This window comes from Streptomyces sp. NPDC031479, from assembly GCF_055581065.1.
The window spans coordinates 447,862-502,490 of sequence record NZ_JBVIKC010000002.1 but is presented as its reverse complement, the minus strand read 5'-3'; the positions used below and the strand labels follow the sequence as shown (position 1 = coordinate 502,490).

Below are 54,629 nucleotides of genomic sequence, written 5' to 3'. Positions count from 1 at the left end.
GCGGGTCGTTCGCGGAGCTCGGGCTGACGGCGGTGACCGCCGTCGCGGCGGGGTTCCTGCACGGGCTGCTGTTCGTCAAACCCCTTGCGGTGCTGGGCCGTTGGACGGCCCGGCTGAGCGCGTGGCCGGAGCCGGTCGCGGTCGCGGTCCTGGTGGCCGCGCTGTCGGTGCCGCCCGCCCTGCTCGTCCACCGGTGGCTCGGGACCCGGCCGGAGGCCCTGCCGGGCTTCGGGCACGTCTGGGCCTGGACGGCGCTGAGCGCGGTGCTCCCGCTGCTGGCGGGGGCGTACCTGCGCGCGCGGCCCGTTCCGGCGCGGGCGCTGTGGGCGCGGGGTGCGGTCGTCGCCTGCACGGTGGTGGGCGTGGTGACGCTGGCGTCACTGGTGATGGACCTGCCCGTGTAGGACCCCTGCGCGCCGGCCGCGCGGCGGGTGGATGCGGTGGCCGGCCGGACGCGACGCGGCCTAGGTGTATTGACCCGCGAACCAGGCGGCCGCCGCCCGGGTGTGGAGCGGGAAGGCCAGTTCGGCCGGTGCGCGCAGGACGTGCCAGCCCGTCGTCTCGTCGGTGGCGGCCGAGGGCGGCAGGGCGGACGTCGGGCGGGGCGGCAGGAGGCCGAAGACGAGCAGGTGGCCGGCCGGGGAGCTGAGGACGTCGGCCAGGGCGACCTCGCCGGCCGGGGCCTCGATGCCGGTCTCCTCGCGGAGTTCGCGGACGACCGCCTCCCGCCAGTCCTCGCCGAAGTCCACGAACCCGCCGGGCAGGGCGACGCCGCCGAGGGCGGGTTCGATGGTGCGGGTGATGACCACCAGGCCGGTGCCGGAGGCGTCCTCGACGGGGAGCAGGGCGATCGCGACCGGGAGCGGGTTGCGGTAGGTGACGGCGCCGCAGGCGGCGCACGTCCGGGGCCAGGACGCGGTGTCGAACAGGGCTCCGCAGGTGGAGCAGTGCGAGTCCTTCAGCTGTGCCGGCATGCGGCGATGGTATTCCAATGGGCATGAGGATGCTGGTGGTCGCCGCGGTGCTGGCCGGGCTGGCGGTGCCCGCGGGCGCGGAGGGCCGGCTCGCGGGGTTCGTGGCGTTGCGGGACGTGGATCCGGGCATCGGCGAGGACATGCGGTACGCGGGCCCGCGGAACTTCACGGGTGCGGTCGTGGACGGTTACGCGGAGCCGGTGTGCCTGCTGGCCCGGCCGGCCGCCGAGGCCCTGCGCCGGGCGCAGCGGGAACTGCTGCGCGGCGGGTACGCGTTGAAGGTGTACGACTGCTACCGGCCGCAGCGGGCGGTGGACCGGTTCGTGCGCTGGGCCGGGGAGCCGGACGACCCGACGGCGAAGGCGGAGTACTACCCGGAGGTGGACAAGGGCCGGCTGATCCCGGAGGGGTACATCGCGGCGAAGTCGGCGCACAGCCGCGGGAGTACGGTCGACGTGACGCTGGTCGCGCTGCCCGCCCGCCGGGAGGTGGACATGGGGACGTCCTTCGACTTCTTCGGTCCGGCCTCGCACACGGACTCCCCGGAGGTCACGGCGGCGGCGCGGGCGAACCGGCGGCTGCTGGAGCGGGTGCTGGGGGCACAGGGGTTCGTGAACCTGCCCGAGGAGTGGTGGCACTTCACGCTGCGGCCCGAGGTCTTCCCGGACACGGCATTCGACGTTCCGGTGTCTGTCGCCGCCGGGCGGCCCTGAGTAGCGTGCCCGTATGACCTTCGGATCGTACGAGGAATTCTGGCCGTACTACGTCGCCATGCACTCCCGGGCCGCCACGCGGTGGGTACACCTCTGCGGGACGCTGTCCGGGCTGGCGCTGACCGTGTACGGGGTGGCGCGCGGGCGCCGGCGGTACCTGGCCGCACTGCCCGTGATCGGGTACGGGGCCGCGTGGCCCGCGCACTTCCTGATCGAGGGGAACAACCCGGCCACCTTCGGGCATCCGGCCTGGTCACTGCGGGGGGACGCGCAGATGATCCGGATGATGCTGGCCGGGCGGGACGCGGAGCTGGACATGATCGCGCGGAAGTGGCTCGCCGAGAACCGGTGACCCCCGGCGCCCGCCGTGGCAGACTTCTGACGCTTCGTCAGATGACGCTGTCCGGGAGGGGTCTTGGAACGCACACGCACACCCGTCGTGCAGGGGTGGTTCACGGAGGCGGACGCGGAGGGCGGCTTCCGCCTGCTCGGCACCCGGTGCTCCGCCTGCACCGCGGTGTTCTTCCCGCGCGAGGACGCCCACTGCCGCAATCCGCACTGTCCCGGCGGGGGCGAGCTCGCCGAGGTCCCGCTGTCCCCGCGCGGCCGGGTCTGGTCCTACACCGACGGCCGCTACCGGCCGCCCGCACCGTACGTGTCCGATCCGGCCGTGCCCTGGGAGCCGTACACCCTCGTCGCGGTGGAGCTGGAGGCCGAGGGGATGGTCGTGCTCGGACAAGGAGCCCCCGGGGTGACGGTGGCGGACCTGGAGGTCGGCATGGAGGTCGAGGTGGTGGGCGGCGTCCTGCACGAGGACTCCGCGACCACCTGGCTGACCTGGCAGTTCAAGCCGGTGGGAGGGGCCTCGTGAGCGGGGACCGGGCGGGCGCGGACGGGCCGGGCGGGGCTCCGGTGCGGGGCGAGGTGGCCGTCCTGGGGGCCGGCATGCACCCCTGGGGCAAGTGGGGGCGCGGCTTCGTGGAGTACGGACGGGCCGCCGCCCGTACCGCGCTCGCCGACGCCGGGCTGGAGTGGACCGACGTCGATTCCGTCGTCGGGGCCGACACCGTGCGCTCCGGTTACCCGGGCTACGTCGCCGGGGCCACCTTCGCGCGGGCCCTCGGCTGGCAGGGCGCCCGGGTGACCAGCGTGTACGCGGCCTGCGCCTCGGGGGCCCAGGCCATCGGGGCGGCACGGGCGCAGATCCTGGCGGGGCTGGCGGACGTGGTGCTGGTGGTGGGCGCCGACGCGGCCCCGAAGGGCTTCTTCGCCCCGGCCGGCGGCGAGCGGCCCGACGACCCGGACTGGCTGCGGTTCCGGGTCCTGGGGGCCGTGAACCCGGCGTACTTCGCGCTCTACGCCCGCCGCCGCATGGCCCTGTACGGGGACACCGGTGAGGACTTCGCGCAGGTCAAGGTGAAGAACGCGGCCGCGGGGGCGCTCAACCCCAACGCCCGCTACCGCAAGGCGGTGACCGCCGAGGAGGTGGCGGCCTCGGCGGTGGTGGCCGATCCGCTGCGGCTGCTGGACATCTGCGCCACCTCGGACGGGGGCGCCGCCCTGGTGCTGAGCAGCATGGAGTTCGCGCGGGCGCGGGGGGCGGCGGACCCGGTGCGGATCCGGGCGGTGTCCACGGTGACGCCCACGTATCCGCGTACCGTGCTGGACCTGCCGGACATCGCGACCGACTCGGCGGTGGCGGTGGCGCCCGCCGCCGGCTCCTTCCGGTCGTCGATCGCGCGCGCCGCCTACGAGGAGGCGGGGCTGGGGCCGGGCGACCTGTCGCTGGCCGAGGTGTACGACCTGTCGACCGCGCTCGAACTGGACTGGTACGAGGACATCGGCCTGTGCGGCGAGGGCGAAGCGGTCAAGCTCCTGCGGGAGGGGGCGACCGCGCTCGGCGGGCGGGTGCCGGTCAACCCGAGCGGCGGGCTGTCCTCCTTCGGGGAGGCGGTGCCGGCGCAGGCCATCGCCCAGGTGTGCGAGCTCACGTGGCAGCTGCGGGGTACGGCCGGGGCGCGGCAGGTGCCGGGAGCGCGGGCCGGGATCACCGCGAACCAGGGGCTGTTCGGCCACGGCTCGGCCGTCGTGGCGGTGCGCTGAGGGGGCGGCGGGGGCCGTGAACTGGGTGTGTTGTCGGGGTGCTTGACGGCCCCCGGCGGCGGGTTCACACTCTGTCCACGGTCCCGCGCCGCGAGCGGGATCCCCGGATCCCCCCATGAGAGCTGCGGCCCGTACCCCAGTCGGCGGGGGTACGGGCCGCCTCCATGACGCGCGGACGCGTCCGGAGGGAGCTCGGGCCCCGAGCCCGAGCCGGGACGCTCAGGCCCAGGACCCTCAGGCCCCGGCGCTCAGGCTCCTGCGGCGGGACCGGGCCAGGGACATGGCGTGTTCGACGACGCCCACGAGGACGTCCTTGACCGATTCCCGGTCCCTGGCGTCGCAGAGCAGGACCGGCACCTCCGGATCGAGGTCGAGCGCCTCGCGGACGGTCACGACGGGATGGCGCTCGGCGCCGTCGAAGCAGTTGACCGCGACGACGAAGGGGATCCCGCGCCGCTCGAAGTAGTCGATGGCGGCGAAGCAGTCGGCGAGGCGGCGGGTGTCCGCCAGCACCACCGAGCCGAGGGAGCCCTGCGCCAGCTCGTCCCACAGGAACCAGAAGCGGTCCTGGCCCGGCGTGCCGAAGAGGTAGAGCACCAGGTCCTCGCGCAGGGTGATGCGGCCGAAGTCCATGGCCACCGTGGTGGTGCTCTTCCCCTCCACCCCGTCGATGTCGTCGACGGCGGCGCCCGGTTCGGACAGGCGTTCCTCCGTCCGCAGCGGACGGATCTCGCTCACAGCACTGACCAGGGTGGTCTTGCCCACCCCGAAACCGCCCGCGACCAGGATCTTCAGGGTCAGCGGCTCGACCGGCGACACGGCATGCATCGCGCCGGTGCGGCTAGAGCGCCCGAAGGCCATCGATCACCTCACGCAGAATGGATTCATCAGGCAGTTCGGCCGGGGGCACCGGCCTGGTCACGTGGACCAGTTCGTCGTGGACGAGGTCGCCGATCAGGACCCGCACCACGCCGATGGCGAGGTCCAGGTCCGCGGCGAGTTCCGCCACCGACTGGGGGCGTTCCCGGCACAGCCCGAGGATGTGGGCGTGCTCCGGGGACAGGGTCAGGTCCCAGACCGGATCGTCGGCCGCCGCTTCCGCGACGACGAGGGCGATCAGGTCCAGGCGGTGCTGCCCGGCGTGGCTGGTCCGGCCACGCGTCATGGCGTAGGGGCGTACGACGGGACCCGCGTCGTCGTCGAACCAGTGCGGGTGGCCGGTGTCGGGCTGGGTCCCCCGGGGATCGCCGGGTCGGTCCTGGCCTGGGTCGCTCATTCCGTCCGACTCACCCTCCGGCTGGCAGCCCGGTGCGCGGGGCGGTCGCCAGGTGGTCGCCGACGCGCTTGACCATCAGCGTCATCTCGTACGCGACCTGGCCGACGTCGGAGTCGGCGTCGGACAGGACGGCCAGGCAGCTGCCGTCGCCCGCCGCCATGACGAAGAGGAAGGCCTCGTCCAGCTCCACCACGGTCTGGCGGACCCGGCCGGACTCGAAGTGCCGGCCGACGCCCTTGGCCAGGCTGTGGAAGCCGGAGGCCACGGCGGCCAGGTGTTCGCTGTCCTCGCGGGTGATGTCCTTGGAGCTCCCGGTGGGCAGGCCGTCGCCGGAGAGGACGACCGCCTTGCGGATGCTGCCGACCTTGTCGACGAGTTCGTCGAGGAGCCAGTTGAGCGGGCCGGAGCCGCGGCCCCGGGTGTCGTTTCCGGTCTGCGGTGCGGTCATCGACCGTCCCCTTCGTTCTCGTGCGCGGGACCGCTGGCGGCGGGGGTGCCGGCCTCGGTCTCGGACTGCTGCTGTGCGTACTGTTCGCGGCCCGCCGTCCAGCCGCGCTGGAGGGCGGACATGCGCCGGCGCACGGCCTCCGCGTCGCGGTCGGTCACCGGGTCGGCGTCGGTCCCGGCCTCGGCGGGGGCCGGGCCGTTCTTGAGCTGGGGTGCGAGGTTCGCCTGGCGCACCCGGCGGGGCAGCCCGCCGGGGCCGGACGCGGGCGCCGACGGGGACGTACGCGGCTGCGCGCCCTCGTCGGCACCGGACGGCGGGCCGGCCGTGGCCGGGGGCCGGGAACCGGCGGTCGCCGGGCGGGGCTCGACGCGGCGGCCGTGCTCCGCGACCAGGGTCGGGGTGGGGTGCCGCCGGGGCAGCGGGACCGCCGCGCCCGTACGGGGGCCGTCCGGACGCACCGGTTCCTGGTGGGGGCGCTCCAGGCGGACCGGGCCCGTGGGGGGCAGCGGCTCCCGTTCGCGTCCGGTGGCACGGGTGCGGGTGCGGCCGGACTCCGCCTCGGTGTCCCGGCTCCGGTCCCGGTGGCGGTCCGCGCCGCGGTCGCCGATCCGGTCGCCCTTCCAGGCGCCGCGTTCGGGGTGCCGGTCGCTGTGGGGGCGGTCCGCGGCGCGCAGCCCCAGCAGGGCGGTGCGCGAGATGCCGCCGGGCGGGGTCTCGTCGTCGAGGGAGGCCATGGGCGGGCGCCCGCCGACACCGGTGAGGCCCGGGATGCCGGGGGTGAGCTCGTCGAGGCCGTCCGGCCCGTCGAGGCCGAGCGCCCCGAGCGGCGCCTCCAGTTCGACCGGTCCGTTGAGCACGCCGGCGGGCAGCGGGCGGGCCGGCGCGGACGCGCGCTCGACGGCGGCGTGCACCGGCCGGTCGGACGGCTTGGGGGCGGGGGCGGCCTTGACTCCCTTGGCGCCCTGGCCGCTCAGGAGGCCCGGGGCGGCCTTGGCGCCCTTGACGCCGTCGAGGCGGATGCCGGTGCCGTTGGTGTCCGGGGCCTCGGTGAGGAGCTCGGCGGGCAGGAAGACCACCGCGGTGGTGCCTCCGTAGGGGCTGGTCTGGAGGACGACCTTGACGGCGTGGCGGCGGGCGAGGCGGCTGACGACGAAGAGGCCGAGGCGGTCGGTGTCGGACAGCTCGAACTCGGGGGTCTCCGCGAGCCGGAGGTTCGCGTCCAGGAGCGCCTCGGGGTTCATGCCGAGGCCGCGGTCGTGGATCTCCAGGGTGAAGCCGTTCGCGACCCGCTCGCCGTGGACCTGGACCGCCGTGTGCGGGGGCGAGAACACCGTGGCGTTCTCCAGGAGTTCGGCGATCAGGTGGGTGACGTCCGCGACGGCGGGGCCCTCGATGCCCAGGCGCGGCAGTCGGCGGACCTCGATGCGTTCGTAGTCCTCCACCTCGGCGACGGCGGCCCGTACGACGTCCATCAGCTGGACGGGCTTGCGCCACTGGCGGGAGGGGGCGGCGCCGGAGAGGATCACCAGGCCTTCGGCGTGGCGTCGCATGCGGGTGGTCATGTGGTCGAGGCGGAAGAGGTCGGCGAGTTCCTCGGTGTCCTCGGTGCGCCGTTCCATGGTGTCGAGGAGGGTCAGCTGGCGGTGCAGGAGCACCTGGTTGCGGCGGGCGAGGTTCACGAACACCTCGGAAACGCCGCGGCGCAGCTCGGCCTGCTTGACGGCTGCCTCGACGGCGGCGCGCTGGAGGCTGTTGAGGGCCAGGCCGACCTGGCCGACCTCGTCCTTCTCGAATTCGAGGCGGGGCGCCTCGGTTTCCACGTCGACGGTCTCGCCGGCGGCGAGGCGGCGCATCACGCTGGGAAGCCGGACGCCGGAGGCCTCGTGGGCGTCCTTGCGCAGCTGCGAGAGGTCGCGGATGAGGTCGCGGCCGATGCGGACGGACAGGACGACGGAGACGGCGAGGGCGATGAAGCCGAGGACGCCCGCGACGGCGGCCTGGACGAGGACTTCGATCGCGACCGGCTTGACGCGCTTCTGGTAGCGGTCGCCCGCGGCGGTGCCCATGGTGGCGAGGTCGTCGAGGACCTTGCCCGCGGCCTCGTCCCACTGGGCGGCGGTGACGGCGCGGGGGTTCTTGCCGGCGCCGGTGGCGATGAACCGTTCCTCCGCGTCGCGCAGGGCCTTGGTCTCCGGGCCCTTCCAGTACCGCTCGAAGAGCACGCGGTCCTCGGCCGGGAGGATCGCGAGGTTGAACTCGTAGAGCAGGCCGCGGTTGGCGGCGAGGTCGGAGACGTGCCGGACGTCGGTTGCGCTGACGTTGCGGGCGGCGAGGGACGCGGCGATGACCGCGTCCTCGCGCGCGAGGGTCTCGCGGGCGCGCGTGATGCCGACGAGGGCGCGGCCCTGCTTGTCCATCTCGACGTTCTCCAGGGCGTGGAGGTTCATCAGGAACTCGTAGCAGGGGTCGACCAGCCGGCTGTAGAGCTCCAGGGCCTGGCCGGGGGCGAGGGAGCTGCGGTCGACGGAGCTGCGCAGCGCGGCGATGCCGTGGAAGGCGTCGAGGATGGAGCGCAGCCGGGCGCGGGCCTGCGGGGTGAGCTCGTCGGCGACCTTGGGGTCGCGGGCGCTCGCGGTGATCTCGCGGACCATGGCGTCGGTGGCGGCGCGGCTCTTGGTGAGTTCGGCGGTCGCGGCGGCGGCGGTGGGGTCGCCGATCACGACCAGGGTCTGGCGGCGTTCCTTCTGGATGACGCGGACGACGTCCTCGATCGGGTAGCCGACCTTGTCGATGACGTACGCGACGTCGAGGAGCTGGATCGCCTCCCGGCCGGTGATGACCGTGGAGAAGCCCCACAGGGCGGTCAGGGAGACGAGCGGCACCAAGAGCAACGCCACGATCTTCCGGCGGATGGACTTCCCGCGAAAGCGCATGGCCTCCCCAGCCTCCCCCAGCTCAACCCCCTTGCCGGAGGTCGGTGTTCCGTCATTTAAACGGCGTGAGCCTACTACTGCCGGGGCGCGCCTTCGAAGGCGTGTCCGGACGTTTTCGGTCTGACCCCTGGACGATGATCACGAGTTGTCCGATACTTCCGGTCAAGTCCGGCCCGATATGTGGCAGATGACACTCGCTGGGGCCTCGGTTCCCGCAATCGGATGGATGGCTGGAATTCTTCCTTCCGCGATCATTGTGGAGAGTGCGGACGTCCGGGTTCCGGGAATCTCCGGGCGGTCCCGCACGTCTGACAGGACGAGGGCGCGGACGGGCACGGCGGGCACGGCGGGCATGGGCGGCCGCGGGGCGGGAAGTGAGCGGACCATGAGGATGTACGAAGAGGACGGCGCGGCGGCGCGGATGCCGGGGCGGGGGCTGTGGGTGGAGGAGCCGGCCCGCCGGCGCCGCATGCCGGACCCGGTACGGGCGTCCGCGGTACGGGCGCTGCTGATCGTGGCGGTGACCCTGACCGAGGCCACGATCACCTTCTTCCTCGCGGTGACGGGCTCCTGGCTGGCCTTCCCGATGGTGATCTGCGGGATAGCCGGGACGGTCGTGGCCACCTGGGCGGTGCTGGACGTGTGGATCACCCGGCAGATGTGGAACCAGCGCGGCGGCGTGGTGTCCGAGCCGAGCAGCGCGGCCCGGGAGCGGACGCGGGCACCGGGACTCCCCGGCCGGGGCGTGGGCGACCCGCGCGGGGCGGCCCCCAGGCCCCGGTAGCCACGGCGGGCGCGCCCACCGGCCCGCCGCCGGGGGACGGGCCGGGCGGGGCCGGGCCGACCGTCCGGCGGCCGCGCGGAAAGCAGCGGCCTCTCGGAAAGCCGCGGCCTCTCAGGAACCGGCGGTCGAGCGGCGGAACATGCGGGTCGCGGTGATCTCGCCGTGGATGGTCTCGCCGTCCGGGGACCGCTGCGGCAGGCCGGGCCGCAGGTGCTCCTCGACGCTGATGTACTTCAGGCCCGCCCGCAGGTCGGCGTCGTTGCGCAGCCGGATGACCAGCGGGAACTCGGCGAGGGCCGTGGTGTCGAAGAGGCCCGTCGTGTAGAGCAGCTGGACGCCGAGCGCGTCGGAGACGGCCCGCTGGAGTTCCAGGAGGTAGGTCGCGTTCGCGCGCCCGATCGGGTTGTCCAGGAACAGCGTGCCCGCGTGGCGGTGCTTGTCGCGGCCGCGGTCGTTGCTGCGCAGCGCCGCCATGGTGCAGTACAGCGCGATGGCGGCGGTCAGCAGCTGGCCGCCGGAGAAGACGTCGCCCATCTGGCCGACCGGGACCCGCTCGGCGCGCAGCACCGCGTCCGGCTTGAGGATCTCCACGGCGATGCCCTTGGGTTCGAGGGCCGCCTGGACGCCGCGCAGCAGCAGGGACATGCCGTCGCGGCGGCCGCCCTCGCCGAAGGAGGCGGTGCTGTTCTTCTTGACGGCGGCGCGGGTGGCCTCGTCGATGACCTCGCCCAGCCGCTCGGTGAGCGTGGCCTGGTCGGGCTCCTCGAAGCGGATCCGCAGGAACTCCTGGCCCGACCACTCCCCCAGGCCCTCCGGCAGCTGGGAGAGGCGCTGCGCGGACCGCAGGGTGGCCAGGGCCGATTCGACGAGGCCGCGGAGCCGGTCGACGATGCTGTCGCGGTTGCGCTCCAGCTGGGCGAGCTCGTCGGTCAGGACGCGCAGCCGGGGCGCGAAGGCCGCGGCCCAGGCGGCGGCGTGCTCGGGCAGGGCGGAGGCGGGCAGTTCGCGGATCTGCTGGCGGGCCGGGGTGCGCACCTGCTCGTAGCGGGTGGCGTTGGCGTGCCGGACCAGCACGTCGCTCGCCTCGCGCACCGCGGACTCGGCGGCCGAGAGGTCGGCCGCGCAGCCGCGCAGGGAGCGGCGGGCCTCGGCGGCGGACTGCCGGGCCTCCTCCAGGCTGCCCGGGTGCGGCACCGGCTCCTGCTCGTCCTCCGGGTGGCTGTGGTCGCGCAGCAGGTCCCGCAGGAGGGCCGCGGTCTCGTCGAAGCCCCCGGCGCCGTCCTCGGCCGCGCGGTGGGCGCGCAGCAGGTCGGCGTGGGCGGCGCGGGCGCTCTCCACGGCGGCGGAGTGCGCGGCGAGCTGGGCGGTGGCGGTGCGCAGCAGGCCCTGGGCCTGTTCCACGTCGGCCGGGACCAGCTCCTCGGGGAGTTCGGTGTGGGCCCCGCCGTCGGCCGGGGCGTGCCGTTCGGCCTCGCCGCGCAGCCGGCCGAGCTGCTCGCTCGCGGTGGACGCCCGGGATTCCAGCATCTGTACGAGGGATTCGGCGCGGGCCGCCGCGGCCTGCCGGGAGGGGCCGTCGGCGCCGTCGGTGCCTTCGAGGAGCTGGGCGGCGCGGGTGCGGACCTTGTTGGTGAGGCGGTCGAGTTCGGCGAGGGCGGCGCTCTCGTCGCTCTCGGCGCGGGCCTGTTCGGCGCGCAGGTCGGCGCCGACGCCGACCTTCTCGTAGAGCCGGGAGGCGGCCCGGTAGGCCTCGCGCAGGTCGGGGAGCGGGGCGCGCGGGGCGTCCTCGGCGGGCAGCTGGTCGGGGGCCCCGGCGATCTCGGCGCGTTCGGCGCGCAGGGCGCGGGCGGTGCGGCGGGCGTCGTCGGCGGCGCGCTGGGCGGCCCGGCGGTCCTCGTCCGCGGCGCGGGCCCGGTCCAGGCAGGCCTCGGCGCGGGCCTCCGACTCGGCGGCCTCCTCGGCGAGTTCGCGGGCCTTCGTCTGCCAGCCGGAGCGCTCGCGCAGTCGGTGGGCCAGGCCGGAGAGGGCGTCGGCGGCACGTCGGGCGCGCTGGGCGGTGTCCTGGCGCTCGTCGCGGACCCGGGCCGCGTCGGCGGCGGCCTCGTCGGCCTCGGCGCGTACCGTACGGGCCTCCGCGAGCTCGGCGTCGGCCTCCTCGGCGAAGGTCCGGGCGGCGGCGGCGTGTTCGGCGAGCCGGTCCAGGCGGCCGGGCGGGCAGCCGGTGCGCCAGGAGGCGAGCCGGGCGGCGAGCTCGCGGTCGCCGGAGAGGCGGGCGGCGAGGTCCCGGATCTCGGTGTCGCGGGCCGTGGCGCGGGCGCGGAGCGCCTGGCGCTCCTCGTCGGCGGCGTGCTCGTCGTGCATGGCCGGGTTCGGCGGGACGAGGAACACCCCCGAGTCGGCGCCGGGGTCCCCGGCCGGCGGCACGGGGGCCAGCAGCGCGGCGGCGGTGCCGACGGCGACGGTGGAGCGGGGCAGCAGCGCGGCGGCGGAGAGGACCTCGCGGGCACGGCTGTGGGTGTCGGGGTCGGTGATCACGACGCCGTCGACGAGTTCGGGGCGGGCGGCGAGGACGGCGGCGTGGTCGGCCGGGTCCACGGACTGGGCGAGGTAGCGCCAGCCGGGCAGGGCCGGGATGCCGTGTTCGCCGAGGTACTCGACGGTGGCGAGGACGTCGGGGCCGGGCGGCAGCAGGCCGCCGTCGCCGAGGGCGCCGAGGATGCGGGCGTCGTCGGCGGCGGCGGTGCGCAGCTCGAACAGCTGGCGTTCGGCGGAGCCGACGGTGTCGGCGAGCAGCCGGACCAGCTCGTCGGAGCCCCGGTCGAGGTCGGCGACGGTGAGGCCTGCTGCGGCGGTGGAGGATCCGGAGGCGGAGGCGGGGCCCGACCGGTCCGTGACCACCACGGTGCCCGGGCTCGCGGCGTCCGCGCCGGCGGTCTGGCCGGCGCCGGCCGCGGTGGCCGCCCCGGCCGGTGCGCCGGGGCCCGCGGAGCCGGGCTGCGCGCCCCCGCGCGGGCGCGGGAGGAAGGTGTCGGGGGCCGACGGGAGGCCCAGCAGCTCCGCCAGGCGGGGCGCGGCGGCCAGCGAGGCGGCCGCGCGTTCCTCGGCCGCGTGGGCGGCTTCGGCGGCCTCCGCGGCGTCGGCGGCGCGGGCTGCGGTGAGCTCGGCGCGGGATTCGGCGGCGGTGGCCTCGCGGGCGGCGTCGCTGGCGGCACGGGCGGCGTCGCGGGACTCCTCCCAGGCGGCGACGGCGGCCTTCTCGGCGTCGCTGGCGGCGAGCGCGGCGCGGGCCGGGTCGGCGTCGGGCGCGGTGTCGTCGAGCCAGCCGGCCTTCACGGCCTCGGCGGTCTCCTGCGCGACCTCGGCGAGGCGGGTGCGCAGGTGTTCGGCCTCGCTGCGGGCGCGCTGGGCGGCGGTGGCGGCGGAGGTGGCGTCGCGGTGGGCGGTCTCGCCGATGTCCTGGAGCCCGGCGGAGCGCTCCTCCTCCTCGTTCGCGGCCCGCTCGCCCTGCTCGGCGGCGGTGTGCAGGGCCCGTACCAGCTCGGCGGCGGCCGTGGCGCGCGCGGCCAGGGCCGGGGCGGCGTCCCGCTCGGCCTCCAGGATCGCGGCGGCGACCCGGGCGGAGCGGTCGGCGGCGGCGCGGTGGCGCAGCACGGTCTCGGCGGCCTGCCAGGCGGAGTGCAGGGTGCGGGCTTCGAGGAGCTCGCGGCGCTGGGCGGCGGCGGCCTTGTCGGCCACGGTCAGGGCCAGCGAGGCGTGGCGGTAGGCGAGTTCGGCGGAGACCGCGGCGCTGCGGGTGCGCTGCGCCTCCGCGGCGGTGACCTCGTGGGCGGCGCCGGTGACCCGCTGGGCGAGGTCGGCCGCGCGGCCGCGTTCCGCGCCGGCGCGGGCGGACAGCCGCCGGGCGAGGGTGCGCGTACGGCGTTCGGCGCCGGCGTGGACGTCGCGCAGCCGGGAGCGGGTCTCGGCGGCCTCGACGATGCGGGTGAGGAGGTCCACCGAGCCCGCGGTGAAGTCGCGTTCGGCCATCAGCTCGGCGCGGCGGCCCAGCTTGTTGCCGAAGCCGTGGACCAGGTCGGCGAGGCCGTCGGTGTCGCGGGTGTCGGTGACGGCGCGCAGCAGCAGGTCGGTGAAGTCGGAGTCCTTCTTGACCGCGAACAGGCCCGCGGCCTCGCCCTCGTCGGCGTTCATCTCGCGCTGGTAGCGGAAGAGTTCGGGGTCGAGGCCGAGTTCGGTGAGGTGCTCGTTCCAGCGGTCGTGGATCTCCTCGAAGTACACCTCCAGGTGCGGGTACGCCTTCCCGGCCTCGGTGAGGGCGTCGCGGAAGCCCTTCATCGTGCGGCGCCGGCCCTGGGCGCCGGAGGCTCCCTCGACGGGCGGGCGTACTGCGGTGGCCTCGGCGACGGGGAGGTTGTCCAGGCTCAGACCCGGACCGGGGCGGAAGGAGTACCAGGCCTCGGCGAACTTGCGGGGGTCGTTGGAGACCTGCCGGCCGCGCCATTCGCTGACCTTGCCGACGACCACGCACTCGCCGGTCTGGGTGTGCTGCCACTCCAGGGCCACGTGTCCGCAGTCGTCGGCGAGCAGGAACTTGCGCAGCACGCCGGAGCTGGCGCCGCCGAGGGTGTTGCGGTGGCCGGGGAGCATCACCGAGAAGATCAGCTTGAGCAGGACGGACTTGCCGCCGCCGTTCTCCAGGAAGAGCACGCCGGCGGGCGCGGGGCGGCGCGGCGGCCCGGTGGGCTCCTCCTCGAAGAACTCCGCCTGGGCGGGCGCCGGGTGGGGCACCGGCTCACCGACTCCCCGCAGGTCGAGCACGGTGTCGGCGTAGCGTGCGCCGGCGGGCCCGATGGAGTAGAGGCGGATCCGGGACAGCTCGTACATGGCGGCGGACTCTCGTGCTCTGTCGTGGGTCGTGTGCGTGGGGGGGCGTACGGGATCGGGTGCGGGCTCAGGCGTGGAAGGGCAGGCCCGCGTCGGCGGCCAGCTCCAGGTCGTCGCCCTCGGGCGGCGGCAGGAGGGTGGCGGAGCCGTCGCTGACGGGGACCACGCCGAGTTCCAGGAGTTCGGCCATGGCCGCGCTGCCCGCCATGTCGCGGACCTGGAGCTGGTAGCGGGGGGTGGTGCGGTAGGTGCCGCCTGCCTCGTCGCCGGTGCGCTGGAGGAACCCGGACTCGGTGAGGAAGGCTGCGGCCTTGCCGACGATGCCGGTGGTGGAGCCGGCCAGGCGGCGGGCGTCCTTGGTGGCTCCGGTGGCGCTGCGGCGGGCGTAGACCCGCCAGGCGGCCTCCAGGCCGGGGGCGTCGGAGGCCGGGTCGGTGTTCTCGCCGAGCTCCTCTGCGCGCTCCTCCAGGCGGCGGCAGGTCTGGCGGACGAAGGCGTCGACGCCGTTGACGGTGATGCGGCCGATGTAGCCGTTGTCGGCGAGGTCCTCGGGACGGGGGAAGGCGAGGGCGGCGACGGCGAGGTGGGCGAGGCCGTGCAGGAAGCGGTCGCCGCCGTCCGCGGCGGTGCGGCGGGCGTAGTCGCCCATGCGGACGGCGAAGACGGAGTCCTCGGCGGCCGCGACGGCCATCCCGGCCCGGGGCGACACCTCCAGGACGACGAGGCCGAGGCCGGTGGCGACGGCGTCGGCGAGCCGCCCGAAGGCGGGCTCCTCGCGGTAGCGGCGCAGCAGCTCGGCGTACTCCGCGTCGCGGGCGGGCAGCAGCCGGGGCTGGAGTCCGAAGGCGACGAGGCGGGCGGCGTCGGCGGCGTCGGCCGGCGTGACGGACCCTCCGGGGGCGGGCGCGACCGAAGCCGACGAGGCCTCGGGCTCGCTCCATGCGGTCTGCGGCTCGCTCCACGCGGGGCGCTCGGCGTGGTGGTCGCTCACGGGTGGGTCTCCTCGGCGGTGCGGTGTACGGGTTCTGCGGTGGTGCGGTGTACGGGTTCTGCGGTGGTGCGGTGTACGGGTTCTGCGGTGGTGCGGTGTACGGGTTCTGCGGTGGTGCGGTGACGGGCGGTGTGGGCGGCGGAGGCCTGCGGGCGCGGCCCGCTCCCGCGGTGGGCGCGGGCCGTAGGCCTCGCCCGGTCGGCCGGCGTCCGCCCCCGGGCCGGACCGACGCCGACGCCGACGACACGTCCGCCCGCCGCCGGGCGCCCGCCGGGCGCGTCGGCCTGGAACCGGCCCCGATCCGGGACCTCGGCCGGAGGCGGCGGTGTCATGACGCCTCCGCGCGGTCGGCCGCCATGCCGGCGGCGTCCAGGAGGGCCGTGCCGACGATGAGGTCCGCACCGCCGAACTCCGGGTCGTCGAGCTCGGTGCCGTCGTCCACCGCGAACAGCATCCGCTCCTCGCCCTGGCGGTACGCCGTGCCCACCGCCGGGCTCGCGGCGTGGACGGCCAGCAGCGCCACCAGGTAGGGCAGGTCCGGGTCGTCGCGCCGGGCCTCGGCGAGCAGTCCGGACAGCCGGCGCGGGGCGTCGTGCGGGAGGTCCAGGAGCCGGGTCGCGCGCGCGAGCTGCTCCTCGCTGAAGCGGCTGTCGTCGGGGGTGGCGATCAGGTCGGGCTCCGGCATCTCCACGCCGAGGTGCTCCCGCTCCACGGGCGGGGTCAGCAGGATCTCCACCAGGTCGGCGACCCGGACCGAGACGGGGGTGCGCAGCCCGGTGCCCGCGGCGAAGAAGGCGTCGGTGACCCGGGTGGCCCGCTCCAGCGGCAGCGGCAGCAGGGGGGCCACGAGCTGGCCGTAGAGGTCGATGCCGGAGCGCGGGGCGGGCGCGGCGAAGGCCTGGCGGTCCTGTTCGGCGCGGAAGAGCGGGCCCGCGTCGAGCAGCCGGGACTGGAGCTGGGTGTGCCGGCGGATGCAGTCCTTGACGATGTCGACGAGCTCGGCCGCGCGCCGCTTGTTGTCGGGGTCCTCCGCCTCGTCGCGCGCCTTGCGGATGTTGGTGAGGATCGCGTTCTCGTGCCGGTAGCGGTCGGCGACGTGGTCGAGGGCCTCGGCGATCATGTCCGGGACGGCCTGGAGCCAGTCCACGGCGCGGACGTTGCGCCGCGTCGCGTCGAGGGTGCGGCGCAGCGTCTCGGCGTACTGGACGGTGCGGTAGCGGGCCTGCTCGGCGGCGAGCTGCGCGTCCGCGAGCCGGCCGCGGCTGATCAGCACCTCCAGTTTGACCTCGGCGGCGATCTGCGCGCTGGTGACGTCCGTGTCGAGCGCACCGACGAGGACGTTGACCGCCTCGTCGGTGGTGCGCAGGTACACCGCGCCCCCGTAGCCCGGGACCTCCTCGATCAGCTTGAAGTCGTAGTCGCGCCGGACGTACACGCCGTCCGGGCCGAAGGTGCCGTAGATCGCGCGGAAGCCGCGGTCCACGCTGCCCACGTTGATCAGGTTCTCCAGCACCCAGCGCGCGACGCGCTCGTGCTCGGCCGCCGGGCGCGCCGGGGCCTGGGCCGCGACGCGCGGCAGCAGGCGGGCCACTATCTGCTCGTGGTCGGCCCCGGTGTCGAAGTCCATGTTGAGCGTGACCAGGTCGATCGCCGACAGCGCCACCTCCGCCATGGCGTAGACCCCGTACTCGCCGGCCAGATTGGCCTTGCGGACGTCGAGGTCGTGCAGCGGGGCGGTGCAGGCGAGGGCGCGCAGCCGACGGGCCAGGCCCTCGTCGGCGGCGGGGCCCGGCGCCGGGGAGGCGAGGGTCTTCGCCGGAGCAGGGAGAGTCACGACGGAAAGACTAGGCGGTGTCACGGACAACATCCCAAACGGCATGGTTCGGCCGGATCGTCCCCGCGGTCGTGGAGGGGCGCGCGTGCCCTGTTCTACGCTCGCCGCATGGCTTCCATGATCACATCTCCCGCGGCCCCGATCGACCTCAACGCCGACCTGGGCGAGGGCTTCGGACGGTGGACGCTGACCGACGACGCGGCCCTGCTGTCCGTGGTCACGAGCGCCAACGTGGCCTGCGGCTTCCACGCCGGCGATCCCTCGATCATGCGCCGGGTCTGCGAGCTGGCCGCCGAACGCGGCGTACGCATCGGCGCGCAGGTCTCGTACCGCGACCTGGCGGGCTTCGGCCGGCGTTCGATGGACGTGCCGCCCGGGGAGCTGGCGGACGAGGTCGCCTACCAGATCGGGGCCCTGGAGGTGTTCGCCCGCGCCGCCGGGTCCCGGGTGTCGTACGTGAAACCGCACGGCGCCCTCTACAACCGGACCGTGCACGACGCGGCCCAGGCGGGCGCGGTCGTCGCCGGGGTCCGGCTCGCCGCCGGGGAGGCCGGGCTGCCGGTGCTGGGCCTGCCGGGGTCGCTGCTCCTCGCCGCCGCCGGGGAGGCCGGGCTGGAGCCCGTACCGGAGGCCTTCGCCGACCGGGCGTACACGACCGGCGGGACGCTGGTCCCGCGCGGCGAGCCGGGGGCGGTGGTCCACGACCCGGACGCGGTGGTCGCGCGGGCCGTGGGGATGGCCGCCGAGGGCTCCGTGACCGCCGCCGACGGGAGCCGGATCGCCGTGGCCGCCCGCTCGCTGTGCGTGCACGGGGACACCCCGGGGGCGGCGGAGCTGGCCCGGCGGGTCCGGGACGCGCTGGGCGCGGCCGGGGTGCGGGTGGAGGCCTTCGCGTGAGGGCCCTGGTGGTGGGGGCGCGGGCCCTGCTGGTCGAGGTGGACTCGGCGGACGAGGTCGCCGCGCTCCACGCCGAGCTGCTGCGCCGCCGGGACGCGGGCGAGCTGGACGGCGTACGGGAGGTGGTGCCCGCCGCCCGGACCGTGCTCCTGGACGGCGTACGGCGGCCGGCCGCGCTGGCGGCCCGGATCGCGGACTGGGTGGTGCCGCCGCTCGCGGAGACCGAGGGGCCGCTGGTCACCGTCCCCGTACGGTACGACGGCCCGGACCTCGCGGAGGTGGCCGCGGCCTGGGGCGTGGCGCGGGACGAGGTCGCGGGGCTGGTCGGCGGCACGGTCTTCCGGGTGGCCTTCTGCGGGTTCGCGCCCGGCTTCGGCTACCTGACGGGGCTGCCGGAGCGGCTGTGGCTGCCCCGGCGCGCCACGCCCCGTACGGCCGTCCCGGCGGGTTCGCTGGCGCTGGCCGGGGAGTACGCGGGGGTCTACCCGCGCTCCTCCCCCGGCGGCTGGCAGCTGATCGGGTCCACCGACGCGGTGCTGTGGGACCCGGCGCGGGAGCCCGCGGCGCTGTTCGCGCCCGGGGTACGGGTGCGGTTCACGGAGGCGGGGGCATGACGGAACTGCTGGTGCTGCGGGCGGGCGCCCTGACCACCCTCCAGGACCTGGGCCGCCCCGGGTACGCCCACCTGGGCGTACCCCGCTCGGGCGCCCTGGACACCGCCGCGCACGCCCTGGCCAACCGCCTGCTGGGCAACCCCGCCGGCGCCGCGACGCTGGAGACCACCTTCGACGGGGTCACGCTGCGCGCCCTGTCCCCGGTCACGGTGGCCGTGACCGGGGCTCCCTGCGCGGTACGGGTCTGCGGGCGCCCGGCGGCCTGGGGTGCGCCGGTCCGGCTGCGGGCGGGGGCGGAGCTGGACGTGGGCCGGGCGGAGTCCGGGCTGCGCGGGTACGTCGCGGTACGGGGCGGGTTCGCCGTCCCGCCGGTGCTGGGCAGCCGCGCGACGGACCTGCTCTCGGGGCTGGGCCCGCCGGTACTGGCGGCCGGGACGGTGCTGCCGGTGGGACCCCCGGGGCCCGGCCCGGTGTCCGGGGCGGACGCCCTGCGGGTGCCGGCGGCCCCCGGGGCCCCGGGGGTCCCGGGCGAGCTGGTGCTCCCGCTGCGTCCGGGGCCGCGCGCCGACTGGTTCACGGGGGCTTCGCTGGCCCGGCTGCTGACCGCGCGCTACCGGGTGTCGGCTGCGTCCAACCGCATCGGCCTGCGCACCGAGGCGGGCCCGCCGCTCGCCCGCGCCCGGGGCGGGGAGCTGCCGAGCGAGGGGATGGTGCTGGGCGCGGTGCAGGTGCCCCCGGACGGCCTGCCGGTGGTGTTCCTGGCCGACCACCCGGTGACCGGGGGCTACCCGGTGGTCGGCGTGGTCCCGGAGGGCCCGGCCCTGGACGCGGCGGCCCAGGCGCGTCCGGGGGTGGGGGTGCGGTTCGTGGGGGTGGGGTGAGGGGCTACCGGGGGGCGCCGGCCAGCCGGTAGAGCACGTTGCGGCGCAGCGGGCCCTCGGGGACGTCGGGGTCGTCGAAGTCCCCGGCCGGGTCGTACGTCATCCCGATGCGCCGCATCACCGCCTGCGAGGGGAGGTTGGTGGCCGCCGTCACCGCGAGGACCTCCGGCAGGGCGAGGGTGTCCAGCCCGAAGGACACGGCGGCCAGGCCGGCTTCGGTGGCGAACCCCTGCCCCCAGGCGGAACGGGCCAGCCGCCAGCCGGCCTCCACCCCGGTGAAGGGCATGCCCTCGTCGACGGGGTCCAGCCCGGCGAGTCCGATGAACTCACCGGTGGCCACGACCTCGACGGCCCACCAGCCCCAGCCCCGCTCTTCCAGGGCCGCCTGGAAGCGGGCGGCGGACGCCGCGCTCTCCTCGGGCGTGAGCACCCTGGAGAAGTACCTGCGGACCTCCGGGTCGGCGTTCATCGCCGCCCAGGGCCCGATGTCGGACTCCCGCCACCCACGCAGCACCAGACGCTCGGTCTTCAACTCGTACATCCGGCCAACGTAGCGGGGTGGGGCGGGGTCGGGGGGCGGCGGGACTCGACTCGGCCCGCATCAGGGAGGGTTTGGGGGTTTCCCGTCAGTCTCATCGTCCTTCCGCGTCGGGCCGGGCTGTCAAGGGCGCTCCCTTCGGTCGCGTCGCTTCGCGATGGCCTTCGGCCACCCTTGACAGCCCGTCCCGCCACGGAATGCCAAAGACTGCCGGGAAACCCCCAAAAGAACGGTCCACGGGGAGATCTTCGGGGGGCGGGCATCCCAGAGATGCGCGAGCCATCTCCGCCCGGTCCCGCACTCGGGCCCCGAATGGCCATGGGTCTTTGGCCCGGGGCGTCCAGACCGCCCGACACGACGACCAGAGCGCCCGGCAGGCCCCACACGCGTCAGATCGCTACGCGCTTCGCACGGCATGGCGTCTGCGACCCGTCTGGGGCTGGTACCCGCACGGAGGGACGATCTGATGGGCGCCCTCGGCAGGCGAGCGGCTAGGAAGCTGTCCGGGCGAGCATGGAGGCGACGATGAGGTGGTGGAAGGGCTCGATGAGCCTGAAGTAGAGGCGGCCGACCGGCTTGTTGAAACGGACGACCGTGGTGCAGACGCCTTCCAGGCCCGATCCATCGGGCCTGGGCCGCACCGCGAACGAGGCACGGAAGGCCAGGTGCTTGTCGTCGTCCCCGCAGAGGATCTCGTCCTCGCCAACCTCCAGGACCGTGAAGGGTCCCTTCCTGGCTCCCGGCTCGATGCGGGTGTCCTGTGCCGCCCGCTCCTGTACCCGCAGGCCGAAGGGGGCGACCAGCCTGTCGCGCACGGCCATCAACCGGCCCCTCCACCGTGGAGGGTTCGACAGCAACAACCGGGCGAAGCCTTCGGCGTTCGTGCCCGGCGGAAGGTCGACGGCCACCGCGTCGACATGGTCGTACGCCCCGAGACTCGTGCCTGCCGCCTGCACCACGGGTACCGCATTCCTGCGAACTGCCTTGGTCATGAGCCCATTGGCTCACACGTCTCCCGACCCGCCCACCCCGGGCCTGTTCGCGACCATTCGCGGTCGGGCCGCTCATGTCCGGCCCCAGACGGATCGCAGCCGCCATGCCGAGCGAAGCGCGTAGCGATCCGACGCGCCTGTCGGGGGAAGGACAGTGGACTGGCGGGAAGCCCCCAGCCCTCCCCAGACCCGGACCGGGGGTGCACCGCCCACCCCCGACCCCACCCGTCTGCAAAGCCCCCACCCACCCAGGCCCACTCCCCGGCCAGCCCCTACACCGCCGACTCCGGGGCGATGCGGCTGCGGACCGCCGACTGGACGTCCTCTTCCTCCGCCGGGTCCGCCGCGAGGCGGCGCAGGCGGGGGGCGACGCGGGCGTCGGCCGTCTCCGCGTGGCGGGCGGCCACCTCGCGGGTGGTCTCCTCGCAGTCCCAGAGGCACTCGACCGCGAAGCCGGCCGCGAAGGTCGGGTCCGTGCTGGCCAGGGCGCGGGCGGCGCGCCCGCGCAGGTGGGAGGAGGCCGTCTCGCGGTAGACGTGCCGCAGTACCGGAGCCGCGCAGCCGATGGAGAGCCGGCCCGCGCCGTCGACGAGGGCGAACAACCGGACGGTGTCGGGGCCCGAGCCCCGCACGGTCGAGCGCAGGGCTCCGAGGACGAGACCGGCGTCGTCGGCTCCGCCGCGGGCGGCCAGGAGGGCCGCGGCGGCCGCTCCGAGGGCGTCGGGGCGGTGGACCCAGAGCCGGGCCCGGTCGAGGGCGCCGGGGCCGCACATGCGCTCGTAGGCGGCCACGGCGGGCTCGTCCCCCGCGGCTTCGATGAGGTCCAGGACGGCCGGGTTCTCCGGTTCGGCGAGGACCAGGTGGTGCAGGGCGGTGGCGCGGGCGGCCTCGCCGTCGGCTCCGGCGGCGGCCGCGAGGATGGCGGGGCGGTCCTCGGGCGCGGCCACGGCGGCGAGGCAGCGCGCGGCGGGCACGTGCAACGGGGTACCGCGGCGCAAGCCGTCGGCGGCCCAGTCGAAGACGGCCTGTACGCCCCAGCCGGGGCGGGGCCCGCTCGGGGTCAGCTGGCGCTGCCAGCGGTCGAAGGAGCCCTGCTGGCGGGCGGCGCGCAGGCGCTCCCCGTACAGCGGGGACTCCTCCCACAGGCACCACGGGCGGGGCTCGTAGGCGTCGCGGACGGCGACTGCGAGCCGGGCTTCGCCCTCGGGGGTGGAGGGGAACCGGGCGAGGACGGGGTCGGCGAGGGAGCGCAGCCCCTCGTCGTCGTCGCGCAGGGCGAGCTCGTCCAGGGCCCACGCCCAGTTGGCGCCGGAGGCGGCGTAGCGGCGCAGCAGCGCGATCGCGTCGTCGCGGCCGTACGAGGCCAGGTGGCCGAGGACGGACAGGGCGAGGCCGGTGCGGTGGTCCTCTTCGTCGACGAGGTCGTCGGGGCTGAAGAGGTGGGCCTCGATCGCGCCGAGGGGGCCGTCGAGGTCCAGGTACAGGCGGGCGTAGTACAGGGAGCGGTTCTCGACCTGCCAGTCCTGGCGCGGGTCGCGGAGCACGCACTGGTCCAGGGCCGCGAGGGCCTCGGACCGGGGCGCCGCGAGCGCGTGCAGCGTGCCGTCGCCGCGGCCCCGCTGGAGGAGACCGAGCAGGGTGCCGCTTGGCGCTATGACTGGTTCGAACATGGGAATGGCCTCAAATCAAGCTGGGGACGCAACCGGGAATCGGGATTCACAGAGCCGCGTAACAGCATGTGAGGACGTCCGCCGTCATGTTCCGCTCGATGTAGACCATTGCCTTCTCACTCTCGTCGGTGCTTCGCGGCCCTGGCGGCCGGTGCGGCAGGGGTGGGTGTGGACACCCGTCGTGTCCAGCCCGCTCCTGCCCGTCCGTCATGTCCGCGAATCGAATCCGACGCCATGATGACCCAGGCGGTTTGTGTGCCGCGACCACATTTAAGGCCGCCGTGACCAAGCCGTGAGGTCTCGGCCCGGTCCTGGCCGGGCCCGGCCCGGGAAAAAACCGGATTACCGCGCTCCGAAGAGTTCCAGCAGGTCGGCCTTGGCGAACATGCGGGCGGTGTCCACGGCGGAGGGGGTTCCGGCGTTCGGGTCGGCCCCGCCGGCGAGCAGCGCGCGGATGACCGCCTCCTCGCCCTTGAAGACCGCTCCGGCGAGCGGGGTCTGGCCGCGGTCGTTGGCGCGGTCGGCCTCGGCGCCGCGGGCCAGCAGGACCGTGACGGCGTCGGCGTGGCCGTGGTAGGCGGCGAGCATCACGAGGGTGTCCCCGCGGTCGTTGGTGAGGTTCGCGGGCACCCCGGCGTCGAGGTAGGCGGTCAGCGTCCCGGTCTCGCCCTGGCGGGCGAGGTCGAAGATCTTGGTGGCCAGCTCGATGACGTCCGCGTCGGGAACGCCGGCCGCGTCGGCCGCCTGCGCCGCGCCGTCCGCGTTGGCCGCATTGGCCGCATTGGCCGCGTTCTCGTCGGTGCTGCTCATCACTCGTGCCGCCTTTCACTCGCTACTCGTCGCTCGCCGCTTCGGCAAGAGTTTCCCCAGGCCGGGCGGGCCGTGGGGTGCACGGCACTGCGTCCGTACGGGTGAATCGTCAGGGTAGCGCCCGGTGAGGGACATGAGGGGGCCGGTCCGAGGCAAGGATGCCGGTCGGCGGCGTGCGCACACCCTGCGCGGCGGACGCGCCAGTCGGGGTGGGCCGGGCCGGTGAAAAAGCGAAAGATTCACCCGTATGCACCTTTTGTCGCATTGATACTTCCTGTGAGCCTGGAAGAACTGATGGTGACCGTCCCCACCCACCAGGAGAACGTCTCATGGTCCTGTCCATCTCAGGTGTCGTCCTGCTCGGCATCATCTGCTTCCTCTTCTTCAAGAAGGACGGGATGAAGCTGACGCACGCCTTCGTCTGCGCCCTCTTCGGCTTCTTCCTCGCCGGCTCCGCCATCGCCCCCAGCATCACGGCGAGCACGGCGAGCCTGGCGAGCCTGCTCGGCGGGATCAAGCTCTAGACCGCCCCGACCCGCACCGTCCCGCACCACCACAACTCCAGGAGACGACCGTGGCACGGCGCCCACTCCCCCGAATCATCAGCAGCGGCACCGCGTCGCTCGCCCGGGGCCGCGACTTCGCTCGCACGGCCGCCGACAGCGCCACGGACGTCCTCCATCCGCTCCTCACCATCGGGCGCGGTCTGCGCATCCTGGCCGCGGCCGGGCGGCGGAAGTGGACCGCGACCCCCAAGGACAAGCGTGGTCCCGCGCTCTTCCTGGGAGCCGCCTGCGTCCTCGTGGTCGCGCTCCTCCCCTACGGCCCCCTCGCCGCCCTGATCTCCCTCATGGCGGCGGCGGCCTGGCAGGGACGCGACCGCACCCCGGTGAAGACCGGGCCCAGTGACGCCGAGACCGAACGGCTCGGATCCCTCTACGAGGCCCTCGTGCCGTACTTCTCCATCCCCGAGGACCCGAGTCCGCTCTTCACCCACGGCGGGAGCTGGGACGAGGCCTTCAGCGGGTACGCCTTCGACGAGGCCGGCCGGGTCACCCGGCTCCGCATCCGCTACCCCGCGTACTTCACCGACGGCGAGGCCGCCTCACGGGCCCGGATCGAGGCCCTGCTGCACGCCAAGTCCGGGCGCGGGCGGGAGTACCGCTTCGACTGGGACGAGGAGGGCAACCAGCTCGATCTGCGCGTACTGGCCGCGCTGCCCACCGGTATCGCGGCCCAGCCCTTCGTGACCTCCCCGGGCGAGACCGTCCTCGGCTTCACCGACCCGGCGGGGGTCCGGCGCACCCTGCCCGTGGTCGAGGACGACGACGACCCCCGCGACGAGCCGCCCGTGGTCTGGCGCACCGGCCCCCGCTCCGCCGAGCCGCACCTGCTGGCCGTCGGCCAGCCCGGCAGCGGCACCTCCAGCCTGCTGCGCTCGATCGCCCTCCAGGCCCTGCGCCACGGCGGCGACGTCATGATCGTGGAGGGCGGCGGCAGCGGCGAGTACTCCTGCCTGTCCGGCCGCGCGGGCGTACTGGCCGTCGAGTACGGGCCGAGCGGGGCGCTGGCCACCGTCGAGTGGGCCGCGCACGAGACCGAACGCCGCCTGATCGCCACCCACCGGGCCCACGAGGCGGGCCGGCCCGCCCCCGAGGACACCCGGCGCCCGCTGTGGATCCTGCTGGACCGGCCCAGCGTGCTCGGACACCTCGCGGCCGCCGAGGGCCGCCCCGACCCCCTGGCGCAGCTCCAGGTGCCGCTGCGGCACGGGCGCGCCGCGCACGTCACCGTGGTGGTGGCCGAGCAGTTCGACCACCTGGAGCTGCTGAACGACGCCGTCTGGCAGCACACCCGGGCCCGTGTGGTCCTCGGGCCCGCCTCCGTCCAGCAGATCACCGACGTCCTCGGGCTGCCCCCGCACACCACCCCGCCGGCGCAGCCGCCGCCGGGCCGCGGGTACGCCCGGCTCGGTACGGGGCCGGTGCACCGGCTCCAGGTGCCGGCGACGCCCGACCCGTACGACGACGGCACGCACCCGGGCCACCGTCAGGCGGTCATGGAGCTGCTCCCCGAGCGGCAGGCGCCGGGTGCGGGCGGCGGGGAGGGCCACACGACCCCGTCCAAGGCGCTCCGGCTCCAGCCCCCCGCGCAGTCGCCGGGTCCGCCGGTCGACGCCTCGGAGATCCCCGAGGTGGCGGCGGAGGCCCCGTAGGCCGCCCCGCCCCGGCCCCTACGCGACGAACGTGCGCGGGGGCTCCGCGCCGCTGCCGCCCGCTCCGGTGCCGACCAGCCGGGCGGCCGCGGCGAGCCGGGCGGCGGCCTCCTCGGCCACCGGGCCGCCCACGGTGAACGGCAGCCGTACGTATCCCTCGAAGGCCCCGTCCACCCCGAACCGGGGACCGGAGGGGACGCGGACCCCCACCCGCTCCCCCACCTCGGCCAGCCGGGAGCCGGACAGGCCGCCCGCACGGGCCCACAGGGTCAGGCCGCCGCGCGGTACCTCGAACTCCCACTCCGGCAGCTCCCGGCGGACCGCGGCCACGAGCGCGTCCCGGTTGTCCCGGGCCTGCTCCCGGCGGATCCCGACGGCCTCCTCCCAGCCGCCGGTCCGCATCAGCCAGTTCACGGCGAGCTGCTCCAGCACCGGCGTGCCGAGGTCGGCGTAGGCGCGCGCGGCGACGAGGCTGCGGATCACGTCCGGGGCCGCGCGGACCCAGCCGATCCGCATGCCGGCCCAGAAGGCCTTGCTGGCGGAGCCGACGGTGATCACGGTGGAGCCGGCGGGGTCGAAGGAGCAGACCGGGCGCGGCATCTCCAGGTCCGCGTCCAGCCGGAGTTCCGCCATCGTCTCGTCGGCGATGAGCACGGTGCCGGCGGAACGGGCGGCCTCGACCATGGCCCGGCGCTGGTCCTCGGAGGCCAGCGCGCCGGTGGGGTTGTGGAAGTCGGCGACGACGTAGGCCAGGCGCGGCGCGGCGTCGCGCAGCACCTGCCGCCAGACGTCCATGTCCCAGCCGCTGAGGCCGTCCGCCATGGCCACGGGCACCAGGCGCACCCCGGCGGCGCGCATGAGCTGGAGGATGTTGGCGTAGGAGGGGGATTCGACGGCGATCCGCTCGCCCCGGCCCGCGAAGAGGCTGCAGATGGCGTCGATGGCGCCCATCGCTCCGGTGGTGACCATGATCTGCTCGGGCATGGTCGGGATGCCGCGTTCGGTGTAGCGGTCGGCGAGCATCCGGCGCAGCGCGGGCAGTCCGGCCGGGTAGTCGCCGTGGGTGTGCGCGTAGGGCGGGAGTTCCTCCAGGGCGCCCTGGACGGCCTTGGTGAGCCAGGGCTCGGGGGCCGGGAGGGCCGCGCAGCCGAGGTCGATCATCGAGCCGAGGGATTCGGGCGGGAGCGGTTCCAGGCCCCGGGCGGGGAGCGGGTTCCCGGCCGGTACGGAGGTCCAGCTTCCGGCGCCCCGGCGGGATTCCAGGAAGCCCTCCCCGCGCAGGGCCTCGTAGGCGGCGGCGACGGTGGTGCGGCTGAGGGAGAGGGCGACGGCCAGTTCGCGCTCGGCGGGCAGCCGGGCGGCCACGGGGACGCGGCCTTCGAGGACGAGCAGCCGGATGCCGTCGGCCAGGGTGCGGTAGGCGGGTGACTTGCGGGCACCGGGCGGGCCGGGGCGGTCCTGCTGCGAGGTGATGAGGCGGGCGAGCTGTGCGGCACCGACCGCTGAGGTCCACTGAGCCATGGCGTCCGGTCCACCTTCATCGAATTGGCCTCGGCGGGCGGGGTCCGGGGCCGGTATTGGATTGGTTCCGCGGCCCCAGACTGTCATGTCGGGGTCCGTCCGGGCCAGAGGGGGTGGGCGGGAGCGGCTGCCCGGGGCGGCCCCGTTCACCCCGTGGCCACGCGTCCGCTGCCGTCCCGGGGAGCACAGCGGGCATACTGCGCCCCGTGACTCACGTACGCCTGCGCCATCCGTATCTGGACCACCCCGCTCCGATTCCCTTCGCCCACCGCGGCGGGGCGGCGGACGGGCTGGAGAACACCGCCGCCGCCTTCCGCCGGGCGGCCGCCGCCGGGTACCGGTACTTCGAGACCGACGTGCACGCGACGGCGGACGGGAAGCTCGTGGCCTTCCACGACGCGACCCTGGACCGGGTCACCGACGGGCAGGGCCGGATCCGCGAGCTGCCCTGGAGCCGGGTGCGCGAGGTGCGGGTGGCGGGGACCGAGCCGCTGCCGCTGTTCGAGGAGCTGCTGGAGGAGTTCCCCGAGGCCCGCTGGAACGTGGACGTCAAGGACGAGTCGGCCCTGCACCCGCTGGTGAACCTGGTCGCGCGGGCCGGCGTCTGGGACCGGGTGTGCGTGGGGTCCTTCTCGGAGAGCCGCGTGGCCCGGGCGCAGAGGATCGCCGGTCCGCGGCTCGCCACCTCGTACGGGGTGCGCGGGGTGGTGGGGCTGCGGCTGCGCTCGTTCGCGATCCCGGCGGCGCTGCGCGTGGGCGCGGTGGCGGCGCAGGTGCCCGAGACGCAGGCGGGCATCCGGGTGGTCGACCGGCGCTTCGTACGGACCGCGCACGAACGGGGACTCCAGGTGCACGTCTGGACCGTGAACGAACCGGAACGCATGGAGTCTCTGCTGGACCTGGGTGTCGATGGCATCATGACCGACCGGATCGACATCTTGCGGACGGTGCTGGACCGGCGCGGGGCCTGGGCCTGACGGGCCCGCGGGCCGCCGCGTACGGTGCGGCGGCCGACGCGTACGGGGACCAGCGAGGGGGCGCTCATGACCGAGCGGACGGAAACGCAAGCGGAATCCGGCGAGGACGACGGCAGAGCCGCCGCCGCGCGCCGGCGGGAACAGCACGGCTGGTACTTCTACGACTTCGCCTGCTCGGTGTACTCGACGAGCGTGCTCACGGTGTTCCTCGGTCCGTACCTGACCGCCGTGGCCAAGGCCGCGGCGGACGCCGAGGGCTACGTCCACCCACTGGGGATCCCGGTCCGGGCCGGGGCCTACTTCGCCTACGCCGTGTCGGCCTCGGTGATCGTGGCGGTGCTGATCATGCCGCTCGTCGGGGCCGTGGCGGACCGGACGGGCCGCAAGAAGCCGCTGCTGGCGGCGGCCGCGTACACGGGGGCCACGGCGACGGCCGGGATGTTCTTCCTCGGCGGCGACCGCTACCTGCTGGGCGGGCTGCTGCTGGTCGTGGCGAACGCCTCGCTCTCGCTGTCGATGGTGCTCTACAACGCCTATCTGCCGCAGATCTCCACCCCGGACGAGCGGGACACCGTCTCCTCGCGCGGCTGGGCCTTCGGCTACACCTCGGGCGCGCTGGTGCTGGTGCTGAACCTGGTGCTGTTCCAGGGCCACGACTCCTTCGGGCTCTCCGAGGGCACGGCCGTCCGGATCTGCCTGGCGTCCGCGGGGCTGTGGTGGGGCGCCTTCACGGTGATCCCGCTGCGCCGGCTCCGGGACCGGACGGTGGTGCGGGAGGCGGGCGCGGGTCCGGCCGTCAGCGGGTGGAGGCAGCTGGTGACGACCTTGAAGGACATGCGGCGCTATCCGCTGACGCTGTCCTTCCTGCTGGCGTACCTGATCTACAACGACGGCGTGCAGACCGTGATCTCCCAGGCGTCGGTGTACGGCTCGGAGGAGCTGGAGCTGGAGCAGTCCACGCTGATCGTGGCGGTGCTGCTGGTCCAGGTGCTGGCGGTGGCCGGCGCGCTGGCGATGGGCCGGCTGGCCGTCTCGTACGGGGCGAAGCGGACGATCCTCGGCTCGCTGGCCGCCTGGGCCCTCACGCTCGCGGCGGGATACTTCCTGCCGGCCCGGACGCCGGTGTGGTTCTTCGCCCTCGCCGCGATGATCGGGCTGGTGCTGGGCGGCAGTCAGGCGCTGTCGCGCTCCCTGTTCTCGCACCTGGTGCCGGCGGGCAAGGAGGCCGAGTACTTCTCCGCCTACGAGATGAGCGACCGCGGGCTGAGCTGGGTGGGACCCCTGGTCTTCGGCCTGACGTACCAGCTCACCGGCAGCTACCGGGACGCGATCATCTCGTTGGTGGTCTTCTTCGCACTGGGTTTCGTGCTGCTCGCGCGGGTGCCGGTGCGGCGCGCGGTGGAGGCGGCGGGGAATCCTGTTCCCCTGCGCGTCTGAGCGCGCTCCGGGGCCGGATCCGGCCCCGGAGGGCCCCGGACCCACGAACGAATTCCGAACGAATTTCGACGTTGAAGCAAAGGGCCGGTAGTGTACGCCTTTGGCCTGCCAGGCGGACCGTTACTGCGCACGCGCAAAGCGTGGACGTTGGGTGACATCTGCTGCCAGATGTGACAAAACGGGCATTGGTGGGTACAACAAGGGGCGGCACGACGGGCGACGCATGACCCGGAGCGGGAATCTATACCGCCGACCGGACGTTGACCGGATGACGACGACAGCGACACCTGTCCTGTGGGCGACAAGCCCGGGAGGCACGATTCATGAGTGAGCGAGCTCTCCGCGGTACGCGGCTCGTGGTTACCAGCTACGAGACGGACCGCGGCATCGATCTGGCCCCGCGCCAGGCGGTGGAGTACGCATGCCAGAACGGACATCGATTTGAGATGCCGTTCTCGGTAGAGGCAGAAATTCCGCCGGAGTGGGAGTGCAAGGCGTGCGGCGCCATGGCACTCCTGGTGGACGGGGACGGGCCCGAAGAGAAGAAGGGCAAGCCTGCGCGAACGCACTGGGACATGCTCATGGAGCGACGCACCCGCGAGGAGCTGGAGGAAGTGCTGGCCGAAAGGCTGGCGGTCCTGCGTTCCGGCGCCATGAACATTGCCGTGCATCCGCGGGACAGCCGCAAGTCCGCCTAGCCGGGGACTGGAACACGCAATAAGCCGAGGGGCCCCGCCACTGATGTGGCGGGGCCCCTCGGCTTATTGCGTGTTCCAGGTCACTCCCGTCACGGGGTGAGCGGCGGTCGCCGGTCGGTGTCCGGGCCGCCCGAGGGCCGGTCCTCCCGGATGACCTCGCCCTGGACGACCTTGCCGTCGGGGTAGTGGATCCGGGCCTGCGTGAAGGCGTCGCCGAAGCCGCCGGGGGTGGCCGCGGCCATCCTGCGCTCCAGGCTGCGCCCGGCCCTGCGGGCCACGAAGGTGCGTACGGGCGGCAGCAGCAGGAGCAGGCCGGCCACGTCGGAGAGCAGGCCGGGCACGATCAGGAGCAGCCCGGCCAGCATCATCAGGCCGTTGCCCGAGCCCTTGGGCGTCTGCGGGGTCGGTACCTCGCCGGCCATCGCCTGCGCCTGGGCCTGCTGGAAGGTCTCGGTGAGGTTCTTGAAGGCCCGCCGCCCGGCGCGCTTGATGACCACCACGCCGAGCACCAGCCCGCCCGCGAGCAACGCGGCGACGGTCACCCCGCCGGCCGCTCCCGCGACCAGGCCGAGCAGCCAGATCTCCAGGATGAGCCAGGCGGCTACCGCCAGGGGAACGAAGGTACGGGCGGGTGAGCGCCGTCGGGGGGCCGTAGATGTGCCGGTCCTCAAAGAACCAGTGCCGGTCGTCATACCGTCCAGTGTGCCCGGTCCGGGTTAAAAGCGGCCTCAGTCGGAGGTACCGGACATCCCCTAGGGGGTCCCGGGGTGCCCGGCGGGTCGGTGCCCGGCGGCCTGCCCGGCGGTTCGGTGCCCGGCCGGTCAGCGCCCGGCGGGCCGGACGGGGCGCTTGCCGGTGAGCCTGGCGGCGCGTTCCCGGACGCCCCACTGGGTGACCCGCCACAGGGCCTCGACCACGATGTCCTTGCTCATCTTGCTGTCGCCGAGCTCGCGCTCCACGAAGGTGATGGGCACCTCCACCACGCGGAAGCCCTTGCGGACGGCCCGGCGGGCCAGGTCGACCTGGAAGCAGTACCCGGCCGAGGCCACCTCGTCCAGGCCCAGGCCCTCCAGGGTCTCGCGGCGGAAGGCGCGGTAGCCGCCGGTGACGTCGCGGATCGGGACGCCCAGCATCAGGCGGGAGTAGGTGGAGCCGCCGCGCGAGAGGAACTCGCGGCTCTTGGGCCAGTTCACGACCCGGCCGCCCGGCACCCAGCGGGAGCCGAGCACGAGGTCGGCGCCGGTCAGGGCGGTGAGCAGGCGGGGCAGTTCCTCGGGCCGGTGCGAGCCGTCGGCGTCCATCTCGACGAGGACCCCGTAGCCGTGCTCCAGGCCCCAGGCGAAGCCCGCGAGGTAGGCGGCGCCGAGGCCCTCCTTGCCCTTGCGGTGCATGACGTGCACGTGGTCGTCGGCGGCGGCCAGCTCGTCGGCGAGCTTGCCCGTGCCGTCGGGGCTGTTGTCGTCGGCGACGAGGATGTGGGCCCCGGGCACGGCGGCGCGCACCCGGCCGACGATCAGGCCGATGTTCTCGGCCTCGTTGTACGTCGGAATGATCACCAGCGTGGTGCCGAGCGGTCCGTAGGTCCGCTGTCCGCCGTCGCTCACTGGGTCCCCTTGCGTGTTCCTCGACCGGTCGGCCTCGTCCGTCCCGTCACAGCAGGACGATTTTAGAACAGCGATCGGGGCCGGCGGTCCTTCGGGCCGGACCGGCTCCCGCTGGCTGCGGGCCGCCGTGACCGTTGTCTACTGGACAGCCGGGCCCCGATCCGGGACCACCCTCTCCCGAGCTCCGGCGGAGTACGGGACCGCCGTCCGGCCCCCCATCCCGGGGAAACCTTCCCTCGCCCCCGAGGCGCGGGTGCGGTGAGCCGGATCCGGCCGGCCCGGACGTCCTGTGGTGGACCCGGCCGAACCTATCCGGGTCCGGCCGCCCGTACCGAGCCGAGGCCGGGGGGATCACCCCTGTGGCCGTACGAATACCTCCCGGCCGCCGACCACCGTCGCCAGGCACACCGGCAGCTCGCGGCCGGGGCTCAGATCGGGCAGTCCGGGCGTGCCGGAGCGCGGGTCGGTGGACCAGCGGGCGACCCGGTCGTCGGGGGCCTGGACCACGAGTTCCCCGGTCTGCCAGACGGCGTAGTCGGCGGGGGCGCCGGGCACGAGGGTGCCCGCGTCGTCCCGGCCCAGGGCCCGCCAGCCGCCCCTGGTGTGGGCGGCGAAGGCCGCCCGTACGGAGATCCGGTGCCCGGGGGTGCGGTGGAAGGCGGCCGCACGGACGGTGCCCCAGGGGTCGAGCGGGGTGACGGGCGCGTCGGAGCCGAAGGCCAGCGCGACCCCGGCCTTGAGCATGGCGGCGTACGGGTTGAGGGTGCGGGCGCGCTCGACGCCGAGGCGGTCCGCGTACATGCCCTCGTCCCCGCCCCAGGCGGCGTCGAAGGCGGGCTGCACGGAGGCGGTCAGACCCAGCTCCGCGAAGGCGGCGATGGTGTCCGGGGTCATCATCTCGGCGTGCTCGACGCGGTGCCGGGCGGCCCTGACCCGTTCGAGGCCGACCTTCCCGGCGGCGGCCCGGACCCCTTCGACGACGGCGGAGACGGCGGCGTCCCCGATGGCGTGGAACCCGGCCTGGAGCCCCGCCTCGGTGCAGCCGGCCACGTGCTCGGCGACGGCCCGCGCGTCCAGGTACTCGGTCCCGGTGTGGGCCGCGTCGGCGTACGGGGCGTGCAGGCAGGCGGTGTGCGAGCCGAGCGCGCCGTCCACGAAGAGGTCGCCCGCGGCGCCGACCGCGCCGAGTTCCCGGGCCAGGCCGAGGTCCCGGTCGGCCCAGTAGCCGAAGACGCGCGGTCCGGGGCGCTGCCCGGCCAGGTCGAGCAGGGCGGTGAAGTCCTCGGCGGAGGAGATGTCCGGCCCGCCGCACTCGTGCACGGAGCCGATGCCGAGGGAGGCGGCCCGGTCCAGTGCGGCCCGCTGGGCCTCGGCGCGCTGGGCGGGGGTGACGGCGTCGAAGGCGGCCCGCCGCACGGCGTGGTGGTCGTCCCGGGTGAGCGGCTCGTCGCCGCGCGCGCGGACGGCGGGGACGAGGTCCAGGAGGGCGGTGGTGACCACGGCGGAGTGGACGTCGACGCGGCTGAGGTAGAGCGGCCGCCCCCCGGCGGCCTCGTCCAGTTCGGCCCGGCGCGGGGCCCGCCGCTCGGGCCAGCGGGCCGCGTCCCAGCCGTGGCCCAGGAGCACCCGGTCGGCGGGACGCCGGGCGGCGTACGCGCGGACCAGCCCCAGCGCCTCGGACAGGGTGCGGGCACCGGTCAGGTCGAGGCCGGTGAGGGCGAGGCCGGCGGAGGTGGTGTGGACGTGGGCGTCGGTGAAGGCCGGGGTGACGAGGGCCCCGTCCAGGTCGACGACCTCGTCCACGCCCCGGGCGAAGGCGTCGGCGGCCCCTTCGGAGCCGACCCAGGCGACGTGCCCGCGTTCGACGACCATCGCGGTGGCGAAGGGGTCGGCGGGGCTGTGCACCTCTCCCCCGCGCAGCAGGACGGTACGGGCGGGGGCGGCCTCGGGGGCTCCGGCGGCGTCGGCGGAGCGGGCGGTGCGGTCGGTCATGGGCCCTAGTCTCGCCCCTGCGGCCGCCGCGCCCGGACGCGGGTCGGCCGCGGGTCGGCCGCGGGCGCCGCTCCCCACGCCGCCGGACGCTCCGGGAAGCCGCCGGACGGAGTCCGGCGCAGCGGCGTGAAGCCGGGGAGGCCGGCCCGCGGCCGAGCCGCGCGAGCGGCGCGTCAGGAGGTCAGATGCGCGGAGGGCGCGCCTCGTAGGGGGTGGAGAGGACCACGGTCGTGCGGGTCGAGACGTGGGCCAGGGCGCGCAGGCGGCCCAGCAGGTCCTCCAGTTCGAGGGGCGTGGCCACCCGTACCTTCAGGATGTAGTTCTCGTCTCCGGCGACGCTGTGGCAGGCCTCGATCTCGGGTACCCCGGCCAGCCGCTCGGCGATGTCGTCGGGGGCGCTGGGGTCGAACGGCTTGACCGAGATGAAGGCGGTCAGGGGCAGCCCGACGGCCTCGGGGTCGACCACGGCCGCGTAGCCGCGGATCACTCCGCGCTGCTCCAGGCGGCGTACCCGCTGGTGGACGGCCGATGTGGACAGTCCCGTGGCCTTGCCCAGGTCCGTGTAGCTCATCCGCCCGTCCCGCACCAGCAGATCCACGATCTGGCGGTCCAGCTCCTCCATTGCGCTCATAGCCGCTCAACCTATTGCCCAGAGCCGCTCCAGGCACAGCGGTGTCCACGCCGAAGTGCCCGCAGAACCGGCACCTGCACCGGGCATGTGACCAAAGCCACAGGGGTGGACGGGCGTACGGCGGGCCGTCGTGGTTACTCGTGCCGCGCGGCGGGAAGTGCTTGGTGTGGCCGTGGCCGAAGAACCTGCCCGCCCGGCCCACCCAAGGGGGAGTACATCCATGCTGAACACCAAGCGCGCCGGTCGCACCGAACCGGAGCCCCTGGAACTGATCGAGACCGCGTACGCGGACGACGAGGAGTACCTCGACGAAGCGGAGGGGTTCGAGATCCACCACGCGATCTGCCCCGACTGCGGGCAGTCGATCGCACTCGTCGCGGACGAGGAGCACCTGCCGCAGCACGCGCTGTGCCTGAGCCCGTGGAACCCGTTCGGACTCACGGTGTGCGCCGGCACCGGCCGGCCGGTCGCGGACGCGCTGCCGACGGTGGGCGTGCTCCAGCCCGAGGGGACGGAGCTCGAAGTGGTCCACTTCGACCTGCCCCAGGGTCTCGACTGGCGGACGCAGCCCTTCTCGCACGTCGGCGGTCCGGGCTCGCGTCCCGTCCGGGCGGTGGCGGCCCCGCTGCCGCAGATGCGCCAGCACGCGCAGGCCGCCTGAGACACCGGCTACCAGTAGGTGCCCTGCACCATGGCGGCGAGGCTGCCGTGGTGCAGGATCAGGCCGTCCGGATCGGCGGGGACCTCGACCTCCCCGAAGTGCGCCTGCCGGTAGGCGATGCGCAGCATGACGATCCCGTGCCGCAGGGCGGCGTAGAGGGTGTGGAACTCCATGTCCCGCGGGGTGTGCCCGGTGAGTTCCGCGTACCGGCGTTCCAGGTCTTCGCGGCGCAGGAAGTCCGGCAGTCCGCTCTGGCCGAAGCCGACGGTCAGGTCCTGGAAGAAGCGGTGCAGGTAGACGGTCCAGCCCAGGTCGACCTCGCGGGGGGCGTAGGCGGCCATTTCCCAGTCGAGGACCGCGACCGGCTCGAAGCCGTCGTAGACGACGTTGCCGATGCGGGCGTCGCCCCAGTTCAGGACGGGTTCGCCCTCGTCGGCCGGCCAGAGTTCCTCCAGCCGGTCGAAGGCGCGTTCCAGCAGGGGTGAACGGGACAGTCCGGACACGACCCAGGCGTAATAGGCGCGCTGGGCGTCGACGTGGCGGCGCAGCGGGCTGCCCTCGCCGGCCGGGAGCAGGAACTCCGCCTCCTCGGCGGGGAACTGGTCGTGGAGCCGGGCCAGCAGGGAGACGCTGGCGTCCTGGAGGGCGGCGCGTTCGGCGTCGGTGGCGGCGTGCAGCCAGCTCCCCTCGTAGGTGTAGGGCATGACGTCGGGCGGTACGCGCCCCTCGGCGCGGGCCATGACGAAGAACGGTGCCCCGAGCGGGGCCGGGTCCTCCTCCAGCCACAGCACGCGCGGTACGGGCAGGTCGGTGTGCGCGGCGACCAGGCTCATGACGCGGTGCTGGCGCGGCATGTCGTAGGAGGGGAAGACGGTGTAGGCGGCGGGGTCCGCGGCCAGCCGCAGGGCACAGCCGCGGACGGGCGCGTCCGGGTGCTCGATGTCGAAGAGCAGGGTCTCGCTGGACATGCCGTTGGAGGCGGGGACGGAGGCGTGGGCCACCTCCGCTCCGGGCAGGTGGCGGTCGAGCCAGGACGCGAGGCGGCGGCCGAGTTCCGCGGGTTCGCGGGTGGAGGTGCGCGGGCGTGGTGCCGTGGCCATGGGCGGGCTCCTTCAGTGCGGGGCGACGGAGGAGTAGTCGGCGAAGCCGCTGGGGTCGTGGCGGCCGAAGCTGCCGTGTTCGAAGATGCCGAATCCGGTGCGGCCCTCCAGGGTGAAGCGGGCCGCGTGGTCGGTGACCCCGAAGGCGGCCATGGGGTGGGCGGCGGGGTCGGTGAGGTCGTAGACGCGGCGGTCGGTCCAGCCGCGGCCCTGCCAGCTGCCGTGCTGCCAGTCGGCGGCGGGCGGGTAGCCGGCGCCGACGGCGAGCGGGGACGAGGCGAGGATCTCGACGCCGAGTTCCAGGGGCTTGCGGGAGGGGTCGGTGAGGTGGACGACCGCGCTCTGGGGGTGGCGGGTGCCGGGCCGGTAGCGGATCTCCGTGTGGGGCCAGCCGAGCTGGACGTCGTGGCGGCCGCTGTCCTCGGGGAAGACCTGGACGGCCTCGTTCAGGGTGCGGTGGCCGTCGGCGTCCTCCTGGGCGATGACCATGAGGAAGCGGTCCTCGAAGCGGACGGGGATCCAGAGCCAGTGGAAGCCCTCGGGGCGGTGTTCCTCGGCGGCCCGGCCGCCGTCCTCGCCGGGGATGGGGCGCACGCCCCAGCTGCGGTCGCGGGTTCCGGTCCATTCGCCGGGGGTGAGGGTGAACTCCTCCCCCCTGGCGCGGAGGGTGCCGGTGACCTGGCCGGCCTGGACGAAGCGGCGGCCCTCCAGCATGAGGCGGTCGCCTCGGCGCTGGATGTGGTGGGGTTCCCAGACGGCGGGGAAGGCCGCGGTCCAGGTGAGGTCGTACGAGAGCCCGTGGGGGTCTTCGGGGTCGGGGTCGCAGCGCAGGGTGAGCCGGCGGAGGGGGGCGTCGACGGTGATCGACAGAGGTCCGACGGAGAGGTTCATCCGGTCGTCGGTGAGGGCGTCGGAGGCGCGTACGGCGAGGAGTTCGCCGCCGAGGCGGAGGGTGGCGTAGGCGTCGATGACCCCGGTGTTGGGGTAGACGCCGAGGCCGAGGATGAGGACGGCGCGGCCGGCGTGGTCGAAGACGTGGAAGATGCAGCGGTCGTAGGCGTTGCGGTCGCCGGTGACGAGGTGCTTCATCGACAGGGGGGCCTGGTGGATGGGGTATTCGTCGAGGGGGACGGGGCGGTCCGCGGGCACGGCAAACCTCCTGGGCACAGGGGTGGGCGGCGGCTGAGCGGATATGACGGTACGTCAGAAACCAGCTGTGCGACCAGGGTTGTGGCACATCCTGACAGTCCGGCACGCCGGGCCACGCCACGGGCCCCGGGGCGCGGCCGGCTCCACCCCCGCCCCGGGGCCGGGGGGGCAGGGGCGGGGGGCAGGGGGCAGGGGGCAGGGGGCAGGGGATCAGAGGCAGGTCTCGCCGAACTTCACCACGATCAGCTCCACCGGCCGGCCGTTCAGCGGGGTGCCGGCCTTCGGGAGCTGGGCGCACACCTGCCAGTTCGACTCCTGGAGGACCATCCTGCCCTCCCTGCCGTCCTTGACCGTGAGGCTCGTGCCGGACGGCAGGGCGGCGCGGACGGCCTTGACGGACTTGCCGGCGAACTCCGGCATCGCGCCGCTGACCTCCGGCTCGGGGCCGGTGTCCGAGGCCGGGCAGCTGTCCTCCAGCTGCACCGCGCCGAAGTCGACCCTGGCATCGGCGGCCGCGGGGCCCGGGGCGGGAGTCTGGAAGCAGACCTTCCAGTCTCGGTCGAAGACCTGGGACCGCTGTCGGCCGAGGCTGTCGTGCGAGGTCAGGTGGAGGAAGCCGGCCGCCTGCGCCTCGTCCTGGGCGGCCTGGAGGCCCTTGCCCACGAAATCGGGCAGGGCGCCCGCCTTCGCGGGGGCGGCAGCGGGAGCGGAAGCACCGGCCGTGGCGGGCGGGGTGACGGGCCGGCCCGTGACGGAGCCGGTGGCCACGGGCCCCACCACGGCGGGCTCCGCGCCCTGACAGCCGGTGACGGCGAGGAGCGCGGTGGCGGCCAGGGCGACGGGTACGACGTGTTGTGTACGCATCAGGACATGCTCTCCGACACGCGCGGGATCCCGCAGGCCGTGGGAAGGGTCGAACGGATGGGCGCGGGCGGGAGAGGGTTACTCGCGCTCCCGGTCCCGCGTTGGCCGTGCATGACCACTGTGGAGACGCCCGCGTCGAGAGTGGGGCGCCGGCGGCGCCCCGCTCCCTCCGGCGCCGAAGAATCGGTTCAGCAGTTCGACCGGCCGGCTGGTCGGCCCTCCGAGCGGACGACGGAGCGGCAGCAGCCCCCGCGGCAGCGGCATCCCGACCCGCCGATCTACGGCGCCCTGCTCGCGCGCTGGGCCGCCGACGGCCGGACGCTGCCGGGGCGGCGCGATCCGGAGTGGTCCCGGATCGCCTCCTCCCCCATCTGGCCGAACGGCCCCCTCTACGGCAGCCCCTGAGCGGGCTCAGAGCGCCAGCAGCCCCGCCGCGGTCGGGCGGAAGCCGCAGGCCGCGTAGAAGGGTTCGAGGTGCGGTTCGTAGTCGACGTGCAGCCACTGCGCGCCGCGCTCCCGCGCCGCGTCGGCGGCCGCCCGCACCAGCCGGACCCCGAGCCCGGACCGCCGCAGGTCCGGGTGCACCGTGGTGTCGAGGACGAAGGCGTGCACGCCTCCGTCCCAGGCGACGTTGACGTAGCCGACCAGGCGGCCGTCCTCACGGGCGGCGACCCAGGCCAGGCTGCGTTCCAGCACCGGCGCGAAGGACACGGTCCGGTGTCCCGGCCAGGCGTCGGCGAACAGGCCGTTCAGCTCGGCGTCGGTCAGGACCGGGCGGACGAGGAACTCCACGCCGGGGCCGTTCAACGGCTCTCGGGGCCGGCCAGGTGGCGGGCGATGACCATGCGCTGGATCTGGTTGGTGCCCTCCACGATCTGGAGCACCTTCGCCTCGCGCATGAGACGCTCCACCGGGAAGTCCGCCGTGTAGCCGTATCCGCCGAGCACCTGCACCGCGTCCGTGGTGACGGCCATGGCCGCGTCCGTGCAGAACAGCTTGGCCATCGCCGCCTGCCGGGAGAACGGCTTGCCCGCGTCCCGCAGCCGCGCCGCCGCGAGGTACAGCGCCCGGCCCGCCTCGATCTTGGTGGCCATGTCGGCCAGCATGAAGCGCAGGCCCTGGAAGTCGGCGATCGGGTGGCCGAACTGCTTGCGGCCGAGGGCATAGGCGAGGGCCTCGTCGAGGGCCGCCTGGGCCACTCCTATCGCGCAGGCCGCGATCCCGAGCCGGCCGGCGTCGAGGGCGGCGAGGGCGATGGTGAAGCCCTGGCCCTCCTCGCCGATGCGCCGGGTGTCGGGGACGCGCACGCCGTCGAAGTGCAGCTGGGCGGTGGGCGAGCCCTTCATGCCCATCTTCTTCTCGGGGACCGCGGCCGTCAGCCCCGGGGCGTCGCCCGGGACGAGGAAGGCGGTGATCCCCTTGGCGCCCGGGGCCCCGGTGCGCGCGAGGACGGTGTAGAAGTCGGCGACCCCGCCGTGGGTGATCCAGGCCTTGGTGCCGGTGATCAGCCAGTCGTCGCCGTCACGGACCGCCTTGGTGGTCAGCGAGGCGGCGTCCGAGCCGGCCGCCGGCTCGGACAGGCAGTACGCGCCGAGCAGCCCGCCGCCGAGCATGTCGGGCAGGTGGGCGGCCTGCTGCTCCTTGGTGCCGTACGCGGCCAGGCCGTGGCAGGCCAGCGAGTGCACGCTGACGCCGAGCCCGACGGTCAGGCGGGCGGCCGCGAGCTCCTCCAGAACCTGGAGGTAGACCTCGTAGGGCTGGTCACCGCCGCCGGACTCTCCCGCGTAGGGAAGTCCCAGCAGGCCGGACTCCGACAGCAGGGTGAAGACCTCGCGGGGGAACCGGCCGGTCTCCTCCTCGTCGGCGGCCCGGGGACGGATCTCGCGCTGGGCGATCTCGCGTACGAGCATGAGGAGGTCCCGGGACTCCTCGGTGGGCAGCTGACGGTCCACCGGCTGCGGGGCGCGGTCGGTCATGGCGGCGCTCTCCTCCCTCGTCGGGCACGGCGACGACGCGTGAGGTGTGGGACGCGCCGCCGGGTCTCGGTACTCACAGCCGATGCTGCCCTCCCGGATCACGGTAGGGCTCGATCAGAGGCTGCGGCGGGTTGAGTATGCCCGATCAGGCGCTTTCCGTCACCGGTACCCGATCGCGATGATCGTCCGGCGGGCTCGTGGGCCCGTCGGAGGCCACCGGAGGCGCGGTGCACTCCGGGACGAACTCCTCGATCACCGTCAGGGTCGCGCGCAGCTGGCGCACCAGCAGCGCGGCGAGCGCCGGCGGCTCGGGCCGCCCGTCGGCGCCGGCGGAGCCGATCCAGTCGAGGGTGGCGCCCTCCACCCCGGAGAGCCAGCCGACCAGGGCGAGGCGGGCGAGCGGCGGCACCGTGCTGCGCCCGTACGCGCCCTCGGCGATCGCGGCCACGAGCTCCTCGCGGACCCCGTCCCGGATGGCCAGCACCTCGGCGTCGGAACCGACCCCGCCGGTGACGATGGTCCGGTAGGCGGCGTGGTGGTGCTCGGCGTAGTGGAGGTAGCCGTCGATCGTGCGGCGGACCCGCTCGGCGCCCGGCAGGTCCGGCTCGCCGGTGGCGCGGGCGACGAGTTCGGCGACCGAGTCCTCGACGATCGCGAGGTAGTAGCCGCGCTTGCTCTTGAAGTAGTAGTAGATCAGCCCCTTGGCGACGCCCGCCTGCTGGGCGATGTCGTCCACGGAGAGGGCGTCGTACGAGGTGTCGGCGAACAACTTCCGCCCGATCGCTATGAGTTCGGCCCTGCGGACCTGCGAACGGCCGGTGGCACCACGTTGTTGACTATTGTTCAAATCCGGCCCCACCCTCGAACTGCCACAGGATCGCAGTATGGCAGAGCCGCCCGGCGGGCTTCCGGGGCGGACCGCCGCCGAGGACGGCGGCGGCGGGTGGCGCGGGCGGTGCGGGCGGTGCGGGCGGTCAGAACCAGCCGAGGCGGGTGACGAGCATGGCCACGACGACCACGAGGATCCAGCCGAGCACGTGCTCCAGCCAGGAGGAGCCTTCCCCGGGTCCCCCGGTGCCGACGAGGCTGCGGGCCCGGGCGCGGGCGGAGAGGGCGGCGGTGTGTGCGGTCATGCCGTCCAATGTGCCAGCGTTCGCGGCATTCGCGGTAGATGACGAGGGTCACCGGTGGCGCGCGTCACACCGCCGGGCCCCGGAACCCTCCTCGGTGCGGAGCGGTCCCGGGGCCCGGCGGCGCGCGGGGCGCCTGCGGTCAGGTGTCGCGGGTGCGCCGGTCACCGGCCATGGCCATCATGGCCAGACCGAGGCAGAGCGCGATCGCGCCGGTGATCACGTTGCTGACGATGCTGCGGTGGACGTTCATCGGTCCGGCGATGACCCAGGGGGCCACGATCGTCCAGGCGCCGATCGCCACGGCCGTCCAGGCCATCGCGTGCGTGCGCTCGTACGCCGATCCCAGCCCGCCCATGCACAGGCAGAAGGCGAGACCGGCTATCAGGTTGTTGACGGCGAGCGGGCCCAGCACGCTGAACCCGGCGATCCACGGCGAGGCCGCCAGGTACAGGCCCGTGATCAGGGCCAGCGCCTCCACGGCCTGCGCGGCGGGGGTGCTCGTCACCCGCTCGAACCGAGTCCGCATCTCGGCAAGGTCCGGGTGATGTTCGATGCTCGAATGGGTGGTCATGGTGGGCTGCCTCCTATGAGAAGCCTTATACGGCCCTTATGCCCAGATTCGACCCGTTAAGCCCTGCGGAGCGGCGGGATTTTCACAGCACGCCCACCGCCTTCAGAGCGGCGATCCGCTCGCGGCCCGGCGCCGCCGGCCCGTAGAGGTAGCAGATGCCGCCGCTGCCGGAAACGGTCTTCCCCGCGGCGTCGTGACGCTTGGTGCGGAGCCAGATGGTCTCCCATTCGCGGCGGCGGTAGACCCGGCGGACGGCGGCGTTGTCGGCCGAGTTCGGGTCGTTGGCGATCACGTCCCCGTCGGCGGTGAAGCCGATCACCGTCATGAGGTGGCCGGCCGTGCCGTAGCCCGCGCCGGTCAGTTCCTCCGCGCGGAAGGACTGCGAGGTGATCACCGGGATGCCGGCCCGGACCAGGGTCTCCAGGTCGGCCAGGGAGCCGAGCCGGGTGACCACCCCGGCGAGGCCCGGGTAGGTGGCGGCGTAGGCGGCGTTGAAGGGCCAGTTGCCGCACCCCTTGTAGGCGGCGTCGTAGGTGGAGCGGGCGGCGTGGCAGACCTGGGGGTCGGCGTACGCGGGATCGACCCAGGACAGGGAGGCCGCGCCGGGTCTGCCGCCCCAGAACTCCACGGTCATCTGCGAGGACGTGGGGCTGCACCAGGCCTCGCCGCCGTTGTCGTACTCCGGGTACTGGCCCGCGTGGACCTCCTGCGAGTAGCGCGGCACCTCCAGTTCGTGGGCGGTGCCCGAGGGGGTGGAGGCGGGGACCGTGAAGCGGTCGGGAACGTCCGAGGCCATGGCCCCGGCCAGCCGGACCGTGGGGCCCCGGCTCGCGCCCGGCTCGCGGTACAGGGTGACGCGCAGCTGCCAGGCGGCGATGCGCGGTCCGGTGCCGGGGTGGTCCACGGCCAGGGTGTCGGTCCACACGGTGCTGCGGCCGTCGGTCTGGCCGTCGACGGAGGTGCGGCGGATGTCGCCGTCTCCGGAGGCCCAGCGGCCCATCACGTACCAGGGGGTGTCGGTGCCGTCGGTGTAGGTGCCGCGCAGTTCGGTCTGGATCCAGGTGCCGGCCGGGGTGTGGGCGTTCCAGGAGGCGATGACCTCCGTGGCGGGCACGGTGGAGCGGTGCACCGGAGAGGTCCAGGTGGCGTGCTCCCAGTCGGCCCGGCGGCCCGTGTGGGGGTCGGTGTACTCGGTGCGGCCCGCCGCGGCGGCGATCTCCAGGCCGGGGCGGGTGCCCGGGACGGCCGTGGTGCCCGTGTGGGTGCCGGCCTGCCAGTGCCCGTACGCGTACCAGAACCGGTTGTCGACCGGCCGGCCCGGAGCACCGCCGCCGGGGAGGGGACCCGCTCCGGGGCGGGGGTCCGCGGCGGCGGCGCGGCCCGTGGGCAGGGTGGCCGCCGTGGCGGCGGCGAGGGCGACGGCCAGGAGGGCCCGGCGCGGGGTGGGTGCGGTCATCTGCGTGGCCCCCAGGGGTCGGAACGGTGGGTCGGCTCGTCCACCCTTCCAGTTCCCGGCCGTACGGCGGCGAAGCCCCGGGTCCGTGTCGTGGGCGAACCGGGGGGCGGGCCGTACGCTGGCCGGGTGGAGCCACAGCAGTCACTCGAATCGCTCGCGCGGGAGCTCGCCGTCCTGCCCCCCTCCCTCGGACCGGTCCGGCTGATCGGGATCGACGGACACGCCGGCTCCGGCAAGAGCACCTTCGCCGGGCGCCTGGCGGGGGCCCTGGGCGGGGCGCCGGTGCTGCGGCTGGACGACGTGGCCACCCACGAGGAGCCGTTCGGCTGGCCGGAGCGGCTGCGCTCCCAGGTGCTGGAGCCGCTCGCCGAGGGCCGGGCCGCGCACTGGACCCCGTACGACTGGGTGGAGCGCCGCTTCGGGCCCCCGCGGGTCCTGGAGCCGGCGCCCGTGCTGCTCGTCGAGGGCGTCGGGGCCGGACGCCGGGCGCTGCGGCCGCACCTGGCGCGGCTGCTGTGGATGGAGACGCCCCGGGAGCGGTCCTGGGGCCGGGGCCGGCGGCGGGACGGGCGCGAACTCTCCGACTTCTGGGACGGGTGGGAGCGCGCGGAGCTCGCGCACTTCTCCGGCGACCCTTCGCGCCCCTTCGCGGACACTCTGGTACACCAGAGAGGTACGGGATACGAGTGGACTTCCGGGGCCCCTGCGACCTCCGGAACTGGCACGTCCGTCACCGAAAGTGACGGACTCCCCCAGGCCTGAGCGCTCTCGCACAACGGCCCGCGCGGGCCTGCTCCGAGCCGCTTGACCGGGCCCCGCGAACGGCCTTACGTTCTGAATGAGCGGTCTGCGAAGGCCGCCGCGGACGCGGAGCCCCCGATTGTTCCCCCGTGATCGGGGGCTCCGCTCTGCCCCGTTCCGGATCCGGAGGGGCCCGGAGCGCGCCGCTCCACCCTCCCCCCTTCACCCTGAGTCACCCCGCGCCCCGGGGGCCCACCCACGACCCGTGCCCCCCGCACCCTGGGTAAGGTGCGTCACCGCGGGTACGATGCAGCCCTGATTTCATCGGCGGGGTGGACACCTCTGCGTGCGCGGCACGGAGTGTTCCGCGCACCACGGGGCTGGCTTGTGGGGGATGTGATGGACTTCGGCATGCCGGGCAGCGCACACGCCCCGGCCGAACTCGCCTGGCTGCGCGGGGTGGACGCCTGCACGATGGGCGCGTACCCGCAGGCCGAGGAGGAGTTCCGGGCGGCCGTCAGGCTCGATCCCGCCATGGCCGACGCCTGGCTGGGCCTGCACGCGCTGCGGGTGGACACGACCAACGCGTTATTGCGGATGTACGCCCACCGCGACCGCTTCGGCGAGCAGCGGGCCCGGCACCGACGGACCCTCAACTCCTGGTACTGGCTGGGCTGGTGGGTACAGCCGGTGCTGGAGAGCCGACGGGACCTGCTGCTGGCCCACGCCTCGCACTGGCTGGACGGTCGGCACGTCCCCGAGCTGGACCAGGCGCTGGCCGCCCTGCCGCCGGTGGACACCGACCCGCAGGTGCGGTTCCTGCACGCCTGCCGGGCCTACCTGGTCAAGGACTGGGACCAGCTCGTACGCCAGACCGAGCCGCTGGTGGACGATCCGCTGCTGGGGATCGAGGCGGGGCTCTTCGGCGGGATGGCCCGGGTCCGGCTGGAGATGTACGGGCAGGCGGAGCCGATGCTCTCGGCGGCGCTGATGCGCTGCCGCAGCGAGCAGCCGCAGCGCAAGGAGCTGCGGTACTGGCTGGCGCGGGCGCACGAGGGGACGGGGCGCAGCGCGGCGGCCCTGCCGCTGTACCGGGCGGTGCACCGGGTGGACCCGGCGTTCATGGACACGGCGGCCCGGCTGACGGCCATCGCGGACAGCAGCGACCCCGACGACATGGCCGGGTACGCCGGCTACGGCGGGCACAGCGCCGAGGGCTTCGCCGGGCACGGGCTGTCCTCCCTCGGCGGGGACTACACGGCGGTGGCGCTGGGCGGCGGGGGCGGCGGGCCCGTGCAGGACATCGCCGCGGACGGGCAGGTGGATCCGGATCCGCCGACGCCCGGGGAGCCGGTGGACCAGCGGTTCGGCCCGGTCGGCGGGGGCTCGGGACGGCCGGACGGCGTACGGCACAAGGTGTCCCTGCCCGCGCAGGGCGTCCCGTCGGGGCTGCCGACCGGGCCCGCCGACCCGCGGGCGCTGGCCGAGGCGCTGGCCGAGCTGGAGCGGATGGTGGGCCTGGAGCCGGTGAAGCGGCAGGTGAAGGCCCTGTCGGCGCAGCTGCACATGGCCCGGCTGCGGGCGGCCCAGGGGCTGCCGGTACAGCCGCCGAAGCGGCACTTCGTCTTCTCGGGCCCCTCGGGCACCGGCAAGACCACGGTGGCCCGGATCCTGGGCCGGGTGTTCTACGCGCTCGGGCTGCTGGGCGGCGACCACCTGGTGGAGGCGCAACGGGCCGATCTGGTCGGGGAGTTCCTGGGGCAGACCGCCGTCAAGGCGAACGAGCTGATCGACTCGGCGATCGGCGGGGTGCTGTTCGTGGACGAGGCGTACAGCCTGTCCAACTCGGGCTACAGCAAGGGCGACGCGTACGGGGACGAGGCCCTCCAGGTGCTGCTCAAGCGGGCCGAGGACAACCGGGACCACCTGGTGGTGATCCTGGCCGGCTACCCGGCGGGGATGGACCGGCTGCTGGCCGCCAATCCGGGGCTGTCCTCGCGGTTCACCACCCGGGTGGACTTCCCGAGCTACCGCCCCGCGGAACTGACCTCGATCGGCGGGGTGCTGGCCGACGCGAACGGGGACCGGTGGGACGAGGAGGCCCTGGAGGAGCTGCGCAGCGTCAGCGGGCACGTGGTGGAGCAGGGCTGGATCGACGAGCTCGGCAACGGGCGGTTCCTGCGGACGCTGTACGAGAAGAGCTGCGCGTACCGGGACCTGCGGCTGGCGGGGTTCTCCGGGGAGCCCTCGCGGGACGACCTGGCGACGCTGCGGCTGGCCGACCTGATGCAGGCGTACGGGGAGGTCCTGTCGGGGCGCGGCCCCGACGGCCCGGGACGGTCCGAGCCCCTGGTGTAGGGGGCCCGGACCGTGCTCCGGACGGTGGTGCGCGCGGCCCGCTAGGCGCTGCGCGCGTAGGTGCGGTGGGCGGGGTCGCGGACCTCGCCGACCAGCATCTCCAGGACGTCCTCCAGGGCGACCAGGCCCAGGACCCGGCCGGCCGGGTCGGCGACCTGCGCCAGGTGGGTGGCGTCGCGGCGCATGACGCTGAGGGCGTCGTCCAGCGGGAGGGTGGAGCACAGGACGGTCATCCGGCGCCACACCCGCTGCGGGACGGCCCGCTCGCGGTCCTCCAGGTCGAGGACGTCCTTGACGTGGAGGTAGCCCATGAAGGCACCGGTGTCGGAGCGGACCGGGAAGCGCGAGTAGCCGGTGCGCACGGTCAGCTGTTCGATCTGGCGCGGGGTGACGGCCGGGCCGACGGTGACGAGCCGGCCGGGGGCCAGCAGGACGTCGGTGACCGGGCGGCTCCCCAGTTCGAGGGCGTCCTCCAGGCGTTCCTGCTCGACGGGTTCGAGGAGTCCGGCCTGCCGGGAGTCCTCGACGAGCCGGCCGAGCTGGGCGCTGGTGTAGACGGCCTCGACCTCGTCCTTCGGCTCGACCTTGAACAGTCGCAGGACGAGCGCGGCGCAGGCGCCCAGGGCGCTGGTCACCGGCCCGCAGAGGCGGGCGAAGGCGACCAGGCCGGGGCTGAACCACAGGGCGGTCCGCTCGGGGGCGGCCATGGCGAGGTTCTTCGGGACCATCTCGCCGATGACCAGGTGCAGGAAGACCACGGCGGCGAGGGCGAAGGCGTACCCGAGGGGGTGGACCAGGCCCACCGGGACGTGGGCGGCCTCGAAGAGGGGTTCCAGGAGCCGGGCCACGGTGGGCTCGGCGACCGCGCCGAGGGTGAGCGAGCACATGGTGATGCCGAACTGGGCGGCGGCCATCATGCGCGGCAGGTTCTCCAGGCCGTGGAGCACCTGGCGGGCCCGCTTGGAGCCGGCCGCCAGGGGCTCGATCTGGCTGCGGCGTACGGAGACGAGCGCGAACTCGGCGCCGACGAAGAAGCCGTTGGCCAGGACGAGGAGCAGGGCGAAGAGGAGCTGGAGGGCGTTCACCGGCGGCCCGCCGGTTCCGGTTCGGCCGGGGCCGGGACGGCTCCGAGCGGGGCGGTGCGCACCAGTCGGACGCGTTCGGCCCGGTAGCGGCGGACCTGGCGGACGGACAGCTTCCAGCCGGGCAGCTCCGCGCGGTCACCGGGGGCGGGGATCCGGCCCAGCAGGTCGGCGACGAGGCCGGCGACGGTCTCGTAGGGGCCCTCGGGGACCTCCAGGCCTATGCGGCGCAGGGTGTGGACGCGGCAGCTGCCGTCGGCCTCCCAGGAGGGGCGGCCGTCCTCGGCGGGCACGGCGGCCAGTTCGGGGCTGCCGTCCTCGGCGAGGTCGTGCTCGTCGCGGACCTCGCCGACGAGTTCCTCCACGATGTCCTCCAGGGTGACCACCCCGGCCGTGCCGCCGTACTCGTCGACGACCACGGCCATGGGCTGTTCGCTGCGCAACCGTTCCAGCAGGGGCTGCACCGGCAGGGAGCCGGGCACCAGCAGCGGGGTGACGCAGATGCGGTTGACGGTGGTGCGGGAGCGTTCCGCCTCGGGCACGGCGAGGGCGTCCTTGAGGTGGACCACGCCGGTGATCTCGTCGATCCGCTCGCGGTAGACCGGGAAGCGGGACAGGCCGGTGGCGCGGGTCAGGTTCAGGACGTCGGCCGCGGTGGCCGTGTGCTGGAGGGCGCTGACCTTCACGCGGGGGGTCATGACGTGCTGGGCGGTGAGCTCGCCCAGCGAGAGGGTCCGTACGAAGAGGTCGGCGGTGTCCTGTTCGAGGGCGCCGGCCTGGGCCGAATGGCGGACCAGGGAGACCAGTTCGCCGGGGGTGCGGGCGGAGGCCATCTCCTCGGCGGGTTCGACGCCGAGCGCCCGCACGAGGCGGTTCGCGACGGCGTTGAGGGTGGCGATGACGGGCCGGAAGGCCCGGGAGAAGACCTGCTGGGGGCCGGCCACGACGCGGGCCACCTGGAGCGGACGGGAGACCGCCCAGTTCTTCGGGACGAGTTCGCCGACGACCATCTGGACGGCGGAGGCGAGCAGCATGCCGAGGACGACGGCCGCGCCGGGGACGGCTCCGCGGGGCAGGCCGGTCGCGGCGAGCGGCCCCGACAGGAGTGCGGCGAGGGCCGGTTCGGCGAGCATGCCGACGACGAGCGAGGTGATGGTGATGCCGAGCTGGGTGCCGGAGAGCTGGAAGGACAGCTCCCGGAGGGCTTCGACGACCGTGCGGGCGCGGCGGTCGCCTTCGGCCGCGGCGCGTTCGGCCTCGGGTCTCTCGACCGTGACGAGGCCGAACTCGGCCGCCACGAAGAAACCGTTGGCGAGGATCAGGGCGAAGGCCGCCACGAGCAGGAGTAGCGGGATGGTCATGCCGCCGCCTCCGCGGGGAGGGCGGCGCGGGTACTACCGGACGATCCGTCCATTGCTGGAGGGAGTCACTCCTCTGGTCGAAGGTGCCCACGGGCCACGGGGTCCCGGGGCGGGTGGGAGGGCGCACGTGCGCGCCCCGCCACCAGGTTAGTCATTGAGATCGCGGCCGCAATGGGACGCAGCGAGGAGACCGGGCGGGCTCAGCTGCCGGTGGCGCCGCTTCCCCTGGTCTCGGCGAGGGCGCGCAGGGCGCGGGCGTCGTCGATCGCGCGGGCCCTGGCGATGCCGGGCTGGATGCCGAGGACGGGCAGGCTGGTGCCGTCGCTGAGGTCCAGGAACACCCAGGGGTCGCCGGGGCGGAGGTTGACCCGCAGGATCTGCGGCCATTCGAGGCGGCGGGTGGTGGTCAGGTTGACCACGGTGACGCCCGTCTCGTCCGCGACCACCTTGGGGCGGCTGAGCAGGACGAGGACGGAGGACATCAGTGCGGCGGTGACGATGAAGCTGACCCGTTCGCCGGGGCTGAGGCTCTCCAGGAGCAGCGCGATCGCGGTGATCGTGGCGAACATGGCGAGCCCGACGCCCAGCAGCACCGCCCGGGTGCGGGTCGGCCGGAAGGTGACCGGCAGGGCGGGTGGGGCGGACGGGGCGGCGGACTCGCTCATGGCGCTGGTGATGCCTTCTGGAGGGGGCGTACGGATCGGGACGGCGTACGGGTCAGAGCCGGCAGGCGTGGATCGAGGTGGTGAGGATCGCACGGGCGCCGAGCTCGTACAGGTCGTCCATGATCCGCTGGGCTTCCTTGGCGGGGACCATGGCGCGGACGGCGACCCAGCCCTCGTTGTGGAGCGGGGAGATCGTCGGCGACTCCAGGCCCGGGGTGAGGGCGACGGCGCGCTCCAGGTGCTCGGCGCGGCAGTCGTAGTCCATCATCACGTAGCTGCGGGCCACGAGGACGCCCTGGAGGCGGCGCAGGAACTGCGCGACCTTGGGCTCGTCGACGCCGGCGCCGGTACGGCGGATGACGGTGGCCTCGGACTTGAGGATCGGCTCGCCGATGACCTCCAGGCCGGCGTTGCGCAGGCTGGTGCCGGTCTCGACGACGTCGGCGATGACCTGCGCGACGCCCAGTTCGATGGCGGTCTCGACGGCGCCGTCCAGGTGGACGACGGAGGCGTCGATGCCCTGGTCGGCGAGGTGCTTGGCGACGATGCCCTCGTAGGAGGTGGCGATCGTCATGCCGCCGAAGTCCTCGGGGCCCTTGGCGGTGCCGGGCTTGGTGGCGTAGCGGAAGGTGGACCGGCCGAAGTTCAGCGGCAGGATCTCCTCGGCGTTGGCCCCGGAGTCGAGCAGCAGGTCGCGGCCGGTGATGCCGATGTCGAGCTTGCCCGACGCGACGTAGATCGCGATGTCCTTCGGGCGGAGGTAGAAGAACTCGACCTCGTTGTCGGGGTCGACCGTGACGAGTTCCTTGGACTCCTTGCGCTGGCGGTAGCCGGCCTCATGGAGCATCGCCGACGCCGGTCCGGAGAGTGAACCCTTGTTGGGGACGGCGATGCGCAGCATGGGGCTTCCTTGGGTGCGTGGCGTGGATGCGAAAGGGGTGCGTGGGCGTGCGGGCGCGGGACCCGCGGCGAGGAGCTGCGGCCTAGAGGTGCGCGTAGACGTCGTCGAGGGAGATCCCGCGCGCCACCATCATCACCTGAACGTGGTACAGCAGCTGGGAGATCTCTTCGGCGGCGGCTTCCTTGCCCTCGTACTCGGCGGCCATCCAGACCTCGGCGGCCTCCTCGACGACCTTCTTGCCGATGGCATGGACGCCCTTGCCGACGAGCTCGGCGGTGCGCGAGGTGCTGGGGTCGCCGTTGGCGGCCTTGAGCTGGAGCTCGGTGAAGAGCTCCTCGAAGGTCTTGGGATTGTTCGCCATGATGGTCCTCAGAATAAGGGGTCCCGCGCCGGCGCTCAGCGCCAGGGTTCGCTGACGGTCCGCAGGGTCATGGCGGTGGAGACGGCGGCGGTGACCGCTTCGTGCCCCTTGTCCTCGTTCGACCCTTCGAGTCCGGCGCGGTCCAGCGCCTGCTCATCGTTGTCGCAGGTCAAGACGCCGAAGCCAACGGGGACTCCGGTGTCGATCGACACCTGTACCAGGCCTTGGGTGACGCCCTGGCAGACGTAGTCGAAGTGCGGGGTGCCGCCGCGGATGACCACTCCGAGGGCGACGATGGCATCGTAACCGCGACCGGCGAGTACCTTCGCCACGACCGGCAGCTCGAAGCTGCCGGGGACGCGGAGCAGGGTGGGCTCGTCGATGCCCAGCTCGTGCAGGGCCCGCAGGGCGCCGTCGACGAGTCCGTCCATGACCTTCTCGTGCCACTGGGCCGCGATCACGGCCACCCGGAGGTCTCCGCAGTTCTTCACGCTCAGTTCGGGTGCGCCCTTGCCGCTCACAGCTCTGCTCCTCGGTTCTTCGTGGTGGTGGTACGGGTGTGTGTGACGGGTGTGTGTGACGGGGTCACTGGTTGCCGCAGGCGGAGGTGGGGACGGCCCCCTCCAGCCAGGGCAGGTCGTGGCCCATCCGGTCGCGCTTGGTGCGCAGGTAGCGCAGGTTGTGCTCGCCGGCCTCGATGGGCATCTGCTCCCGGCCGCTGACGGCGATGCCGTGGCGGACGAGCGCGTCGGACTTGTCGGGGTTGTTGGTCAGCAGCCGGACGCTGCGCACGCCGAGGTCGGCGAGGATCTGGGCGCCGGCCCCGTAGTCGCGGGCGTCGGCGGGGAGGCCGAGTTCCAGGTTGGCGTCCAGGGTGTCGCGACCGCGCTCCTGGAGCTCGTAGGCGCGCAGCTTGGACAGCAGGCCGATGCCCCGGCCCTCGTGGCCGCGCAGGTAGACGACCACCCCGCGGCCCTCGGCCTGGATGCGGGCCATGGCGGCCTGGAGCTGGGGGCCGCAGTCGCAGCGCTGGGACTGGAAGATGTCGCCGGTCAGGCATTCGGAGTGCATCCGGACCAGGACGTCCTCGCCGTCGCCGACCTCGCCGTGGACGAGGGCGACGTGCTCGACGCCGTCGACGGTGGAGCGGAAGCCGTACGCGGTGAACTCGCCGGCGGCGGTCGGCAGGCTGACCTCGGCCTCGCGGCGGACGGTCGGCTCGGCGGAGCGGCGGTAGGCGATCAGGTCCTCGATGGAGATGATCGTCAGGCCGTGCTTGCGGGCGAAGGGGATCAGCTCGGGCAGGCGCAGCATGACGCCGTCCTCGCCGGCGATCTCCACGATGGCGCCGGCCGGGCGCAGGCCCGCGAGGCGGGCGAGGTCGACGGCGGCCTCGGTGTGGCCGTTGCGGACCAGCACGCCGCCGGGCTTGGCGCGCAGCGGGAAGACGTGGCCGGGGCGGACGAAGTCCGCGGCCTCGGAGGTGCCGTTGGCGAGCAGGCGCAGGGTGGTGGCGCGGTCGGCGGCGGAGATGCCGGTGGTGACGCCGTGGGCGCCGCTCGCGTCGACGGAGACGGTGAAGGCCGTCTGCATCGACTCGGTGTTGTGCCGGACCATCTGCGGGAGTTCCAGGCGGTCCAGCTCCGGGCCCTCCATGGGGGCGCAGATCAGGCCGCGGCACTCGCTCATCATGAACGCGATGATCTCGGGGGTGGCCTTCTCGGCGGCGATGACGAGGTCGCCCTCGTTCTCGCGGTCCTCGTCGTCGACGACGACCACGGGGCGGCCGGCGGCGATGTCGCGGATGGCCTGCTCGACGGGGTCGAGGAGGAAGGTCTCCTGCGGGCCGGATTCGGGGACGTCGGGCACGGGCTTGAGGGGGGTCATGCCGTTGCTCCTTCGAGGGCCGGGGCGGGGGTGGTGCGCGAGCGCTGGTACCAGTCGTAGGCGCCCCAGAGCACGAGGGCTCCGTAGATCACGTAGACGAAGGCGGAGAAGGCGTAGCCGCTGGTGAAGGCGAGGGGGACGCCGACCGCGTCGACGAGCAGCCAGGCGAACCAGAACTCGACGAGTCCCTTGGCCTGGGCGTACATGGCGACGATGGTGCCGACGAAGATGTAGGCGTCCGGCAGCGGGTTCCAGGACATCCACGGGTAGAGGGTGAACAGCCCGGTGACGGCCAGCGTGCCGACGGCGGCGGCGCCGAGGAGCAGGCCGCGCTCGCGCCAGGTGGCGAAGCGGACGGCCAGGGAGGCGTCCTGGGCCTGCCGCTTGCCGCGGCTCCACATCGTCCAGCCCCACAGGGCGACCACCATGACGACGACCTGCTTGCCGGCGTTGCCGGAGAGGTGCCCGGCGGCGAACGCGACGAAGAGGATGGCGCCGGAGAGGAACTGGGTCGGCCAGGTCCATATGGAACGCCGCCAGCCGAGGGCGAGGGCGGCCAGGCCCATGGTGTTGCCGATCGCGTCCGACCAGATGATCTTCTGGCCGAAGGCGGTGAAGGCTTCGGAGTTCAGCCAGGTCAGGGCGCTCACCGGTCCGTTTCCTCCGTGTCGTTGGGGGTCGCTGCCAGGGGGTCCACGCCGGCCGCGAGGAGGCGCTCGACGTACTTCGCGAGGACGTCGACTTCGAGGTTGACCGGCTCACCGGGCTGCTTGATGCCCAGGGTGGTCAGCGCGAGGGTGGTGGGGATGAGGCTGATGGTGAAGGAGTCGGCGGCGGCCTCGACCACGGTGAGGCTGACGCCGTCCACAGTGATAGAGCCCTTCTCTACGACGTACCTTGAAAGCTTCTCCGGGAGCGCGATCCGGACGAGCTCCCAGTGCTCCGAAGGGGTGCGGGAGAGGATCTCGCCGGTGCCGTCCACGTGGCCCTGGACGAGGTGGCCGCCGAGGCGTCCGCCGAGGGCCATGGGGCGCTCCAGGTTGACCCGGGAGCCCGCGGTCAGCGCACCGAGGCTGGAGCGGTCGAGGGTCTCCTGCATGACGTCGGCGGTGAACTCGCCGTCGGCGGTCTCCACGACGGTCAGGCAGACGCCGTTGACGGCGATCGAGTCGCCGTGCTTGGCGTCCTCGGTCACCACGGGGCCGCGCAGGCGGAAGCGGGAGGCTTCGGCGAGCTGCTCGACGGCGGTGACCTCGCCCAGTTCTTCGACGATTCCGGTGAACACTCAGTGCTCCTTGAGGGGCGTGCGGACGGTGGGGACTGCGGTGATGCGGAGATCGGGGCCGACGCGGACGGCCTCGGTGAGGTCGAGGCGCACCGCGTCGGAGATGGTGTCCACGCCGGCGCCGGCGAGAGCGGCGGGGCCCGCGCCGAGGAGGGCCGGGGCGAGGTAGCCGATCACCCGGTCGACGGCTCCGGCCCGCAGGAAGGTGCCCGCGAGGGTGGGTCCGCCTTCCAGGAAGAGGGAGCGCACGCCGCGGGCGTAGAGCCGGCCGAGCAGGTCGTGGACGCCGATGTGGCCGTCGCGCAGCGGCATGCGCAGGACCTCGACACCGGGCAGGTGCCGGGTGTCGGCGTCCTCGCCGACGACGATCAGGGTGGGTGCGGCGTCGTCGAGGATGCGGGCGGTGGGCAGCACGGTGGCGTGGGTGTCGAGGGCGATCCGCAGGGGCTGGGTCGCGCCCTCGACGCCGCGGACGGCGAGGTGCGGGTCGTCCTCGCGCAGGGTGCCGCCGCCGACGAGGACGGCGTCGCACTCGGCGCGCAGCCGGTGGACGTCGGCCCGGGACTCGGCGGAGGTGATCCACCGGCTGGTGCCGTCCGCGGCGGCGCTGCGGCCGTCGAGGGTGGCGGCGTACTTCCAGGTGACGTGGGGGCGGCCGAGCCGT

The 54,629-nt window shown here is 74.4% G+C and carries 55 protein-coding genes (2 of these 55 only partly in view); 18 read left to right on the top strand and 37 right to left on the bottom strand.

The window, feature by feature from the left end; all coding sequences use genetic code 11:
• A protein-coding gene (locus ACZ5D2_RS04935; protein WP_371679570.1) for a hypothetical protein crosses the window boundary here: on the top strand, positions 1-404 show its 3' portion. It extends 157 nt beyond the left edge of the window; 404 of the gene's 561 nt are visible here — the last part of the coding sequence; its start codon lies beyond the left edge, outside the window; its stop codon occupies positions 402-404.
• A 60-nt stretch (positions 405-464) separates the two neighbouring features.
• Here the strand turns inward: ACZ5D2_RS04935 and ACZ5D2_RS04930 are convergent, their stop codons facing one another.
• The gene (locus ACZ5D2_RS04930; protein WP_371679569.1) at positions 465-974 is read right to left on the bottom strand and encodes an NUDIX domain-containing protein; all 510 of its coding nucleotides are present in this window, start codon (positions 972-974) and stop codon (positions 465-467) included.
• Between the two features lie 17 nt (positions 975-991).
• Between ACZ5D2_RS04930 and ACZ5D2_RS04925 the strand changes: the two genes are divergently transcribed.
• The 4 genes from ACZ5D2_RS04925 (at position 992) to ACZ5D2_RS04910 (ending at position 3,790) form a co-directional block, all read left to right on the top strand.
• Complete coding sequence (locus ACZ5D2_RS04925; protein ID WP_371679568.1) at positions 992-1,687, top strand: M15 family metallopeptidase; 696 nt, start codon at positions 992-994, stop codon at positions 1,685-1,687.
• Between the two features lie 13 nt (positions 1,688-1,700).
• On the top strand, positions 1,701-2,039 hold the full coding sequence (locus ACZ5D2_RS04920) for an Mpo1-like protein (protein WP_266837690.1): 339 nt from the start codon (positions 1,701-1,703) through the stop codon (positions 2,037-2,039).
• A 63-nt stretch (positions 2,040-2,102) separates the two neighbouring features.
• A complete protein-coding gene (locus ACZ5D2_RS04915; protein WP_371679567.1) occupies positions 2,103-2,558 on the top strand; it encodes a Zn-ribbon domain-containing OB-fold protein in 456 nt (151 codons plus the stop codon).
• A gap of 41 nt (positions 2,559-2,599) precedes the next feature.
• Complete coding sequence (locus tag ACZ5D2_RS04910; protein ID WP_371681344.1) at positions 2,600-3,790, top strand: lipid-transfer protein; 1,191 nt, start codon at positions 2,600-2,602, stop codon at positions 3,788-3,790.
• A gap of 234 nt (positions 3,791-4,024) precedes the next feature.
• Here ACZ5D2_RS04910 and ACZ5D2_RS04905 read toward each other — a convergent pair whose 3' ends face one another.
• Genes ACZ5D2_RS04905 through ACZ5D2_RS04890 form a run of 4 tightly spaced genes read right to left on the bottom strand, consistent with a single transcriptional unit; the run spans position 4,025 to position 8,447 of the window.
• A complete protein-coding gene (locus ACZ5D2_RS04905) occupies positions 4,025-4,651 on the bottom strand; it encodes a GTP-binding protein (protein WP_266837694.1) in 627 nt (208 codons plus the stop codon).
• Entirely contained in the window at positions 4,632-5,066 is a 435-nt protein-coding gene (locus ACZ5D2_RS04900) for a DUF742 domain-containing protein (RefSeq protein WP_371679566.1), read from the bottom strand. The genes ACZ5D2_RS04905 and ACZ5D2_RS04900 overlap by 20 nt, the downstream gene beginning before the upstream one ends.
• A 10-nt stretch (positions 5,067-5,076) precedes the next feature.
• Positions 5,077-5,514 carry a roadblock/LC7 domain-containing protein gene (locus ACZ5D2_RS04895; RefSeq protein WP_266837698.1) on the bottom strand — a complete coding sequence of 146 codons (438 nt, stop codon included), beginning with the start codon at positions 5,512-5,514 and terminating at the stop codon, positions 5,077-5,079.
• Positions 5,511-8,447 (bottom strand): sensor histidine kinase, encoded by a 2,937-nt coding sequence (locus tag ACZ5D2_RS04890; RefSeq protein ID WP_468927203.1) that lies wholly within the window; start codon positions 8,445-8,447, stop codon positions 5,511-5,513. The genes ACZ5D2_RS04895 and ACZ5D2_RS04890 overlap by 4 nt, the downstream gene beginning before the upstream one ends.
• A gap of 385 nt (positions 8,448-8,832) precedes the next feature.
• Between ACZ5D2_RS04890 and ACZ5D2_RS04885 the strand changes: the two genes are divergently transcribed.
• Positions 8,833-9,231, top strand: a complete 399-nt coding sequence (locus ACZ5D2_RS04885) for a hypothetical protein (RefSeq protein ID WP_371679564.1) — start codon at positions 8,833-8,835, stop codon at positions 9,229-9,231.
• A gap of 111 nt (positions 9,232-9,342) precedes the next feature.
• Here ACZ5D2_RS04885 and ACZ5D2_RS04880 read toward each other — a convergent pair whose 3' ends face one another.
• From ACZ5D2_RS04880 to ACZ5D2_RS04865, 4 genes are all read right to left on the bottom strand, one after another.
• On the bottom strand, positions 9,343-14,112 hold the full coding sequence (locus ACZ5D2_RS04880; protein WP_468927200.1) for a hypothetical protein: 4,770 nt from the start codon (positions 14,110-14,112) through the stop codon (positions 9,343-9,345).
• A 67-nt stretch (positions 14,113-14,179) separates the two neighbouring features.
• Positions 14,180-15,103 carry a hypothetical protein gene (locus ACZ5D2_RS04875; protein WP_371679562.1) on the bottom strand — a complete coding sequence of 308 codons (924 nt, stop codon included), beginning with the start codon at positions 15,101-15,103 and terminating at the stop codon, positions 14,180-14,182.
• Positions 15,100-15,435 (bottom strand): hypothetical protein, encoded by a 336-nt coding sequence (locus ACZ5D2_RS04870; RefSeq protein ID WP_468927197.1) that lies wholly within the window; start codon positions 15,433-15,435, stop codon positions 15,100-15,102. The genes ACZ5D2_RS04875 and ACZ5D2_RS04870 overlap by 4 nt, the downstream gene beginning before the upstream one ends.
• On the bottom strand, positions 15,432-16,937 hold the full coding sequence (locus ACZ5D2_RS04865; RefSeq protein WP_371679560.1) for a hypothetical protein: 1,506 nt from the start codon (positions 16,935-16,937) through the stop codon (positions 15,432-15,434). The genes ACZ5D2_RS04870 and ACZ5D2_RS04865 overlap by 4 nt, the downstream gene beginning before the upstream one ends.
• Before the next feature lie 117 nt (positions 16,938-17,054).
• Here ACZ5D2_RS04865 and ACZ5D2_RS04860 point away from each other — a divergent pair, with 117 nt between their 5' ends.
• The 3 genes from ACZ5D2_RS04860 to ACZ5D2_RS04850 are packed head-to-tail and all read left to right on the top strand — an operon-like array spanning position 17,055 to position 19,329.
• Positions 17,055-17,834 carry a LamB/YcsF family protein gene (locus ACZ5D2_RS04860; protein ID WP_371681343.1) on the top strand — a complete coding sequence of 260 codons (780 nt, stop codon included), beginning with the start codon at positions 17,055-17,057 and terminating at the stop codon, positions 17,832-17,834.
• Positions 17,831-18,448 (top strand): 5-oxoprolinase subunit B family protein, encoded by a 618-nt coding sequence (locus tag ACZ5D2_RS04855; RefSeq protein ID WP_371679559.1) that lies wholly within the window; start codon positions 17,831-17,833, stop codon positions 18,446-18,448. Before ACZ5D2_RS04860 ends, ACZ5D2_RS04855 begins: the two co-directional genes overlap by 4 nt.
• Complete coding sequence (locus tag ACZ5D2_RS04850; protein WP_371679558.1) at positions 18,445-19,329, top strand: 5-oxoprolinase subunit C family protein; 885 nt, start codon at positions 18,445-18,447, stop codon at positions 19,327-19,329. The genes ACZ5D2_RS04855 and ACZ5D2_RS04850 overlap by 4 nt, the downstream gene beginning before the upstream one ends.
• Before the next feature lie 4 nt (positions 19,330-19,333).
• On the opposite strand, the gene ACZ5D2_RS04845 is transcribed toward ACZ5D2_RS04850, so the two are convergent.
• The 4 genes from ACZ5D2_RS04845 to ACZ5D2_RS04830 form a co-directional block, all read right to left on the bottom strand.
• Positions 19,334-19,870, bottom strand: coding sequence for a GNAT family N-acetyltransferase (locus ACZ5D2_RS04845; protein WP_371679557.1), 537 nt, complete (start codon positions 19,868-19,870; stop codon positions 19,334-19,336).
• Positions 19,871-20,358: 488 nt separating this feature from the next.
• Positions 20,359-20,859 (bottom strand): DUF2867 domain-containing protein, encoded by a 501-nt coding sequence (locus tag ACZ5D2_RS04840; protein ID WP_468927192.1) that lies wholly within the window; start codon positions 20,857-20,859, stop codon positions 20,359-20,361.
• A 272-nt stretch (positions 20,860-21,131) separates the two neighbouring features.
• Positions 21,132-22,529 (bottom strand): HEAT repeat domain-containing protein, encoded by a 1,398-nt coding sequence (locus ACZ5D2_RS04835; protein WP_371679554.1) that lies wholly within the window; start codon positions 22,527-22,529, stop codon positions 21,132-21,134.
• Between the two features lie 342 nt (positions 22,530-22,871).
• Positions 22,872-23,339, bottom strand: coding sequence for an ankyrin repeat domain-containing protein (locus tag ACZ5D2_RS04830; RefSeq protein WP_371679553.1), 468 nt, complete (start codon positions 23,337-23,339; stop codon positions 22,872-22,874).
• A 329-nt stretch (positions 23,340-23,668) separates the two neighbouring features.
• Here ACZ5D2_RS04830 and ACZ5D2_RS04825 point away from each other — a divergent pair, with 329 nt between their 5' ends.
• Both ACZ5D2_RS04825 and ACZ5D2_RS04820 read left to right on the top strand, forming a co-directional pair.
• Positions 23,669-23,863, top strand: coding sequence for a hypothetical protein (locus tag ACZ5D2_RS04825; RefSeq protein ID WP_007262923.1), 195 nt, complete (start codon positions 23,669-23,671; stop codon positions 23,861-23,863).
• A 50-nt stretch (positions 23,864-23,913) separates the two neighbouring features.
• The gene (locus ACZ5D2_RS04820; RefSeq protein WP_371679552.1) at positions 23,914-25,554 is read left to right on the top strand and encodes a hypothetical protein; all 1,641 of its coding nucleotides are present in this window, start codon (positions 23,914-23,916) and stop codon (positions 25,552-25,554) included.
• Positions 25,555-25,572: 18 nt separating this feature from the next.
• Here the strand turns inward: ACZ5D2_RS04820 and ACZ5D2_RS04815 are convergent, their stop codons facing one another.
• A complete protein-coding gene (locus ACZ5D2_RS04815) occupies positions 25,573-27,075 on the bottom strand; it encodes an SCO1417 family PLP biosynthesis transcription factor (RefSeq protein WP_468927187.1) in 1,503 nt (500 codons plus the stop codon).
• Positions 27,076-27,281: 206 nt separating this feature from the next.
• Here ACZ5D2_RS04815 and ACZ5D2_RS04810 point away from each other — a divergent pair, with 206 nt between their 5' ends.
• The 3 genes from ACZ5D2_RS04810 (at position 27,282) to ACZ5D2_RS04800 (ending at position 30,187) form a co-directional block, all read left to right on the top strand.
• Positions 27,282-28,052 (top strand): glycerophosphodiester phosphodiesterase family protein, encoded by a 771-nt coding sequence (locus ACZ5D2_RS04810; protein WP_371679550.1) that lies wholly within the window; start codon positions 27,282-27,284, stop codon positions 28,050-28,052.
• A 66-nt stretch (positions 28,053-28,118) separates the two neighbouring features.
• Positions 28,119-29,489: an MFS transporter gene (locus ACZ5D2_RS04805; RefSeq protein ID WP_468927185.1), complete on the top strand. Its 1,371-nt coding sequence runs from the start codon at positions 28,119-28,121 to the stop codon at positions 29,487-29,489.
• A 323-nt stretch (positions 29,490-29,812) separates the two neighbouring features.
• The gene (locus tag ACZ5D2_RS04800) at positions 29,813-30,187 is read left to right on the top strand and encodes an RNA polymerase-binding protein RbpA (RefSeq protein WP_007262928.1); all 375 of its coding nucleotides are present in this window, start codon (positions 29,813-29,815) and stop codon (positions 30,185-30,187) included.
• 89 nt (positions 30,188-30,276) lie between these two features.
• Here the strand turns inward: ACZ5D2_RS04800 and fxsA are convergent, their stop codons facing one another.
• The 4 genes from fxsA to ACZ5D2_RS04780 form a co-directional block, all read right to left on the bottom strand.
• Positions 30,277-30,879: an FxsA family membrane protein gene (gene fxsA / locus ACZ5D2_RS04795; RefSeq protein WP_371679548.1), complete on the bottom strand. Its 603-nt coding sequence runs from the start codon at positions 30,877-30,879 to the stop codon at positions 30,277-30,279.
• 129 nt (positions 30,880-31,008) lie between these two features.
• Positions 31,009-31,791: a polyprenol monophosphomannose synthase gene (locus tag ACZ5D2_RS04790; protein ID WP_371679547.1), complete on the bottom strand. Its 783-nt coding sequence runs from the start codon at positions 31,789-31,791 to the stop codon at positions 31,009-31,011.
• Positions 31,792-32,142: 351 nt separating this feature from the next.
• Positions 32,143-33,783: an amidohydrolase gene (locus tag ACZ5D2_RS04785; protein ID WP_266837734.1), complete on the bottom strand. Its 1,641-nt coding sequence runs from the start codon at positions 33,781-33,783 to the stop codon at positions 32,143-32,145.
• A gap of 181 nt (positions 33,784-33,964) precedes the next feature.
• Positions 33,965-34,405 carry an Lrp/AsnC family transcriptional regulator gene (locus ACZ5D2_RS04780; RefSeq protein ID WP_162793337.1) on the bottom strand — a complete coding sequence of 147 codons (441 nt, stop codon included), beginning with the start codon at positions 34,403-34,405 and terminating at the stop codon, positions 33,965-33,967.
• Positions 34,406-34,634: 229 nt separating this feature from the next.
• Between ACZ5D2_RS04780 and ACZ5D2_RS04775 the strand changes: the two genes are divergently transcribed.
• Entirely contained in the window at positions 34,635-35,075 is a 441-nt protein-coding gene (locus tag ACZ5D2_RS04775) for a hypothetical protein (RefSeq protein WP_371679546.1), read from the top strand.
• Positions 35,076-35,083: 8 nt separating this feature from the next.
• Here ACZ5D2_RS04775 and ACZ5D2_RS04770 read toward each other — a convergent pair whose 3' ends face one another.
• The 3 genes from ACZ5D2_RS04770 to ACZ5D2_RS04760 form a co-directional block, all read right to left on the bottom strand.
• Positions 35,084-36,175 (bottom strand): phosphotransferase family protein, encoded by a 1,092-nt coding sequence (locus ACZ5D2_RS04770; RefSeq protein ID WP_468927182.1) that lies wholly within the window; start codon positions 36,173-36,175, stop codon positions 35,084-35,086.
• 12 nt (positions 36,176-36,187) lie between these two features.
• Entirely contained in the window at positions 36,188-37,324 is a 1,137-nt protein-coding gene (locus ACZ5D2_RS04765; protein ID WP_468927179.1) for an Rv3169 family protein, read from the bottom strand.
• A 210-nt stretch (positions 37,325-37,534) separates the two neighbouring features.
• Entirely contained in the window at positions 37,535-38,188 is a 654-nt protein-coding gene (locus tag ACZ5D2_RS04760) for a hypothetical protein (protein WP_371679544.1), read from the bottom strand.
• Between the two features lie 111 nt (positions 38,189-38,299).
• Between ACZ5D2_RS04760 and ACZ5D2_RS04755 the strand changes: the two genes are divergently transcribed.
• Positions 38,300-38,593, top strand: coding sequence for a hypothetical protein (locus ACZ5D2_RS04755; RefSeq protein ID WP_371679543.1), 294 nt, complete (start codon positions 38,300-38,302; stop codon positions 38,591-38,593).
• 6 nt (positions 38,594-38,599) lie between these two features.
• Here ACZ5D2_RS04755 and ACZ5D2_RS04750 read toward each other — a convergent pair whose 3' ends face one another.
• The 6 genes from ACZ5D2_RS04750 to ACZ5D2_RS04725 all read right to left on the bottom strand — a co-directional run bounded on the left by ACZ5D2_RS04750 (position 38,600) and on the right by ACZ5D2_RS04725 (position 43,324).
• Positions 38,600-38,980 (bottom strand): GNAT family N-acetyltransferase, encoded by a 381-nt coding sequence (locus tag ACZ5D2_RS04750; protein ID WP_371679542.1) that lies wholly within the window; start codon positions 38,978-38,980, stop codon positions 38,600-38,602.
• A gap of 11 nt (positions 38,981-38,991) precedes the next feature.
• A complete protein-coding gene (locus tag ACZ5D2_RS04745; RefSeq protein ID WP_266837746.1) occupies positions 38,992-40,164 on the bottom strand; it encodes an acyl-CoA dehydrogenase family protein in 1,173 nt (390 codons plus the stop codon).
• A gap of 145 nt (positions 40,165-40,309) precedes the next feature.
• Positions 40,310-41,011, bottom strand: a complete 702-nt coding sequence (locus ACZ5D2_RS04740; RefSeq protein ID WP_371679541.1) for a TetR/AcrR family transcriptional regulator — start codon at positions 41,009-41,011, stop codon at positions 40,310-40,312.
• A gap of 127 nt (positions 41,012-41,138) precedes the next feature.
• Positions 41,139-41,297, bottom strand: coding sequence for an SCO1431 family membrane protein (locus ACZ5D2_RS04735; protein WP_371679540.1), 159 nt, complete (start codon positions 41,295-41,297; stop codon positions 41,139-41,141).
• A gap of 139 nt (positions 41,298-41,436) precedes the next feature.
• The gene (locus tag ACZ5D2_RS04730) at positions 41,437-41,868 is read right to left on the bottom strand and encodes an SPW repeat protein (protein WP_371679539.1); all 432 of its coding nucleotides are present in this window, start codon (positions 41,866-41,868) and stop codon (positions 41,437-41,439) included.
• Positions 41,869-41,950: 82 nt separating this feature from the next.
• Positions 41,951-43,324, bottom strand: coding sequence for a C39 family peptidase (locus ACZ5D2_RS04725; protein ID WP_468927172.1), 1,374 nt, complete (start codon positions 43,322-43,324; stop codon positions 41,951-41,953).
• Between the two features lie 126 nt (positions 43,325-43,450).
• On the opposite strand from ACZ5D2_RS04725, the gene ACZ5D2_RS04720 reads away from it, so the two are divergent.
• Complete coding sequence (locus ACZ5D2_RS04720; protein WP_371679537.1) at positions 43,451-44,086, top strand: uridine kinase family protein; 636 nt, start codon at positions 43,451-43,453, stop codon at positions 44,084-44,086.
• Between the two features lie 378 nt (positions 44,087-44,464).
• The gene (locus ACZ5D2_RS04715; protein ID WP_468927169.1) at positions 44,465-46,423 is read left to right on the top strand and encodes an AAA family ATPase; all 1,959 of its coding nucleotides are present in this window, start codon (positions 44,465-44,467) and stop codon (positions 46,421-46,423) included.
• Positions 46,424-46,464: 41 nt separating this feature from the next.
• Here the strand turns inward: ACZ5D2_RS04715 and ACZ5D2_RS04710 are convergent, their stop codons facing one another.
• From ACZ5D2_RS04710 to ribD, 10 genes are all read right to left on the bottom strand, one after another.
• Complete coding sequence (locus tag ACZ5D2_RS04710) at positions 46,465-47,508, bottom strand: hemolysin family protein (RefSeq protein WP_371679535.1); 1,044 nt, start codon at positions 47,506-47,508, stop codon at positions 46,465-46,467.
• Positions 47,505-48,866 carry a hemolysin family protein gene (locus tag ACZ5D2_RS04705; RefSeq protein WP_371679534.1) on the bottom strand — a complete coding sequence of 454 codons (1,362 nt, stop codon included), beginning with the start codon at positions 48,864-48,866 and terminating at the stop codon, positions 47,505-47,507. Before ACZ5D2_RS04705 ends, ACZ5D2_RS04710 begins: the two co-directional genes overlap by 4 nt.
• Before the next feature lie 200 nt (positions 48,867-49,066).
• The gene (locus ACZ5D2_RS04700) at positions 49,067-49,531 is read right to left on the bottom strand and encodes a PH domain-containing protein (RefSeq protein ID WP_371679533.1); all 465 of its coding nucleotides are present in this window, start codon (positions 49,529-49,531) and stop codon (positions 49,067-49,069) included.
• A 52-nt stretch (positions 49,532-49,583) separates the two neighbouring features.
• Positions 49,584-50,432 carry an ATP phosphoribosyltransferase gene (gene hisG, locus ACZ5D2_RS04695; RefSeq protein WP_371679532.1) on the bottom strand — a complete coding sequence of 283 codons (849 nt, stop codon included), beginning with the start codon at positions 50,430-50,432 and terminating at the stop codon, positions 49,584-49,586.
• An 82-nt stretch (positions 50,433-50,514) separates the two neighbouring features.
• Positions 50,515-50,793, bottom strand: a complete 279-nt coding sequence (locus ACZ5D2_RS04690) for a phosphoribosyl-ATP diphosphatase (RefSeq protein ID WP_356217956.1) — start codon at positions 50,791-50,793, stop codon at positions 50,515-50,517.
• A gap of 35 nt (positions 50,794-50,828) precedes the next feature.
• Positions 50,829-51,314, bottom strand: a complete 486-nt coding sequence (ribH, locus tag ACZ5D2_RS04685) for a 6,7-dimethyl-8-ribityllumazine synthase (RefSeq protein WP_007262951.1) — start codon at positions 51,312-51,314, stop codon at positions 50,829-50,831.
• Between the two features lie 64 nt (positions 51,315-51,378).
• Positions 51,379-52,680 carry a bifunctional 3,4-dihydroxy-2-butanone-4-phosphate synthase/GTP cyclohydrolase II gene (locus ACZ5D2_RS04680; RefSeq protein WP_468927164.1) on the bottom strand — a complete coding sequence of 434 codons (1,302 nt, stop codon included), beginning with the start codon at positions 52,678-52,680 and terminating at the stop codon, positions 51,379-51,381.
• Positions 52,677-53,330 (bottom strand): nicotinamide mononucleotide transporter family protein, encoded by a 654-nt coding sequence (locus ACZ5D2_RS04675; RefSeq protein WP_371679530.1) that lies wholly within the window; start codon positions 53,328-53,330, stop codon positions 52,677-52,679. Before ACZ5D2_RS04675 ends, ACZ5D2_RS04680 begins: the two co-directional genes overlap by 4 nt.
• Positions 53,327-53,965 (bottom strand): riboflavin synthase, encoded by a 639-nt coding sequence (locus ACZ5D2_RS04670; RefSeq protein WP_371679529.1) that lies wholly within the window; start codon positions 53,963-53,965, stop codon positions 53,327-53,329. Before ACZ5D2_RS04670 ends, ACZ5D2_RS04675 begins: the two co-directional genes overlap by 4 nt.
• Positions 53,966-54,629 carry the 3' portion of a bifunctional diaminohydroxyphosphoribosylaminopyrimidine deaminase/5-amino-6-(5-phosphoribosylamino)uracil reductase RibD gene (gene ribD, locus ACZ5D2_RS04665; protein WP_468927160.1) on the bottom strand. It continues 476 nt past the right edge of the window, so the window shows 664 of its 1,140 coding nt (coding positions 477-1,140); its start codon lies beyond the right edge, outside the window — the gene reads right to left on this strand; the stop codon is at positions 53,966-53,968.

Coding starts and splice junctions, on each gene's coding strand:
- ACZ5D2_RS04930 (WP_371679569.1), bottom strand. CDS start 974: ATGCCGGCACAGCTGAAGGACTCGCACTGCTCCACCTGCGGAGCCCTG.
- ACZ5D2_RS04925 (WP_371679568.1), top strand. CDS start 992: ATGGGCATGAGGATGCTGGTGGTCGCCGCGGTGCTGGCCGGGCTGGCG.
- ACZ5D2_RS04920 (WP_266837690.1), top strand. CDS start 1,701: ATGACCTTCGGATCGTACGAGGAATTCTGGCCGTACTACGTCGCCATG.
- ACZ5D2_RS04905 (WP_266837694.1), bottom strand. CDS start 4,651: ATGGCCTTCGGGCGCTCTAGCCGCACCGGCGCGATGCATGCCGTGTCG.
- ACZ5D2_RS04900 (WP_371679566.1), bottom strand. CDS start 5,066: ATGAGCGACCCAGGCCAGGACCGACCCGGCGATCCCCGGGGGACCCAG.
- ACZ5D2_RS04895 (WP_266837698.1), bottom strand. CDS start 5,514: ATGACCGCACCGCAGACCGGAAACGACACCCGGGGCCGCGGCTCCGGC.
- ACZ5D2_RS04890 (WP_468927203.1), bottom strand. CDS start 8,447: ATGCGCTTTCGCGGGAAGTCCATCCGCCGGAAGATCGTGGCGTTGCTC.
- ACZ5D2_RS04885 (WP_371679564.1), top strand. CDS start 8,833: ATGAGGATGTACGAAGAGGACGGCGCGGCGGCGCGGATGCCGGGGCGG.
- ACZ5D2_RS04880 (WP_468927200.1), bottom strand. CDS start 14,112: ATGTACGAGCTGTCCCGGATCCGCCTCTACTCCATCGGGCCCGCCGGC.
- ACZ5D2_RS04870 (WP_468927197.1), bottom strand. CDS start 15,435: ATGACACCGCCGCCTCCGGCCGAGGTCCCGGATCGGGGCCGGTTCCAG.
- ACZ5D2_RS04860 (WP_371681343.1), top strand. CDS start 17,055: ATGATCACATCTCCCGCGGCCCCGATCGACCTCAACGCCGACCTGGGC.
- ACZ5D2_RS04850 (WP_371679558.1), top strand. CDS start 18,445: ATGACGGAACTGCTGGTGCTGCGGGCGGGCGCCCTGACCACCCTCCAG.
- ACZ5D2_RS04845 (WP_371679557.1), bottom strand. CDS start 19,870: ATGTACGAGTTGAAGACCGAGCGTCTGGTGCTGCGTGGGTGGCGGGAG.
- ACZ5D2_RS04840 (WP_468927192.1), bottom strand. CDS start 20,859: ATGACCAAGGCAGTTCGCAGGAATGCGGTACCCGTGGTGCAGGCGGCA.
- ACZ5D2_RS04835 (WP_371679554.1), bottom strand. CDS start 22,529: ATGTTCGAACCAGTCATAGCGCCAAGCGGCACCCTGCTCGGTCTCCTC.
- ACZ5D2_RS04830 (WP_371679553.1), bottom strand. CDS start 23,339: ATGAGCAGCACCGACGAGAACGCGGCCAATGCGGCCAATGCGGCCAAC.
- ACZ5D2_RS04825 (WP_007262923.1), top strand. CDS start 23,669: ATGGTCCTGTCCATCTCAGGTGTCGTCCTGCTCGGCATCATCTGCTTC.
- ACZ5D2_RS04815 (WP_468927187.1), bottom strand. CDS start 27,075: ATGGCTCAGTGGACCTCAGCGGTCGGTGCCGCACAGCTCGCCCGCCTC.
- ACZ5D2_RS04805 (WP_468927185.1), top strand. CDS start 28,119: ATGACCGAGCGGACGGAAACGCAAGCGGAATCCGGCGAGGACGACGGC.
- ACZ5D2_RS04800 (WP_007262928.1), top strand. CDS start 29,813: ATGAGTGAGCGAGCTCTCCGCGGTACGCGGCTCGTGGTTACCAGCTAC.
- fxsA (WP_371679548.1), bottom strand. CDS start 30,879: ATGACGACCGGCACTGGTTCTTTGAGGACCGGCACATCTACGGCCCCC.
- ACZ5D2_RS04785 (WP_266837734.1), bottom strand. CDS start 33,783: ATGACCGACCGCACCGCCCGCTCCGCCGACGCCGCCGGAGCCCCCGAG.
- ACZ5D2_RS04780 (WP_162793337.1), bottom strand. CDS start 34,405: ATGGAGGAGCTGGACCGCCAGATCGTGGATCTGCTGGTGCGGGACGGG.
- ACZ5D2_RS04775 (WP_371679546.1), top strand. CDS start 34,635: ATGCTGAACACCAAGCGCGCCGGTCGCACCGAACCGGAGCCCCTGGAA.
- ACZ5D2_RS04770 (WP_468927182.1), bottom strand. CDS start 36,175: ATGGCCACGGCACCACGCCCGCGCACCTCCACCCGCGAACCCGCGGAA.
- ACZ5D2_RS04760 (WP_371679544.1), bottom strand. CDS start 38,188: ATGCGTACACAACACGTCGTACCCGTCGCCCTGGCCGCCACCGCGCTC.
- ACZ5D2_RS04755 (WP_371679543.1), top strand. CDS start 38,300: ATGACCACTGTGGAGACGCCCGCGTCGAGAGTGGGGCGCCGGCGGCGC.
- ACZ5D2_RS04745 (WP_266837746.1), bottom strand. CDS start 40,164: ATGACCGACCGCGCCCCGCAGCCGGTGGACCGTCAGCTGCCCACCGAG.
- ACZ5D2_RS04735 (WP_371679540.1), bottom strand. CDS start 41,297: ATGACCGCACACACCGCCGCCCTCTCCGCCCGCGCCCGGGCCCGCAGC.
- ACZ5D2_RS04730 (WP_371679539.1), bottom strand. CDS start 41,868: ATGACCACCCATTCGAGCATCGAACATCACCCGGACCTTGCCGAGATG.
- ACZ5D2_RS04725 (WP_468927172.1), bottom strand. CDS start 43,324: ATGACCGCACCCACCCCGCGCCGGGCCCTCCTGGCCGTCGCCCTCGCC.
- ACZ5D2_RS04715 (WP_468927169.1), top strand. CDS start 44,465: ATGGACTTCGGCATGCCGGGCAGCGCACACGCCCCGGCCGAACTCGCC.
- ACZ5D2_RS04705 (WP_371679534.1), bottom strand. CDS start 48,866: ATGACCATCCCGCTACTCCTGCTCGTGGCGGCCTTCGCCCTGATCCTC.
- ACZ5D2_RS04700 (WP_371679533.1), bottom strand. CDS start 49,531: ATGAGCGAGTCCGCCGCCCCGTCCGCCCCACCCGCCCTGCCGGTCACC.
- hisG (WP_371679532.1), bottom strand. CDS start 50,432: ATGCTGCGCATCGCCGTCCCCAACAAGGGTTCACTCTCCGGACCGGCG.
- ACZ5D2_RS04690 (WP_356217956.1), bottom strand. CDS start 50,793: ATGGCGAACAATCCCAAGACCTTCGAGGAGCTCTTCACCGAGCTCCAG.
- ACZ5D2_RS04680 (WP_468927164.1), bottom strand. CDS start 52,680: ATGACCCCCCTCAAGCCCGTGCCCGACGTCCCCGAATCCGGCCCGCAG.